The organism is Psychrobacillus insolitus (assembly GCF_003254155.1).
GTDB classification, from domain to species: domain Bacteria; phylum Bacillota; class Bacilli; order Bacillales_A; family Planococcaceae; genus Psychrobacillus; species Psychrobacillus insolitus.
The window spans coordinates 1211098-1268768 of record NZ_QKZI01000001.1 but is presented as its reverse complement, the minus strand read 5'-3'; the positions used below and the strand labels follow the sequence as shown (position 1 = coordinate 1268768).

At 34.7% G+C, this 57671-nt stretch carries 59 protein-coding genes (2 of these 59 only partly in view); 44 read left to right on the top strand and 15 right to left on the bottom strand.

The window, feature by feature from the left end; genetic code table 11:
- Positions 1-375, top strand: the 3' portion of a protein-coding gene (gene pepF, locus C7437_RS06340) for an oligoendopeptidase F (RefSeq protein WP_111438774.1). The gene continues 1446 nt to the left of window position 1, outside the view; 375 of the gene's 1821 nt are visible here — the last part of the coding sequence; the start codon falls outside the window, past its left edge; its stop codon occupies positions 373-375.
- Between the two features lie 658 nt (positions 376-1033).
- On the opposite strand, the gene C7437_RS06335 is transcribed toward pepF, so the two are convergent.
- The 4 genes from C7437_RS06335 to C7437_RS06320 all read right to left on the bottom strand — a co-directional run bounded on the left by C7437_RS06335 (position 1034) and on the right by C7437_RS06320 (position 3593).
- Positions 1034-1855: a ClpXP adapter SpxH family protein gene (locus C7437_RS06335; RefSeq protein WP_245909216.1), complete on the bottom strand. Its 822-nt coding sequence runs from the start codon at positions 1853-1855 to the stop codon at positions 1034-1036.
- Complete coding sequence (locus tag C7437_RS06330; RefSeq protein WP_111438773.1) at positions 1852-2250, bottom strand: globin domain-containing protein; 399 nt, start codon at positions 2248-2250, stop codon at positions 1852-1854. Before C7437_RS06330 ends, C7437_RS06335 begins: the two co-directional genes overlap by 4 nt.
- Before the next feature lie 125 nt (positions 2251-2375).
- Positions 2376-3011, bottom strand: a complete 636-nt coding sequence (locus C7437_RS06325) for a lytic transglycosylase domain-containing protein (RefSeq protein ID WP_111438772.1) — start codon at positions 3009-3011, stop codon at positions 2376-2378.
- 6 nt (positions 3012-3017) lie between these two features.
- Complete coding sequence (locus C7437_RS06320) at positions 3018-3593, bottom strand: CYTH domain-containing protein (RefSeq protein WP_170122328.1); 576 nt, start codon at positions 3591-3593, stop codon at positions 3018-3020.
- 84 nt (positions 3594-3677) lie between these two features.
- Between C7437_RS06320 and C7437_RS06315 the strand changes: the two genes are divergently transcribed.
- The 6 genes from C7437_RS06315 to C7437_RS06290 all read left to right on the top strand — a co-directional run bounded on the left by C7437_RS06315 (position 3678) and on the right by C7437_RS06290 (position 8955).
- A complete protein-coding gene (locus C7437_RS06315) occupies positions 3678-4124 on the top strand; it encodes a UPF0738 family protein (protein WP_245909215.1) in 447 nt (148 codons plus the stop codon).
- A gap of 32 nt (positions 4125-4156) precedes the next feature.
- Positions 4157-4837 (top strand): GTP diphosphokinase, encoded by a 681-nt coding sequence (yjbM, locus tag C7437_RS06310; RefSeq protein WP_111438769.1) that lies wholly within the window; start codon positions 4157-4159, stop codon positions 4835-4837.
- Complete coding sequence (locus C7437_RS06305; RefSeq protein ID WP_111438768.1) at positions 4834-5634, top strand: NAD kinase; 801 nt, start codon at positions 4834-4836, stop codon at positions 5632-5634. Before yjbM ends, C7437_RS06305 begins: the two co-directional genes overlap by 4 nt.
- Positions 5635-5636: 2 nt before the next feature.
- Positions 5637-6545, top strand: coding sequence for an RluA family pseudouridine synthase (locus C7437_RS06300; RefSeq protein ID WP_111438767.1), 909 nt, complete (start codon positions 5637-5639; stop codon positions 6543-6545).
- A gap of 636 nt (positions 6546-7181) precedes the next feature.
- Positions 7182-8522 carry a magnesium transporter gene (gene mgtE / locus C7437_RS06295; protein ID WP_245909235.1) on the top strand — a complete coding sequence of 447 codons (1341 nt, stop codon included), beginning with the start codon at positions 7182-7184 and terminating at the stop codon, positions 8520-8522.
- Positions 8523-8571: 49 nt separating this feature from the next.
- Positions 8572-8955 carry a hypothetical protein gene (locus C7437_RS06290; RefSeq protein WP_111438765.1) on the top strand — a complete coding sequence of 128 codons (384 nt, stop codon included), beginning with the start codon at positions 8572-8574 and terminating at the stop codon, positions 8953-8955.
- Positions 8956-9069: 114 nt separating this feature from the next.
- On the opposite strand, the gene C7437_RS06285 is transcribed toward C7437_RS06290, so the two are convergent.
- Positions 9070-9585, bottom strand: a complete 516-nt coding sequence (locus tag C7437_RS06285; RefSeq protein WP_111438764.1) for a CotY/CotZ family spore coat protein — start codon at positions 9583-9585, stop codon at positions 9070-9072.
- 133 nt (positions 9586-9718) lie between these two features.
- Between C7437_RS06285 and C7437_RS06280 the strand changes: the two genes are divergently transcribed.
- The 11 genes from C7437_RS06280 (at position 9719) to C7437_RS06230 (ending at position 17356) form a co-directional block, all read left to right on the top strand.
- Entirely contained in the window at positions 9719-10108 is a 390-nt protein-coding gene (locus C7437_RS06280) for a hypothetical protein (RefSeq protein WP_111438763.1), read from the top strand.
- Positions 10108-10563, top strand: a complete 456-nt coding sequence (gene spoVAC, locus C7437_RS06275) for a stage V sporulation protein AC (protein ID WP_111438762.1) — start codon at positions 10108-10110, stop codon at positions 10561-10563. Before C7437_RS06280 ends, spoVAC begins: the two co-directional genes overlap by 1 nt.
- The gene (locus C7437_RS06270; protein WP_111438761.1) at positions 10557-11564 is read left to right on the top strand and encodes a beta-ketoacyl-[acyl-carrier-protein] synthase family protein; all 1008 of its coding nucleotides are present in this window, start codon (positions 10557-10559) and stop codon (positions 11562-11564) included. Before spoVAC ends, C7437_RS06270 begins: the two co-directional genes overlap by 7 nt.
- A gap of 1 nt (position 11565) precedes the next feature.
- Complete coding sequence (gene spoVAE / locus C7437_RS06265) at positions 11566-11931, top strand: stage V sporulation protein AE (RefSeq protein ID WP_111438760.1); 366 nt, start codon at positions 11566-11568, stop codon at positions 11929-11931.
- A 67-nt stretch (positions 11932-11998) separates the two neighbouring features.
- Entirely contained in the window at positions 11999-12139 is a 141-nt protein-coding gene (locus C7437_RS06260; protein WP_111438759.1) for a YjcZ family sporulation protein, read from the top strand.
- Positions 12140-12172: 33 nt separating this feature from the next.
- A complete protein-coding gene (locus C7437_RS06255; protein WP_111438758.1) occupies positions 12173-12418 on the top strand; it encodes a stage VI sporulation protein F in 246 nt (81 codons plus the stop codon).
- Positions 12419-12515: 97 nt separating this feature from the next.
- Complete coding sequence (locus tag C7437_RS06250) at positions 12516-12821, top strand: hypothetical protein (RefSeq protein WP_111438757.1); 306 nt, start codon at positions 12516-12518, stop codon at positions 12819-12821.
- A 214-nt stretch (positions 12822-13035) separates the two neighbouring features.
- Complete coding sequence (locus C7437_RS06245; RefSeq protein ID WP_211309975.1) at positions 13036-13710, top strand: hypothetical protein; 675 nt, start codon at positions 13036-13038, stop codon at positions 13708-13710.
- 70 nt (positions 13711-13780) lie between these two features.
- Positions 13781-14980 (top strand): hypothetical protein, encoded by a 1200-nt coding sequence (locus tag C7437_RS06240; protein ID WP_111438756.1) that lies wholly within the window; start codon positions 13781-13783, stop codon positions 14978-14980.
- Between the two features lie 25 nt (positions 14981-15005).
- Positions 15006-15683 carry a DUF2642 domain-containing protein gene (locus tag C7437_RS06235; protein WP_111438755.1) on the top strand — a complete coding sequence of 226 codons (678 nt, stop codon included), beginning with the start codon at positions 15006-15008 and terminating at the stop codon, positions 15681-15683.
- A gap of 317 nt (positions 15684-16000) precedes the next feature.
- On the top strand, positions 16001-17356 hold the full coding sequence (locus tag C7437_RS06230; RefSeq protein WP_111438754.1) for an arsenic transporter: 1356 nt from the start codon (positions 16001-16003) through the stop codon (positions 17354-17356).
- Between the two features lie 503 nt (positions 17357-17859).
- On the opposite strand, the gene C7437_RS06225 is transcribed toward C7437_RS06230, so the two are convergent.
- From C7437_RS06225 to C7437_RS06215, 3 genes are read right to left on the bottom strand one after another with little or no spacing between them, the layout of a single operon-like run.
- A complete protein-coding gene (locus C7437_RS06225) occupies positions 17860-18291 on the bottom strand; it encodes a GNAT family N-acetyltransferase (protein WP_111438753.1) in 432 nt (143 codons plus the stop codon).
- A gap of 3 nt (positions 18292-18294) precedes the next feature.
- Entirely contained in the window at positions 18295-18810 is a 516-nt protein-coding gene (locus tag C7437_RS06220; RefSeq protein WP_111438752.1) for a YjcG family protein, read from the bottom strand.
- 57 nt (positions 18811-18867) lie between these two features.
- Positions 18868-19590, bottom strand: a complete 723-nt coding sequence (locus C7437_RS06215; RefSeq protein WP_111438751.1) for an alpha/beta hydrolase — start codon at positions 19588-19590, stop codon at positions 18868-18870.
- Positions 19591-19688: 98 nt separating this feature from the next.
- On the opposite strand from C7437_RS06215, the gene C7437_RS06210 reads away from it, so the two are divergent.
- Positions 19689-20273 carry a phosphatidylglycerophosphatase A family protein gene (locus C7437_RS06210; RefSeq protein ID WP_111438750.1) on the top strand — a complete coding sequence of 195 codons (585 nt, stop codon included), beginning with the start codon at positions 19689-19691 and terminating at the stop codon, positions 20271-20273.
- 64 nt (positions 20274-20337) lie between these two features.
- On the opposite strand, the gene C7437_RS06205 is transcribed toward C7437_RS06210, so the two are convergent.
- Both C7437_RS06205 and C7437_RS16930 read right to left on the bottom strand, forming a co-directional pair.
- Positions 20338-21075, bottom strand: coding sequence for a thermonuclease family protein (locus tag C7437_RS06205; RefSeq protein ID WP_111438749.1), 738 nt, complete (start codon positions 21073-21075; stop codon positions 20338-20340).
- 92 nt (positions 21076-21167) lie between these two features.
- Positions 21168-21311 (bottom strand): hypothetical protein, encoded by a 144-nt coding sequence (locus C7437_RS16930; RefSeq protein WP_170122327.1) that lies wholly within the window; start codon positions 21309-21311, stop codon positions 21168-21170.
- A gap of 320 nt (positions 21312-21631) precedes the next feature.
- Here C7437_RS16930 and C7437_RS06200 point away from each other — a divergent pair, with 320 nt between their 5' ends.
- The 7 genes from C7437_RS06200 (at position 21632) to C7437_RS06170 (ending at position 33456) form a co-directional block, all read left to right on the top strand.
- A complete protein-coding gene (locus tag C7437_RS06200) occupies positions 21632-23020 on the top strand; it encodes an aldehyde dehydrogenase (protein WP_111438748.1) in 1389 nt (462 codons plus the stop codon).
- Between the two features lie 258 nt (positions 23021-23278).
- Positions 23279-24328 (top strand): M42 family metallopeptidase, encoded by a 1050-nt coding sequence (locus C7437_RS06195; RefSeq protein ID WP_111438747.1) that lies wholly within the window; start codon positions 23279-23281, stop codon positions 24326-24328.
- A gap of 120 nt (positions 24329-24448) precedes the next feature.
- Positions 24449-26023, top strand: a complete 1575-nt coding sequence (locus tag C7437_RS06190) for a peptide chain release factor 3 (protein WP_111438746.1) — start codon at positions 24449-24451, stop codon at positions 26021-26023.
- A 717-nt stretch (positions 26024-26740) separates the two neighbouring features.
- A complete protein-coding gene (locus C7437_RS06185) occupies positions 26741-29815 on the top strand; it encodes an efflux RND transporter permease subunit (protein ID WP_111438745.1) in 3075 nt (1024 codons plus the stop codon).
- Positions 29816-29903: 88 nt separating this feature from the next.
- Entirely contained in the window at positions 29904-30992 is a 1089-nt protein-coding gene (locus C7437_RS06180; protein WP_111438744.1) for an SDR family oxidoreductase, read from the top strand.
- 222 nt (positions 30993-31214) lie between these two features.
- Positions 31215-32003 carry a TerC family protein gene (locus tag C7437_RS06175; protein ID WP_111438743.1) on the top strand — a complete coding sequence of 263 codons (789 nt, stop codon included), beginning with the start codon at positions 31215-31217 and terminating at the stop codon, positions 32001-32003.
- Between the two features lie 100 nt (positions 32004-32103).
- Complete coding sequence (locus C7437_RS06170; RefSeq protein WP_111438742.1) at positions 32104-33456, top strand: TrkH family potassium uptake protein; 1353 nt, start codon at positions 32104-32106, stop codon at positions 33454-33456.
- A gap of 133 nt (positions 33457-33589) precedes the next feature.
- Here C7437_RS06170 and C7437_RS06165 read toward each other — a convergent pair whose 3' ends face one another.
- The gene (locus C7437_RS06165) at positions 33590-35398 is read right to left on the bottom strand and encodes a B12-binding domain-containing radical SAM protein (protein ID WP_111438741.1); all 1809 of its coding nucleotides are present in this window, start codon (positions 35396-35398) and stop codon (positions 33590-33592) included.
- A gap of 185 nt (positions 35399-35583) precedes the next feature.
- Between C7437_RS06165 and C7437_RS06160 the strand changes: the two genes are divergently transcribed.
- Together C7437_RS06160 and C7437_RS06155 are read left to right on the top strand one after the other, a co-directional pair.
- Positions 35584-36657, top strand: a complete 1074-nt coding sequence (locus tag C7437_RS06160) for an ATP-binding protein (RefSeq protein WP_111438740.1) — start codon at positions 35584-35586, stop codon at positions 36655-36657.
- A gap of 56 nt (positions 36658-36713) precedes the next feature.
- Positions 36714-37160, top strand: coding sequence for a MarR family winged helix-turn-helix transcriptional regulator (locus C7437_RS06155; RefSeq protein ID WP_111438739.1), 447 nt, complete (start codon positions 36714-36716; stop codon positions 37158-37160).
- A 309-nt stretch (positions 37161-37469) separates the two neighbouring features.
- Here C7437_RS06155 and C7437_RS06150 read toward each other — a convergent pair whose 3' ends face one another.
- The 3 genes from C7437_RS06150 to C7437_RS06140 all read right to left on the bottom strand — a co-directional run bounded on the left by C7437_RS06150 (position 37470) and on the right by C7437_RS06140 (position 39181).
- Positions 37470-38156 carry a hypothetical protein gene (locus tag C7437_RS06150; RefSeq protein WP_111438738.1) on the bottom strand — a complete coding sequence of 229 codons (687 nt, stop codon included), beginning with the start codon at positions 38154-38156 and terminating at the stop codon, positions 37470-37472.
- Positions 38157-38208: 52 nt separating this feature from the next.
- Complete coding sequence (locus tag C7437_RS06145; protein ID WP_111438737.1) at positions 38209-38820, bottom strand: CPBP family intramembrane glutamic endopeptidase; 612 nt, start codon at positions 38818-38820, stop codon at positions 38209-38211.
- Between the two features lie 172 nt (positions 38821-38992).
- The gene (locus C7437_RS06140; protein ID WP_111438736.1) at positions 38993-39181 is read right to left on the bottom strand and encodes a DUF2187 family protein; all 189 of its coding nucleotides are present in this window, start codon (positions 39179-39181) and stop codon (positions 38993-38995) included.
- A gap of 125 nt (positions 39182-39306) precedes the next feature.
- Here C7437_RS06140 and C7437_RS06135 point away from each other — a divergent pair, with 125 nt between their 5' ends.
- From C7437_RS06135 to C7437_RS06120, 4 genes are all read left to right on the top strand, one after another.
- Complete coding sequence (locus C7437_RS06135; RefSeq protein WP_111438735.1) at positions 39307-39495, top strand: hypothetical protein; 189 nt, start codon at positions 39307-39309, stop codon at positions 39493-39495.
- Positions 39496-39585: 90 nt separating this feature from the next.
- Positions 39586-39747, top strand: coding sequence for an aspartyl-phosphate phosphatase Spo0E family protein (locus C7437_RS06130; protein WP_111438734.1), 162 nt, complete (start codon positions 39586-39588; stop codon positions 39745-39747).
- A 170-nt stretch (positions 39748-39917) separates the two neighbouring features.
- Positions 39918-40787 carry an NAD(P)-dependent oxidoreductase gene (locus tag C7437_RS06125; RefSeq protein WP_111438733.1) on the top strand — a complete coding sequence of 290 codons (870 nt, stop codon included), beginning with the start codon at positions 39918-39920 and terminating at the stop codon, positions 40785-40787.
- Between the two features lie 32 nt (positions 40788-40819).
- On the top strand, positions 40820-41725 hold the full coding sequence (locus C7437_RS06120) for a chemotaxis protein (RefSeq protein WP_111438732.1): 906 nt from the start codon (positions 40820-40822) through the stop codon (positions 41723-41725).
- Between the two features lie 351 nt (positions 41726-42076).
- On the opposite strand, the gene C7437_RS06115 is transcribed toward C7437_RS06120, so the two are convergent.
- The gene (locus tag C7437_RS06115) at positions 42077-42544 is read right to left on the bottom strand and encodes a YkyB family protein (protein ID WP_111438731.1); all 468 of its coding nucleotides are present in this window, start codon (positions 42542-42544) and stop codon (positions 42077-42079) included.
- Positions 42545-42746: 202 nt separating this feature from the next.
- Between C7437_RS06115 and fadH the strand changes: the two genes are divergently transcribed.
- The 12 genes from fadH to C7437_RS06055 all read left to right on the top strand — a co-directional run.
- Positions 42747-43514 carry a 2,4-dienoyl-CoA reductase gene (fadH, locus tag C7437_RS06110; protein ID WP_111438730.1) on the top strand — a complete coding sequence of 256 codons (768 nt, stop codon included), beginning with the start codon at positions 42747-42749 and terminating at the stop codon, positions 43512-43514.
- 111 nt (positions 43515-43625) lie between these two features.
- A complete protein-coding gene (gene cbpB / locus C7437_RS06105) occupies positions 43626-44069 on the top strand; it encodes a cyclic-di-AMP-binding protein CbpB (RefSeq protein WP_111438729.1) in 444 nt (147 codons plus the stop codon).
- Positions 44070-44186: 117 nt separating this feature from the next.
- Positions 44187-45650, top strand: coding sequence for an MDR family MFS transporter (locus C7437_RS06100; protein ID WP_111438728.1), 1464 nt, complete (start codon positions 44187-44189; stop codon positions 45648-45650).
- Positions 45651-45652: 2 nt separating this feature from the next.
- Positions 45653-46531, top strand: a complete 879-nt coding sequence (locus tag C7437_RS06095; protein ID WP_111438727.1) for a transcriptional regulator CcpC — start codon at positions 45653-45655, stop codon at positions 46529-46531.
- An 88-nt stretch (positions 46532-46619) separates the two neighbouring features.
- Positions 46620-49031, top strand: coding sequence for a hypothetical protein (locus C7437_RS06090; protein WP_111438726.1), 2412 nt, complete (start codon positions 46620-46622; stop codon positions 49029-49031).
- Positions 49028-49957 carry an ABC transporter ATP-binding protein gene (locus tag C7437_RS06085; protein ID WP_111438725.1) on the top strand — a complete coding sequence of 310 codons (930 nt, stop codon included), beginning with the start codon at positions 49028-49030 and terminating at the stop codon, positions 49955-49957. Before C7437_RS06090 ends, C7437_RS06085 begins: the two co-directional genes overlap by 4 nt.
- A 2-nt stretch (positions 49958-49959) precedes the next feature.
- Positions 49960-50805 carry an ABC transporter permease gene (locus C7437_RS06080; protein ID WP_111438724.1) on the top strand — a complete coding sequence of 282 codons (846 nt, stop codon included), beginning with the start codon at positions 49960-49962 and terminating at the stop codon, positions 50803-50805.
- A gap of 13 nt (positions 50806-50818) precedes the next feature.
- Positions 50819-52195, top strand: coding sequence for a hypothetical protein (locus C7437_RS06075; protein WP_111438723.1), 1377 nt, complete (start codon positions 50819-50821; stop codon positions 52193-52195).
- A gap of 12 nt (positions 52196-52207) precedes the next feature.
- Entirely contained in the window at positions 52208-53200 is a 993-nt protein-coding gene (locus tag C7437_RS06070) for an AAA family ATPase (RefSeq protein WP_111438722.1), read from the top strand.
- Positions 53197-54072 carry a DUF58 domain-containing protein gene (locus C7437_RS06065; RefSeq protein WP_111438721.1) on the top strand — a complete coding sequence of 292 codons (876 nt, stop codon included), beginning with the start codon at positions 53197-53199 and terminating at the stop codon, positions 54070-54072. The genes C7437_RS06070 and C7437_RS06065 overlap by 4 nt, the downstream gene beginning before the upstream one ends.
- A gap of 11 nt (positions 54073-54083) precedes the next feature.
- A complete protein-coding gene (locus C7437_RS06060) occupies positions 54084-55841 on the top strand; it encodes a vWA domain-containing protein (RefSeq protein ID WP_111438720.1) in 1758 nt (585 codons plus the stop codon).
- A protein-coding gene (locus tag C7437_RS06055) for a VWA domain-containing protein (protein WP_111438719.1) crosses the window boundary here: on the top strand, positions 55825-57671 show its 5' portion. 754 nt of this gene lie beyond the right edge of the window; the window shows 1847 of its 2601 coding nt (coding positions 1-1847); the start codon lies at positions 55825-55827; its stop codon lies beyond the right edge, outside the window. Before C7437_RS06060 ends, C7437_RS06055 begins: the two co-directional genes overlap by 17 nt.

The window sequence follows — 57671 nt, the reverse complement described above, 5'->3', positions numbered from 1 at the left end:
GCATTGACAGCAGATAAGCTAACAGAAGTATATTATGAGCTAAACAAAAAATACTTCGGTGATGAAATTGTAATTGATGAACAAATTGGATTAGAATGGGCACGAATTCCTCATTTCTATTACAATTATTACGTGTATCAATATGCAACAGGTTTGAGTGCTGCAACAGCTTTAAGTAATCAAATTTTGACAGAAGGAAAACCTGCTGTAGACCGTTATATAAACGAATTCTTAAAAGCTGGCTGTTCGGATTATCCAATTGAAGTATTGAAAAAAGCGGGTGTCGATATGAATACCGCTGCTCCAATTGAAGAAGCTTGTCGAGTATTTGAAGAGAAATTAAATGAATTAGAGCAATTGTTACTAGCAGAATAAACAGTTGCTTTTCCATACTGCATGAAAAAAATTGTAGAAGAACGAGGTCTTTTCGCTTCTCTCAAAGGGTAGACGTCTAATGTATGACGAATTTGTGAAAGTAGAGTTAATTTATTGCATTTACCTTTTAATCGTGATAAATTAAGAGTGTGAAATAAATCACAATAAAACATACACCCCTTTGTTTGAACGTGAACATTTCTCCCATCCCCTTTGTAAATGAAAAAACCCTTACCTCAATTGGAGGAAAGGGTTTTTTTCTGTTTATCAATATCTTTGAAATTTAAAAAAACCTGATCCACGCTGATTTTCGTTACGAGCGGACGCTTTCCGTGGGGCGTGCGGTGAGCCTCCTCGTCGCGAAAACCGCGCTCCTGTGGGGTCTCACCTGTCACGCTAATCCCACTGGAGTCGCCGCTCGTAACGAAAATCAGCAAAGTGAATATTGGAAACGTAAGTTCAAATAGATATAGTAAACAAGACTTGAAAAGCTAAATAAAAAATGCCAGAAAATCAGTTGTACTGACTTTCTAGACAGTCCCGTGACAAATAAATAAAAAAATCAATTATAGCCGACTAAATTTTTTCACCAACGTCATTTGATAAATAACCAAGAAAAAGCTACCCAGTTTAATAATTGGGTAGCTTATATATTATATTATTGTTTTTTTGAACGCCATATAACAGTATCAGGAAGTATTAATCTTTCAACTTCTTGAAGTAATAAACGCTTTTTCATCTCTCGTTCTGCTTTTTGCACTGGAATATTATAATAGCCAGCAATTTCATCGGTAGTTAATGAATAGAAACGTGCAAAAAGTTTCTCAAGAGTAGGTGGTTCTTTCTTTTCGGGTTCATCATGAAGCATTTCTTGTAAAATCTGTACATAAATTTCATATGGATAAATGCCAGAAATCTTAATTCCTTCATCTTCAATATTTTCATTAAAGAAAACGATACTTGGGAAATCCGTTACTTCCATTTCGCAAGTGATAGATAAATCACTTTGAAAAGATCGTGCACATTCTTTTGATTGAAAGTCTCTATTAAACTCATCCACATCAATATTAATCTCTTTAGCTAAATCTTGAAGTACAGAATAAGATAAAACATTTTTTGTTTTTAAAAAAAGATGTTCTTGTATTTTATTAAAAAAACGATGGGCAGCACGTTTTCCTTGGAACTCTGCAGCTTTTACTGCAATGGAAGGTAGAACAGGGTGCTCCATGTTTTGAAGGTCTATTTCATTGTTATTTATAGAATCTAATGGCTTTTTACAAAAAATATTTAAATTGTTAATCTGTGTACTGAGAACAGTACGAATTGTAAAATACTGATCGTATTCAACTTGCAATTTCCGAATGATTGGTTGCAACTCCCAACAAGTTGAACAAAGTGGATCAAGAAAAACATACATTTCTATTGGCTTATTAATAGTGGGAATAGCAATTGGTTCAGCCGGAATCAGTAATCTTGTCACGTTTTTTCCTCCTCATGACTTTGTTGATTGACCATGTGGTTGGCAGTAAGAACAAGTCTTCTGTATAAATCATGACGAAACTTTCCTTCAAGACCAGTTTTGTCCATTGCATCACTCATGCATGCTAACCATGCATCTTTTCGTTCAGGTGTAATTGGGAAAGCGTTATGACGCATTTTCATCATTGGATGTCCGTGTTCTTCTGTATACAAGTTGGGGCCACCTAAATATTGTGTTAAGAATTGCTTTTGTTTTCTAGCAGTTTCAGTCAAGTCATCTGGAAATATTGGTTTTAGCTTTGGATGTTGTGCGACGTTGCTATAAAATGCATCAACAAGCTCGGATAATTTCTCCGCTCCTATTTCATCGTAAGGAAGTATGGGTGTCTGTGTCATGTTCATTACTCCTTTGCTCTAACTCTATCTTCATTCTACCAATCCAATGCGAATATCTCAAACAATTAGATTATCACAGATTTTGGAAGAAAGAAAAAAACGACTATTGAAATAGTCGTTTTCCCTTAAGATTGGTAGTAATTCATGACTTTTCGAACGTAATTTTGGGTTTCTTTATACGGTGGAATTCCAGCATATCTATTCACTGTACCTGGCCCAGCATTATAAGCGGCAAGAGCTGTTTCAATGTTTCCGTTAAATTGACTAAGCATTTTGCTTAAATACTTTGCCCCACCCATAATATTTTGTTCGGGGTCTAGTGAATTTGTTACGCCTAAATATTTGGCAGTACCGGGCATTAGTTGCATTAAACCCGTTGCTCCAGCAGAACTTATAGCGGCTGCATCAAAATTAGACTCTTGTTTAATAACAGAGGAAATCAGTTTCTCTGGTAAATTATATTTTTCTGCTGCTTTTTTAATGATATCTTCATAATTAGAGGAGATAGGCCCCCTCGATGTAGGGGTTGCTTGTGCTTCGTTTTGTATAGATGGATTAGTAGGCATATATATATCAGAAGTGCCATTGTATAGTAATGGTGAAATAGTATTGCCTGATTTTGTTTTCTCAGTATTTTGAAGCACTTCTCCTAAGAGCTCTGAAAACAGAGAAGAAGTATTAGTATCTTGAGAACTTTGTACGCTACCTAGTGTTTGCATTGCATTTATATCCATCAATATTTTTAAGGATTGAATATCCATGTGTAATCAACCTTTCAATGAATTGAGTACATTCATAAGACGAGCAATTTTTTTATCGGTATTTCTTATTGGAATTTGATAAGTTTCTAATAATTGCAGGAAGATTTTTTCTCCATTTTCGATATCTTTACTTTCATATTCTATCTCAAAATCCTCTACCTGACTATAAATAGAGTGATCGAAAAATAGAATTCCATTTTGATATGAAATTTGAGCGCGATTTGTTTGTATGCTTCCCAAGCAGGCTAATAAATCTTTATCTTTAATTGTTTCTAAAAAAGGAACAATTGGAAAATGATTATGCTGAATTATATTATCTCGCTCTGCATTTGATACAGTGAGGGTTGTTTCTTCCATCACATGTTTTTGAACAGGAGCCTTTAATGTAAGCTCATTATGCGTGTTTAATACACGTAAACGGAAGCCCATTTTGTTGTTTTTGAAATAATTGTCTGGTGTGTCATAATAATAGTTTGTTTGCGAATAAAAATGTGTTTGATCTACATGAAATTGCGCTAATAAATGGTCAAATTCCTCTTTTGTCAGCAAGTTTTTAAACTCGATTTCCTGTTCTTTATGCAAAATTACACGACCTTTCTTATTATTTCTATTATAGACCGTTTGCAATTAGTTTCAATATGATAAAATAGTGGAAGAATGGAAAGAATGGAAAGAATGGAAAGAATGGAAAGAATGGAAAGAAAGAAAGAAAGAAAGGATAGATTTATTATGCCTACTACATATACAGTAAAAAGTGGAGTTCAATTAGAAAATGATATTCGTTTCACGTTAGAAGAGAATCCAATGAATAATCAAATAAAAGCAGGAGGACAAATGATTACGGATTCCGATTCATTTGCGTTTGTTTATCTCCTAGAAGATCAAATCGGCTTCCATTATGTGAAGTTTGGACGAGATGTTTGGCCTTTATTGGTAAATACTTTAAAAGCTGAGGGAAATCCTAAATTACAATTTGGTGATGATGTGTTAACTTTACACAAATTTAAAGATGAACTAGAAATGCTCATATTTAATATTGAGGGAAATCATAACTACGGGGAAGAATTTTCGGCTGCAGTAGAAAATGCATTTAGTGATATTCTAAACGCATAAGATAAGCTCTATGTGAAGTGGAGGTTAAACACATGGGTCAATGGGAACAATTTTTAGAGCCTTATAAACAAGCTGTATCTGAGCTGAAAGTAAAGCTAAAAGGAATGCGCACGCAATTTGAAATAGAAAATACGAATTCACCGATTGAATTTGTTACAGGTCGAGTTAAGCCCTTAGCTAGTATATATGACAAGTCGTTAGAAAAAGGGATCGTATTTGAACCTTCTGAAACACTCGCAAAAGAAATTCCTGATATAGCAGGTTTACGGATGATGTGTCAGTTTGTGGATGACATAGAAACCGTTGTAATAATCTTACGAGCTAGGAAGGATTTAAAGATAATAGAAGAAAGAGACTATATTTCGAACAAAAAACAAAGTGGGTACAGGTCCTACCATATAATTATTGAATATCCAGTTCAAACGATTCACGGGGAAATTTCATTGCTCGCAGAAATACAAATACGGACCCTCGCAATGAATTTTTGGGCATCAATTGAGCATTCCCTTAATTATAAATATAAAGGGGTTTTCCCCGAAGAAATAAGGAAAAGATTGCAATATGCAGCAGAAGCAGCTTTTCGTTTAGATGAAGAGATGTCCTTAATTCGAGGTGAAATACAGGAAGCGCAAAAATACTTTAGTGAAAACAAAGAATTATCTACGCCAATAATCCATGAAAACCACAAAGAAGAGAGGGATCGTAGCCGATGAAATTTTCCATACAGTCTCGAAATGACGATCTATCCAATGAATTAATGGAAAAAGCTAAAACATATTTAATTGATTTTGGACTTGTTTATGACGAAGAGAACCCGGAGATTGTCTTATCCATTGGTGGAGATGGAACGATGTTACATGCATTTCATAAGTATAAGCACCTTTCATCTACAGTTGCATTTGTAGGTATTCATACAGGACACTTAGGTTTTTATGCAGATTGGAAACCATCAGAAATTGAGAAGTTAGTTATTGCCATGTCTAAAAAAGAGTTCAATGTAATTGAATATCCTTTACTTGAAGTTACTATTAACTATCAAAATAGTGAAGAAAGCACTTCTTATTTAGCAGTAAATGAATCTACGATTAAATCACCAGATGTTACATTAGTTATGGACGTAGAGCTGAATGGTAAACTCTTTGAACGCTTTAGAGGAGACGGCTTATGCATGTCTACGCCTTCAGGTAGTACTGCATATAACAAAGCACTAGGTGGGGCAATTATTCATCCATCTCTAGAAGTGATGCAACTTGCAGAAATAGCCTCTATTAACAATCGTGTATTCCGTACAGTTGGATCTCCGTTAATATTACCCAATCACCACTCTTGTTTGTTGAGACCGGTAAAAGGTCCGGATTTCATGGTAACAGTAGATCATTTGCAACTATTGCATAAAGATGTTCAGTCCATTATGTATCGTGTGGCAGATGAAAAGATCCGTTTTGCAAGGTTTAAAGCATTTCCATTTTGGCAACGAGTTCATGATTCGTTCATCGATAGTGATTTATAAGTATGACGAACAATCAAATATCCCTTTCTTTTGAAGTGAAAGAGCAGAATATCCTTTTGCGGGATGCGATCAAAGAACATGGTATTTCTAAAAAAGCCTTAACAAGTATTAAGTATGATGGTGGCCAAATTCTCGTGAACGGGGAAGAAAAAACAGTACGCCATTTACTTGAAAAAGGTGATACCATTCAACTTGTTTTTCCGAAAGAAAAAATGAGTGAGGGCTTAATACCTGAAAATAGAGACTTTCCTATCCTCTATGAGGATGAGCATATTCTTATGCTCTCAAAAGATGCAGGGATAAGTACGATTCCATCAAGGGAACATCCAAATGGTACATTAGCTAACTTTGTAGCGGGTTATTTAACTAAAAAAGAATTAACTTCTACTGTGCACATCGTGACTAGGCTCGACAAGGATACATCTGGCTTAATTTGTATTGCGAAGCATAGGCATGCCCACCATCTTCTGAGTGAAATGCAAAAAGCAGGTTCGATTTTTCGAACATATGAAGCCATTGTACATGGATTTGTAAAAGAAGATTCTTTTTCAATTGATGCACCAATAGGTAGAAAAAATGATAGCATCATTGAACGAATTATTTCCGAAGATGGAAAACAAGCTCGGACTTCTGTACAAGTTCTTAAAAGATTCACATTGCAGGGACATAATGTAACTCACGTTAAATTGCGTTTGCACACGGGACGTACTCACCAAATTCGGGTTCATATGATGTCAGTTGGTCATCCGCTGATTGGTGATGATTTATATGGTGGTAGTCTCGAGTTAATAGATAGACAAGCTTTACACGCAAAAGAACTAAGGCTACAACATCCTTTTTTTAATGAAGATATGTATATAATTGCTCCATTTCCGAAAGATATGGAAGAAATAGTAAATTTGATGAGATGAAAGAAAAGTATGGTTGTACACTATATGACGTTGGTGAAATAAAATCCACTTCTCAATCGAACAGGAGAAAGGGATGAGCTTTCACTAATGTCATTTTTTATCAATATTTATGAAATTAAAAAATCCTGATCCGCGCTGATTTTCGTTACGAGCGGACGCTTTCCGTGGGGCGTGCGGTGAGCCTCCTCGTCGCGAAAACCGCGCTCCTGTGGAGTCTCACCTGTCACGCTAATCCCACTGGAGTCGCCGCTCGTAACGAAAATCAGCAAAGTGAATATAGGAAACATAAGTTCAAATAGATATAGAAAAAAAGACTGCCGTAAAAAATCAGTTTTACTGACTTTCTGGACAGTCCCGTGATAAATATAAAAATAAATTATAACCCTAAAATTCTTTACTAATGTCATTTGACAAAGAACCAAAATTATATGTAAATGCCATGAGCCAAGTGTTCATGGCATGTTTTTTGCGTGAATATGTTGCTTTCTTTCGTGTTATTTCCTGGGGAATAACAAGAATGTGACAACCATGTAAAGCTTTTATATAGTCGGTTGCTTAATTAGCATGAACCCAATACAATAATAAAGGTAACCGCAGAGAGGAGGGAATTACGTGAAAGAAGAATTTGACCAAACGTTGTTAGACGATACTAATTTAATAGAGTTTTTGACGAATGATTCAATAGATCAATTCAGAGATGAATTTATGCAACTTCACCCATATGACCAAGCAATGTTTTTTGAAAAGGTGGAGCCAGATATAAGGAGAAAAATCTTTCACTATCTCTCTCCTAAGGAAATGGCGGGAATATTTGAAGCGACAAAGTTTGATGACGAAACGTATGAATTTTACTTAAAGGAAATGGAAATATCTTATGCTGCTGACATGCTATCCTGTATGTATGCCGACAATGCAGTGGACGTTTTAAACGAACTAGGAAAAGAACAAGTTGCTAGTTATTTAATACTTATGGATAAGGAATCAGCACAGGAAATAAAAGATCTCTTACACTATGATGAATACACTGCTGGATCAATTATGACAACTGAATACGTTTCAATTCCAGAAACAACTTCATGTAGATCGGCAATGAAGATACTCCGGAGGGAAGCACCGAATGCAGAAACAATTTATTACTTATTCGTGGTAAATGAATCGCATGTTCTCACAGGAGTCGTTTCATTACGTGATTTAATCATCGCTGATGAAGAGACAGTGATAAAGGAAATTATGAATGAACGTGTAGTAAGTGTCATTGTAAGTGAAGATCAAGAAGAAGTTGCTCGTAAAATAAAGGATTATAATTTCTTAGCAGTGCCTGTTGTCGACTTTGAATTTCATCTATTAGGTATTATAACAGTGGATGATATTATTGATGTCTTAGATGAAGAAGCTTCCGATGACTATTCTAAACTTGCAGCTGTTTCCCATATGGATACTTTTGATAAAGGGTCATTACAGGCTGCTAAAAAGAGATTACCTTGGTTAGTCATTTTGTTATTTCTAGGAATGTTGACCGCTAATTTAATGAGTATTTTTGAACAAACGTTAGATAAAGTAGCTTTACTAGCTGTATTTATCCCTCTTATAGCTGGAATGGCAGGAAATAGTGGTACACAGGCATTAGCCGTAGCAGTTCGAGGAATTGCAACGGGTGATATTGAAAAGCAAAGTAAAATGAAATTATTGTTTCGTGAGGCTGGTACTGGACTAATAACGGGTCTTATTTGTGGAATAGTAGTGGTTGGCATTATTTTCTTTTGGAAACATGATGTAGTAATAGGCTTATTAGTAGGAGCAGCCATTTTTGGTTCTATTTTTGTTGCTACGCTTGGTGGATCCTTTATCCCTTTACTATTTCATCGAATGAAAATCGATCCTGCAGTTGCATCTGGACCATTCATAACGACTATTAATGACTTAGTTAGTATTTTAATATACTTAGGCCTTGCTACATTCTTTATATCTTCCCTATAATCACAATTAAAAAGGAGTGTGCATAAAATAAAGTAAAAAGGATGTGTTTATGAATTCTTTTAATGATCCTTTACTCTTTATAAATGGACCTCCCGTTTTTCATTTGCCAAAAAAGGAACGAAAGTTTGAGATAGAAGAAATGGTACATGAAGTACTCCAGGATGAAAGTACGTCGATTTATGAAAAGCCGTCTACTAATAGCGGGGAGTATTCACTAGGTCTTTTAGAAAAACTATATTTCCTATCTAAACCCTTTCAACGGAAAGTGTATCGTCCACTTGTATTTCACCTTGAGAATGGTGTGCGCTTACAAGGTGAAATAGAAACAGTTAATAACGACCAAGTTACATTCTTGGTAGCATCAGACGAACATGTAACGTACCCAGTAAACCAAGTGGAAAAAATATTTTGGCGAGGAAATCTTATGAAGTAAAAAAAGAAGGGCATCCTATTTTAATAGGATGCCCTTCTTTCATCTATTTTTTAAAAAAGATAAAAACCGTTCGGGATCATCCCGAACGGAATAGACACTGCAAGGTGGAAACGATCATTCACATACATCTAAAAATACATCAGCTACACATTCAATTGCACAGAAACAGTTTAAGTCAACTGTAATACAGCTACCTGTTGAATCAAAGTTTCGAACTTTGCAAAGTTTACGTAAATTGATTTTTGTTCCATCTTCATTTAATAGGTCAACTTCTTTTCTGTGAGCATCAAGAGGTTCTAATACACGTAATGTTGCACAACATCCGTCAAAAATATCCTCTACTCTGAAAAATACGGAAACACAATCATGATCACATACATCATTATCTCTAAAGAACGCTTTAAACGGTGTTCCATCTTTAGTTAAAAGCATAAATACTCGTGTATCCGCTCTGTTTCGAGAAGGACTTACTAGACCTCCAAGTGGTTCTAAGAAACAGTTAGTTGGACATGCTGGACACTCATCTGACACAGCTTGATCTTGAATATCTTTAATCGCACGGACTACATCACAAATACACTGATCTTCTTTTTTACTATGCGTAATATCTTCAATTCTTCCACACCCCATTATTTTTCACCTCCTTTTCATCTCTTTCTAATTTATGTCACGTATTTATTTTGACTAGGGCAAATATCTCAAATGGTTTTGCATATTTAAAATGCAAAAGTTCATACTAACTCGAAAAGGGGAAAACAAATCGATGAAAAATAAATGGATCGTAATTTTGCTATTTTTAACGTTGGGTGCTTGCTCAGATGCACCGGAACGAGTTGTGTACCCATCGGATGATTTAGAGTTAGAAAAGATTTTAGATAAACAAGATTCTATAATTGGATACAAAAGTTTAATGGACAATAACACCCTACTTGTTTCCATTGAAATACCTACTATGAAACGATTTAGTAAAGTGAAAATTGAAGAAAATATAAAAAAAGAATTAGAAAATGAATATCCAAATAAAAAAGTAATCGTAATAGACGATTTAAAAATTAAATGGGAAATTGAAAAAATAATAGAGAAAGAGCATGAATCTAAAGAACTAACCAAGTCGATTGAAAAAATATTAGCCCTTTCAAAGGAGGAGACATAATGGATCAAAAACAATTTGAAGATATTGTAGAAAAACAAAACCCTAAAACACCTATGTTTACGAATATGTTAAAAGCATTTTTAGTAGGGGGTATTATTTGTACTATTGGACAACTGATTATTTTCTTTTATATTCGTTTTTTCTCTTTTACCGAGAGAACCGCTGCAAACCCGACAGCTGCAACGTTGGTATTCATCGCAATGTTATTAACTGGTTTTGGTTACTATAAAAAGATTTCTCAGTTTGCTGGAGCTGGTTCTGCGGTTCCTATTACTGGTTTTGGTAACTCAGTCGTCTCAGCGGCAATCGAACATAAAACAGAAGGCTATGTGCTAGGAGTAGGAGGGAATATGTTTAAATTAGCAGGCTCTGTCATTGTATTCGGTGTCCTATCTGCTTTTTTTGTAGCACTCATTAAAACAATATTAGTGAAAATAGGTGTAGTTTCATGGTGAAAGCAAATGGAACTATTCAATTTACGGAAAAACCAAGTATTTCCAGTACAGGAGTTACTGTAGGACCTATGGAAAAAGACAGTCCATTTGCTTCGGCATTCGATGAAATTCTCCTAGTAGAAAAAGAAAAAAATGAATCGTATGAAGAAGCGAATACTAGATTTATCGAAAAGGCATGCGCAATAACTGTAAAAAAAGGCCATGAGAAAATGGAAAACATAGATGTATTTATAGGAGGTGACTTAATAAATCAGCTGTCACCAACTAATTTTGCTGCAAGAAAATTAAACATTCCTTACTTAGGTGTATTTTCTGCTTGTGCAAGTTCTGTAGAATCACTAATAATAGGGAGTCTTTTATTAGAGTCTGGTAAGGCAAGTTCAATATTGGCGGGAGCCTCTAGTCATCACCCAGCTGTGGAAAGACAGTTTAGGTATCCATTGGAGTATGGTGCACAAAAACCAAAAACTGCGCAATGGACTGTAACAGCCGCGGGATTTGCTTTATTGCAGAAACAAGTAAAAAATGCACCCATTATAACACATGGAACTATTGGAAGAGTTGTGGATGGCAAACAAACAAACCCTTTTCATATGGGAGCTGCAATGGCACCTGCAGCTAGAGATACTATTGAGCGCCATTTAACCAATACAAATAGTAAGATGTCAGATTTTGATGTTATTATGACTGGTGATTTAGGGAAAATCGGATTAAATATTTTAAAAGACATGTTTACAGATGAGGATTGTCACGTCATTTTACAAGATGCAGGAGCACAATTTTATGGCGAGGATACATTTTTTAACGCTGGTGCTAGTGGAGCTGGTTGTTCGGCCGCGGTATTTTTAAGTCATATTTATAATCAATTACAAAACGGGACGTTCAAAAGAGTGTTACTTGTTGCAACTGGGGCGTTATTATCCCCACTAACATTTCAGCAGGGTGAAACGATTCCTTGTATAGCACATGCCATTGAATGCCGTATGGAAAAGAGGAATTAACATGATATCTTCATTAGTAGTTGCATTTGTAGTAGGTGGTCTAATATGTGTAGTAGGTCAATTCTTAATGGATGGGTTAAAACTAACTCCAGCTCACACAATGAGTACATTAGTTGTCAGTGGATCGATTTTAGATGGATTTGGTTTGTATGAACCATTAATTGCTTTTGCAGGAGCAGGAGCTACAGTTCCAATTACTTCTTTTGGAAATTCATTGACCCATGGTGCGCTTGAAGAAGCTGAAAAACATGGACTTATTGGTGTTTTAACCGGAATGTTTGAAGTAACAAGCTCAGGTATTAGTGCTGCAATTCTTTTTGGTATTATTGCAGCATTTATTTTTCAGAAAAGGAATACGACCTATTAGTTGAATAGCCCTTTTACTTCCTCTCTCGGCGCATAGTATAAGTTGAAGAGGAGAGGAGGGAAAGAGTATGTATGGTTACTGTGGTGGAGGATATCCTGACTATGAAGGCGGATATGAAAAGAACGGCAATCAAAGCTCAACATTTGTTTTAATCGTTGTATTGTTTATATTGTTAATCATCGTTGGTAGAAGCTTTCTCCCTTATTAATAAGTAAAGAATAAAAATGGGGGGAGAGATAAAATGGAAAATTCTTTTTTTAAAGCAATTGAAAACAAAACAGGTGTATCAATGGAAGAACTATTGACACTAGCTAATGCTATTTCATATGCAGACTTTTCTGATGAAAGACAAGTGCGTAAAATAGTTCGTAAAGTTGGTAAAGTGGCAAATAAACCAGTATCAAAAGAGTTAGAAGATGAATTGACAGCTTCTATTTTACAAAAGGGGAGCTCCTTAAATTTATCAGACATTGAAAAAATGTTATAAATAACTAAATAGCCAGATTTTTCTGTCGATATATAAGGTGATAAGTTTATTCAGGGTAGAGATAGGGTAAATATAAATATATTTGGAGGTGGAGAAGATGGGCTATATTATTCCAGTTCAACCATTACAAGCTCAGGTATACGCAAATAGGATGCTAATGGAAGATTATAATTTCGCTTATATTTCAAATGTTCAAGGAATCAAAATGAAATCAATTTTTGAAGAGGAATTGAAAGATCAAGAAGAAGAACTTGAAAAGAATGAAGAAAAGCAATTATCAAAAGGTAATGAGTCGTTGAGTCCACCACCTTATAAAGGTTTTATCCAACCAAATCCAGTCAATTTATCCATAAAAATCGCTGAAATTAATGGCAAAGGAAATAATGTAAACTTGTATATTTAAATTTAAAGTAAAATGCCGAGATTAAATTCTTGGCATTTTTTTATGGAGTTTTTCAAGTCTTGTTTTCTATATTTAGTTGAACTTTTGTTTCCAATATTCTCTTATCTGATTTTTTTTAGTTTAAACAATTCATCCCGTATGGGCGAAGGACCTATACTTAGAAGCCTAAGAAACATATAAATATTAGGATACTACAAAAGGAGGCAAGTGATTAATGAATAAGAAAATGATACTTTCACTCGTGGATAAAGTAATTAAAGTAGATAGAGGTGGTCCTGAATCACGTGTTGGAATGGTTTTAAAAGCGGAAGATGATCACTTTACGTTGCTTACAGAAGAAGATGGAATAATTTATTATAATTCCCAGCATGTGAAGAGTTTAACTTATAATTCGAAGAACAAAGTGGAATTTGATCTTGTAATTCCAAGAGGCTTCGAGTATACACAGGCTGCAGATTTTAAAGGGATTCTAGAGAAATTAACACTTCAATGGGTGAAAATCAACCGTGGTGGACCAGAAACACTAGAAGGTGTTTTAGACGTCGTTACAGATGATTTTGTTACCATTGTTTCGAATGAAGAAATAATTCGTGTTTCCTTGTTCCATATCCGTAACATTAGCTATGGCGTTAAACTTGAAAAAACGAAAAAAGAGGAAAAAGCAGATTCTAATGGTAAGAAAAATAATGGAGAACAAGGAAATAAAGAAAAACAAGGAAATAAAGGAGAACAATCAAAAAAGGGTGAACAAGGAAATAAAGCAGAACAAGGAAATAAAGGGCAACAAGAAAATAGAGTAGAAGCAGCAAATCGGGCAGCTAGAGAAATAAGTAAAGCAGTAGCAGCAACTCAAGAAAAATTAAAAGAAGTAAAAAACGAAGCTGAATAAGTAATGGTTACATTCGTCGCTTCTCTTAATAAAGAAGCGACGAATATTTTATAAAGGAGGGGCTCCCAAATTGCCCGAAAAAAAGTTACTGAATGTATTTAATGTCCCTAAAATTAATAAAATCGGCTTGTTTTTAAATGATAAACAATTTATAGAAGGAACACTAGTAGAAGAAAAAGAAGATCATCTTATTGTTGAAGTAAATCAACAAATTTGCTATATTCCTCTTCAATATATTCATGTTATAACAAAGAACTTAAAAGAGTTTGCACTTCCTACAACTCACAAACCATATATAGACAAAAATAAGTTTGTAGATGTACTAGAGGCCGTGAAGGATCATTGGGTAGTAATTAATGGGTTTAGTACGCAAGTATTTTCTGGAGTATTAAGTCAAATATTAAAAGACCATATCATGCTTATAAATAATCAAGAGTTATTATATATGGAGAAAACGTTTATAACTTATATCTATTCTAATATAACGAAAGAACACATTAATATGGTCAATAGTATTCAAGATGTTGAAATCTTAAATAAGCATCAAGAACAGTTAACGGTAGATAGTTCATCTATAATAGGGTCACATTTTGAACAATATAACTCATTATTTCAACGTTTGTATGATAATAAGTTTAAGAATGACTGGGGTAACTTAGGATTTCCATTCTTCCAATTAGATGAAATCGAGCAGCCTAATAAATATGAAGTATTAGTTCCAATTTCAAACGAATTTATAGAAAAAAATGATACACAATTTGTTGAAGAAAAGAATGATACTAATTTTGAAAATGAGATAGAAAAGCTGGAGCTGCAAGAGAAAAATATACAAAATGTATTGGAAGATCCTACTAGAAAAAAGGAGAAACGAGTTTTACTTACTGCGTGGAGTTCGATCAATCATGATCAATCAACTGTAGCTCGACCAAAAAGTGTAAAAGAGCCCATGGTTGAATTTTCTGCTGTAAATGCTAACAGTTTAGAAACTTCATATGAACCGAATGATCCCGTACACAAAGATGAAAATATAGTACAGGTAGATGAAAAAGCAATCCAAACAATTGTCGAATTAGCCCCGCAACCAAAATATGAAAATCATATAACTTCAAAAGAAGAGCTAGAATTGATAGAAAAGCAATACTATGCATTAATGAACTACGCTGCAAAACATTCCAATAATCCAAAAGTTAATAAAGAGAAGATAGAAAAACAATATTATTCATTAATGAGGCATGCAGCCAAAATGTATCGATTGATGAGGGATGAATAATTTGAAAGGTAGGAGGGGGTGGGACTTGAAAAAAATGAAGCAAGTCCTCATGCAGGAAATAGTTGAAGTGGAAGTGTCTGGGAAAAAAGTAATAAGAGGTACTGTGATTGATTTAGGAACAGATGTAATCGTGCTGTATAATGGAAAAAATTTTGTATACATCCCAATGACACATATTCAATGTTTTAGGAAAGATTATAACAATGAAGAATATATTCATGCTCCAACAGAATTGCCGATGATTTATGTGGATGAAAGTAAAGAGGATATGAATTTAGCAGAAATACTTATTCAAGCAAAAGGAAAAAGTGTGGAAATGCATGTAACAGATCATCATTCTTTGCATGGCTATATTACCGATATTCAGCAAAATTACTTAAGTTTCTATTCTCCTATATATAAAACAATGTATATTTCAACAGATCATGTGAAATGGCTAATTCCTTATGCTCAAAATATAAACCCTTATGGAATAGCAAATACATTGAAGGCAGAGCTTTTAAATGAAAATTTACTGAAAAATACATTTGCCGAACAAATTGGCAATCTAAAAGATACATTAGTCATTTTAAATGCTGGAGGCCAGAGGGAGCACTTGGGGAAGATAATAGATGTGGATGACCAAATCATTGAATTTCAGAATGCTAGAATGAGTACAACTTATTTTAACTTGGATCATATTAAAACAATTCATCAAGTTTAACATTATTCAGTGGTTAGACCAACCACTGAATAATGTTAAAGCTTTCTTGCCACTGAAAAATTTAATTGTTGTCTATTTAGAAAGAGGCATCGAATATACCATGTTTCTATCATTTAATCGATTTTATTATACATATAAAGCAAAAACGTCTATCCATTTGGTAGACGTTTTTTAGTATTAAGAAATAATTCACTTAAAAAATTCTCTGGTATATGGACATACACCATGTTTCATGTGCGTTTTGCTGAATATACATACAAGGAAACGGACAACAATTTATTTTTTTATTCTTAATAAAAGAAGGGAAATGTATATGTATGAGTTTTCAGATTGGAATCACCAGTATGGTGTTCCTAACTACTATGGTAGTCATATTTTGGAGACCTAGAGGCGTGAATGAGGCATGGCCTGCGTCAATAGGTGCAATCATAATTATCGTAACAGGAATTGTTTCAAAATCAGATATTATAGATATAATGAGTAAAATCGGTGGAGCCTCTATAACGATAATAGCGACAATAGTTATGGCAGTAATTTTAGAAAGTTTTGGATTCTTTAACTGGGCTGCTGCTAGACTAGCAAGTTTAGCAAAGGGTTCAGGTCATCGACTATATTGGTATATTCAGCTACTTTGTTTTCTGATGACTCTATTATTTAATAACGATGGTAGTATTCTAATAACAACGCCCATTTTATTGCTACTCCTAAAAAATATGCAGCTAAAACCATATCAGCAAATCCCTTATTTACTAAGCGGAGCACTCATTGCTACAGCATCAAGTGCACCAATAGGGGTTAGTAATATTGTCAATTTAATAGCTTTAGAAATTGTTGGAATGTCACTTTGGATGCATACTGCAATGATGTTTGTTCCAGCATTTCTAGGTTTGGTATTTATGTCTTATCTTATGTATATTGTTTTGAGAAAAAAACTACCAAATACTTTACCAACTTCTATAACGGATATAGAAGAATCATTTTTCACCAAAAATTTTCATCCTTTGAAAACTAAAATATCTGTAGAAACTAAAAATAAACGCTCAAAGTTCATGGTGAAAATATTAGTGTACGTATTTGTGATGAGATGCCTTCTATTTGTAGCGTCTTACGCTAATATCCCTATAGAAATAGTAGCAGTTTTAGGTTCAGTCGTCTTACTTATGTGGAGATGGTATCATTTACGGACAAATCCAACAGACATTATAAAGAAGACTCCTTGGCATATTCTAATTTTTGCTTTCTCCATGTACGTCATAATCTATGGATTGAATAATGTAGGTTTAACAGCATTACTAGTAGAGTTATTTGAACCAATAGTAAATCAGGGGTTATTTCAAGCGAGTTTAATAATGGGAGGATTAGTTTCTGTACTTTCTAACCTATTCAATAATCATCCAGCTTTAATGCTTGGAACAATCACGTTAACAGAGATGGGATTAAATCCAATTACATTAAAGACCATTTATCTAGCGAATATTATTGGGAGTGACATAGGTGCATTATTATTACCAATTGGAACACTTGCAACTCTAATATGGATGCATATTTTAAGGAAAAATAAAATAAAGATTTCGTGGAAGGATTATATAAGTGTAACGATCATTGTTATACCAATAACTACAATTATAACATTGACCTTGTTATACTTTTGGGTGCAATTAATGTTTGGTTAGTAAAATCACTTTTATTAATAGAGGATCAGTTAAAGGTGGAATAACTTTGAGAGGATGCATTAAAAAGGTGAATTCGGCAATTACTAAACATAAGACAAAAAGCAGGAGGTTTTGAATTAAAAAATTTCCTGTTTTTAATCATTTTTAAAAAAAATTCATCCACCAGGAATTGTATCTTCTTCATATAAAGTATATGTAGAAATAAAAAAAGAGTGACGATAAATCGTCATCCTTTTTCTACAAAATAATGTCTAGCGCAAGCAGCCTGTGCTCCTGCGCGAAGCTCGTCGCAGAAGGTCGTTGCACCTCGGGGTCAAATGGGGAATCACGTGCTCCTGCGCAAAGCTCGTCGCAGAAAACCTTGTGCGGTGGCTGAGGAGTTGCCTCGGGCTCGCACGAAGCGGGTCATGTCTGCATTGCCACAGGATGTGGCGACCTTTGCAGACCAGCCTATATTCCCCATTTGCCTGTCGGGCCAGAGATAGGCGCTTTCGCTTTTCTAATTATTCTAATATTTTTTCCATTGCTCGGTGCGGTATGCTTGCTTCTAAAAATTCTGGAGAAGTAATGGTATAATTTCTTTTTTCATAAAAAGGAAGAGAATTGCTTTGCGCATTTAGTTTCAACTTTTTGAAACCATGCTCTTGTGCATAGTCCTCTATGGATTGCATAATTAAATTCCCCATACTCTTACCTCGATAACTCGGAACAATACATACTCTTTCAATCTTTCCGACTTTGCCATCAATCTCACGAATTCTACCAGCACCAAATGGAATATCCGCATCATAAGCAATGAAGTGAATAGAAGTTTCATCAAATTCATCTAATTCTAAATGAATAGGGATATCTTGCTCTTCCACAAATACTTTTCTTCTAATACTTATCGCATTATCAAAATCTTTCTCATTTTCCACTTTTTTGGCATAGATCACGTATTATTCATCCCCTGCTAATCTAAATGTTTCATACACTGTCCAAGATCCATCCTCTAATTGATATAACAAATGAAGGCGATCAATCATCTCTTCAAAATCTACACCAATCATTTTTAACTGTGGATAAATATCATCATGTTCAGTTGCAGAAAGTTTTTGTGCAATTGTAATATGTGGCACAAAAGTATAGCTTTCCACATCATTATATTCAATTGAATTTAAGTCATCATGCAAAGAAACTAACTCTTCAGTTGGGTTTATATTTAAGTAAAGTGCATTCGTAACAGGTGCAAAAGAGCTCACCTTGGATGTGTTAAGTGAAAAGGGTGTATGTTTTTTTAATACGTTCTCCACTTTTTCAGCGATTATTTTAATCTCATTCTCATCCGCTTCAAATACACCTTTTATCGTCATATGTGGAGTAATAAGGGAGTAATGTGGATCATAACGCTTTCTATAAGAGTTTGCGAAATCTTGCACTTTTTTTGAAGGAAAAGCAACAATACCGTATTTCATTTTCATAACCTCCTCAAATTTTCAAACTAATTACATAATTAGTATAACAAAATAAAACTATAAGCTGAAATTTTTTTGTATAGATCGTTTCATGTCTGGTTGCCATAATTTCCAAGTGTGTTCTCCATTTAATTCGTCATAAAATGTAGAATATCCTCTATCTATGAATAATGTATGCAATTTTCTATTTGGTGTGATGAAATCTGTTAGTAATCCATCTCCTGTTTTGACCGCGGTTTCTCCCGTTCCAATTACATGATACACAGAAAAAGCGTCGACTTCTTTATGATTTGCAACTTGTTCTAATACATACTCATTTACAAGTGGGGAGTGTAATATTATTTTACCAAATGTATGCGGGTATTGTATTGCAGTGAGAAGGGAAACGGTAGCTGCAAGTGAATCCCCAATTAACGCCCTTCCCATTCCCATTTGATAAGTCGGGTAATTAGTATCAATAAATGGAACAAGTTCTTGCGCGATAAAACGCGTATAAGCAGTAAACTTAGAACCTTCTGGATGATACTTTTCTCTACGATCTTTTACACTTTTGTAGGGAACGCCGACTATAATGAGATTTTCAATTTCCTTTTGATCATACAGTTCATCCACTACTCTGGAAATGCGTCCTAATTGAAAATAATCTTTTCCATCTGAAGCAATCAGTACCGAATATTTATATAATGGTGAATAATTTGCCGGTAAATAAATGAGTAATTGCATTTCTTCTTGGAGTGCTTCACTATACATTGTTAGATCTTGAACGGTTCCTCTGTTCATAAAATACCTCCTGCGTGTCATGTTGTACTGAAATTGTATCATATACTATCTAAGAGGTATAATAATCAAAATAAGCAACTATAAAGGAGATTAACAAAGTGGATAATAATACATCAAGAATACACTCAAGGGTAATTGAACAAGCAACAAAGGATGCTTTAAAAAGAAGGGGAGTAACGATTGAAGAAATTGCCAAAATAGTGTTTGAAATGCAGCTGCCATATAATGTGGGGTTAACAATCGATCATTGCATCGAGTCGATTAAAAGTGTATTAAAGAAAAGAGAAATGCAGCATGCGATCCTTGTAGGAATCGAGTTAGATGAGTTAGCAGAGAAAAAGATGCTTTCTGAACCCCTGCAACAAATAATAGAATCAGACGAGGGATTATTTGGAGTCGATGAGACAATAGCTCTTGGCGCTGTTTTTACGTATGGTAGTATCGCGGTTACTACGTTTGGTCATCTGGATAAAAATAAAATTGGCTTAATTTCTGAACTTGATACAAAATCAGGTGGTGGAATTCATACATTTTTAGATGATTTAGTCGCGAGTATTGCAGCAAGTGCAGCTTCTCGATTAGCGCATCGAACAAGAGATTTAGAAGAAGCTCACGAAACATTTGCAGATATCACACCAGAAATGACTGCCCCAGAAGCAAAAATAAAAGGAGCAAGAACATAAAAAATCAAAATAAAATCCCAAGCAACTGGTCAAGGTTACTTGGGATCTTAAATGCTTGTCACCTTTATTCTCCAGACTTTTTAAATCCTGCTGTGACTGCTTCTTGCTCTGAACAGAACCATTCTTCGGGATTTGTTTGTTCATAATATTTCCCGCTAGGCACATGGTAAATTTTCTTTCCTTGACGATTAATATTTCCTTTAATCGCACATTTAGCATCAGATTCACTAACCGTATTTAGTTCATTTGTGTAAGACGTTTCCTCGATGACACTTGCATTGAATCCACGATTAGTCACATAGTTATCTGTTTCCCAAACACCAAGCGATTGTGTTTTTGCGATATTTGAGGCATCTTCAAACTCATCTATGTAGCGTGTGTTAGGTGGGAAGACATAGGCTACACGTGCTAAGCCTTCTTCTAGAAGTGTCTCTTGTACACTAACCCCATCTACATAAATATAAGCTAACATACGTCCGTAATCGTCTACTCGTTCACCAACATCGAATTCAATACTTACATCACCACTAGCTAATAATTCTTTGTTTCGAGCTTTTGCATCTTCTCCAAAAGGTTGTTTCCCTAAAGTGTTATGGTTTGTCTCGGGTGTATCAATAAGTAAAAAGCGAACTTTTTCTATATTTCCATCATACTTAACTTTAATCGTATCCCCATCAATCACTTCTACAACTTCAACAGGAATTTGGTCGGTTGTCCCGTTAGTTTGTATAAAGCCACTTGGAGGTATTTCTTCGCAACCAAATAGCAGGAGAGCAAAAAGTATAAAGATCCATTTTTTCATTTTTATCACCAAATTTAGTGTAGCATATCGATTAATAAAAAATCAGCTTTTCCTTCAAAAGTGAATGGAAAGCTGATTTTAAGTAGAAATATTCAATTAGGATTCTCCAATTCATCATATTCTTCTTTGAAGTATAAAAAAGACTCTTCATCAAGTTCCGATATTCTATCTTTGTTTAATCCCATTTCAAACGCTCCTGTAAATATCGTTTCCCACCAAGTTGTTGTTTGTATCATAAAAATTCCTCCTCTAGACTATTTACATTCATTTTACCATCATATACCCTAGAAAGTTTTCAATAAAAGTAATTTTCAGAAAAATGAGTCTATTTCCGCGATGTAGTACTGAGACTTATAGACTACTAGATATAGAGAAAGTTTTTCATTCATTCCTCTATAAAATTAGTATCACCAAGTAACATCTTTTTCATGTATTCAATTTTAAAAGAAATTTTAAAAAGGGAAGATTCTTTCTTATATTGGAAAAAAATAGTATGATTCGTATAAGATGAATGGCTAAAATAAAAGGAAATTTAAATGAAAGAGGAGATGTTTTTATGAATTTTAATGCTGAACAATTGGATGAAATATTAGAGGAACATCAATCATTTTTTTATACTGGAATGACGAGAACTGCAAAATTTCGAATGGATCAGTTAGATATATTAAAAAAAGTAATAAAAAAGTATGAAAAAGAAATTATTCAAGCCTTATATAAAGATCTACGAAAAAGTGAATTCGAGGCATATACAACAGAAATTGGCCTAATATATGATAATATATCTTATTTGAAAAAAAATCTTGAAAAATGGATGGAGCCTAAACAAGTAAAAACGCCGATTGCCCTAATGCCTTCGAAGAGTTTTATTGTTAACGATCCCTACGGTACAGTGCTTATTGTTGCTCCATTTAATTATCCTTTTCAATTGGTGATGGAGCCTCTTTTAGGAGCTATTATAGGAGGAAACTGTGCTGTAATCAAGCCTTCTGAAATTACACCGCACACTACAAGGGTTATAAAAAAAATCGTGGAAGAGGCATTTGAACCAGCATATATCCGCGTATTAGAAGGAGAAAAAGAAGAGACTTCTCTATTAATCCATGCTGCTTTTGATTTTATCTTTTTCACTGGTAGTGTGAAAGTTGGGAAAATTTTGATGAAGGCAGCTGCTGAAAGGCTCACACCAATAGCATTAGAGCTTGGAGGGAAGAGTCCAGTAATTGTCGATCATACTGCGAATTTAGAAGTTGCAGCGAAGCGAATCATTTGGGGAAAACTTGTAAATGCAGGACAAACATGTGTGGCACCAGATTATTTGTTAGTTGAAGAAAGTGTGAAAGAAAAATTTGTGAAAGCATTACAAAAAACGATTAACAATTTTTATGGTAAGACAAGTCAAGAAAGTCCGGATTTCGGAAGAATTGTGAATGAAGGTCAATTTAATCGTTTACAGGAAATACTTGAAAAAGAAAAAAAACAGATTATTTTCGGAGGTAAAACAGATCGCTCAGATTTGTTTATAGAACCGACTTTACTCGATAATATTACTTTTTTGAGTCCTTCAATGGAAGATGAATTATTTGGACCTATTTTACCAATTATTACTTACACTGATCTGCCAACAGTTATTCGTCAAATTAGAAAATTACCGAAGCCACTTTCTGCATATATGTTTAGTGAAAATGAAAATGCGCAAAACTACTTTTTACAAGAACTTTCTTTTGGTGGAGGTTGTATAAATGATACGATTACACATGTAGGTAGTGCTTATTTACCATTTGGAGGGGTAGGGAATTCAGGTGTACAAGCATATCACGGGGAATCAAGTTTTCAGTTATTCACTCACCAAAAATCTATCTTAAAAAAGAATACAAAAATACCGTTAAACATTACATTTCCGCCTTATAAAAATAAAGTAAAGTTAGTAAAAACTCTTTTGAAATAGAAAAAATATGTATATTATAGTAAATTCTACAATTGTGAAGAGTAAAAATATTGAACTATTCATGATAATAACTAAGCTATATATTGAACAGTGCTAATGTGATATATTTAATATAATGAAATTAACTATAAAAAATTTATTTCTTTTTTGAGAATCAAATTTATCTCCATCATGTACTTTGTAAGTAATTAATATGTCCTGTTTTACATTTCTAAGTAGGATATGAAAATAAATTGGTACATTAAGGAGGACTATACTATGAGTTTCACATTCAGAGAACAAGAAACGGTAGAATTAGTAAAACAATTAGTAGAAATTCCAAGTCCATCAGGCTATACAAAAGAAATTACGGACTATATAGAGAACATGGTTGTGAACTTAAACCTATCATATAAAAAAACAAATAAAGGTGCTATAATCGTTACTATTCCAGGAAAAGATGAGTCGAAACATCGCTTATTAACTGCGCATATTGACACTCTAGGGGCAATGGTGAAAGAAGTTAAAGCAAGTGGAAGATTAAAGCTATCAATGGTAGGTGGATTTAACTGGAATGCTGTTGAAGGTGAGTATTGTACGATACATACCGCTAATGGTAAAAAAGTTAGAGGGACTATTTTGATGCATCAAACTACTGTCCACGTGTATAAAAACGCCGGTTCTTTAAGTAGGGATGAACAAAATATAGAAGTGCGTATTGATGAGGTAGTAACAAATGCGGATGACACACGTAAGTTAGGAATTGAAGTAGGAGATTTTATTTCATTCGATCCTCGTTTTGAATTCACGGAATCTGGTTTTGTCAAATCGCGTCACTTAGATGATAAAGCGAGTGCGGCACTACTACTTGAACTGATCAGATCGATTCAAGATCAAAAAATGGAATTGCCAAATACGACTCATTTTTACATTTCTAATAATGAAGAAATTGGCTATGGAGGAAACTCCAACATACCAAAAGAAACAGTGGAGTATATAGCTGTTGATATGGGAGCTATTGGTGATGGGCAAACATCAGATGAATATACGGTTTCTATATGTGCAAAAGATTCATCAGGTCCCTATCATTATGAGCTAACTCGCCAATTAGTGGAGCTAGCAAAAAAACAGGAAATTGGATTTAAATTGGATATTTATCCATATTACGGTTCCGATGCGTCAGCAGCAATACGTGCGGGTTTTGATGTGAAACATGCATTGTTTGGACCAGGAATTGAAGCGTCACATGCATATGAGCGTACACATATAGATTCTTTAAGAAATACAGCACAACTTTTATATACGTATATAAATACAACAATTTCTTAAAAAAATAGCTCGCGCTACTGTAATTTTGAAATACAGAAAAAGCGTGAGCTACTTTTTTACTTGTTTTTTTTTGCTCGAATCCATATGATAAATAAAGAAGTAAGAAGGAGATACAATAAAATGGACTTAAATGTAAAAGAAGAAATATTAAAAAGACGAACGTTTGCAATAATTTCCCACCCGGATGCTGGTAAAACAACTATAACGGAAAAGCTTTTATATTTTGGTGGAGCAATTCGTGATGCAGGAACAGTAAAAGGAAAAAAATCAGGGAAATTTGCAACATCAGACTGGATGGAAATTGAAAAGCAGCGTGGAATTTCGGTTACTTCATCTGTCATGCAATTTGATTTTAATGATTGTCGGATCAACATATTAGATACTCCCGGACATCAAGATTTCAGTGAAGATACTTATCGTACTTTAATGGCAGTTGATAGTGCGGTGATGATTATCGATGTTGCCAAAGGGATTGAAGTTCAGACATTGAAGCTATTCAAAGTTTGTCGGATGAGAGGAATTCCAATTTTCACTTTTATAAACAAACTAGATCGTCAAGGGAAAGAACCGTTAGAGTTGATGGAAGAGTTAGAAGAAGTATTAGGAATTCAATCTTATGCGATGAACTGGCCGATAGGTATGGGGAAAGAATTCTTAGGGATTTACGATCGTTTTAATAATCGTATCGAACAATTCCGTACAGAGGAAAAAGATAGATACCTTCCATTAGATGAAGATGGGGAACTAGCGGTAGATCACTCGATGAAAATAACATCTTATTATAAGGAAGCGATGGAAGATATCAAGCTATTGAATGAAGCTGGTAATGAATTCGACAAAGATAAAATACAAAATGGTGAGTTAACACCAGTATTTTTTGGTAGTGCATTAACTAACTTTGGGGTGCAAACATTTTTAGAAACCTATTTACAATTTGCACCAGCTCCGCAACCTCGTATTACGGAAGATGATCAAGAAGTGAACCCTATAGACAATGATTTTTCTGGCTTTGTATTCAAAATTCAAGCAAATATGAATCCTGCGCATAGAGACCGTATTGCTTTTGTGCGAATTGTTTCAGGTAAATTTGAAAGAGGCATGAACATTACACAAACTAGAACAGGAAAATCTATTAAAGTAACTCAGTCGACACAGTTTTTAGCGGATGATCGAGAAACAGTAGAAACTGCTTTTGCTGGAGATATTATAGGTTTGTATGATACAGGTAACTATCAAATAGGTGATACCGTTGTAGGCGGGAAGAAAAACTTCTTGTTTGAAAAACTACCGCAGTTTACACCGGAACTGTTTATGAAAGTTACTGCTAAAAACGTGATGAAATCGAAACATTTCCATAAGGGAATTTTGCAGTTAGTGCAAGAAGGTGCAATTCAATATTACAAAACGCTTCATACGGAGGAAGTAATACTTGGAGCAGTAGGTCAGCTTCAATTTGAAGTATTTGAGCATCGTATGAAAAATGAATATAATGTGGATGTTCGCATGGATTCGATTGGTTCAAAGGTCGCTCGTTGGATTGAAAATGAAGAAGACGTGAAAGAATCGATGACTGGACCTCGAAGTATGCTCGTAAAAGATCGTTATGATCGATATGTCTTCTTATTCGAAAATGATTTTGCGACACGCTGGTTCCAAGATAAATATGAACATATAAAATTATTTAATCTTCTATAAAGGGAAAATTTGTACAATTTCTTCTAGTCGCTTTGGACAGTTTTATTGCTTACACTTTTACTTAAAAGAAAAACAATGGCTTAAGAAAGCGACTACGTCAATTTCTTAAGCCATTCCTCTTTTATTCCCAAAAGCATTTTCCCTTTTTTCTTAGATGTTTTAGGAAAGCGACGGACAAACAATTGTAATAGGATGACTGAAAAGATCGAGGAGCTATGTGACGCAGTCACGTAGCTCCTCGATCTTTTTCTTGTTTATTCTATTACAATAAGTTTCGTCTAAAGCAAACCGAAAAGTTTACATAGAGAAAAGGCGCTTTAGCGGTTTTCTTAGTATTTGTGTAACGAATGACTGTCCGTCGCTCTTCAAAAATAATTGAAATCATTGTTTGAAAGCTTTGGTGAAGAAGAGAGGAGACGCATGCTTTACAAGGTGAAGACGCCGAAGATGGCATTTAGGCTTCTTTCCCGTTTATTCTAGTTCTTTGTCAAATGTGCGTTGGTGAAGAATTTTAGTCGCCTTTTATTCTAGAGGGAATGTCACTTGTTTCCTATTTCTATTTGAACTTATGTTTCCAATATTCACTTTGCTGATTTTTTTTATTTCACCAACGTCCCTGTAGAAAACGGGCTTTCTGTACTTTTCTTTAAATTCATAATTGAAGTCTTGGGCACTAAAGCATATGATGGTAATAGCATAAAAGAAGGTGGTACGCACATGAAAATAAGTGATTTCTCCATAAAAAGGCCCGTATTTACAATAGTAATTATGATGTTAGTAATCATACTAGGTGGAGTTTCCTTTTTTAAAATCCCGATTACATTAATTCCTGACTTAAATCCACCAATTGCAGTTGTTGTGACGAATTATGCTGGGGCAAGCCCAGTAGAAGTGGATGAAAAAATCACCAAGCCTTTAGAAGCTTCACTTAGTACACTACCGGGTATTAAATCGATTAATAGTACTTCACAAGAAGGTGCTAATTTTATTTTATTGGAATTTGATTGGGCAATGGATATGGATGACGTCCAATTAGACGTCATCCAACGAATAGAAGTTATTCCGATCCCAGACGGCGCAAGTAAACCCCAATATTTAAAATTTGACCCTGCTCAATTCCCAGTTATTCAATTATCCCTTCGTGCTGCAGATGGCGATACCAACATACGGTTAATAGCTGAAGAACTAGAAAAAGAGTTAATAAGTACAGAAGGTGTAGCAAATGTTAATATTTCTGGGTCACTCGTAGAGGAAGTCCAAATTTTACTAGATCAACAAAAACTTGTTGAAAAAGGACTTACACAAAGTGATATTGTCCAGTTGATCCAAGTAAATAATATCTCGTTACCAGGTAATCCAATTGAAACGGATGATAACAAATCATTAACGACAAGAATTATTAGTACTTTGACAAGTGTTAGTGATATTGAAAATTTAGTGTTAACTGTCAATCCATTGACTGGTAAAGCAGTTACAATCGCTGATGTAGGTAAGGTTGAGTTAGTAGAACAAGATCAAAGTTCTGAAACAAGAGCAAATGAAGAACCTGCTGTATTGCTTTCAGTTTTCCAGGAATCTAGTGCAAATACTGCTGATGTATCTACAGCATTTCAAGAATCACTCGATCAAGTGTTAGAAAAAGAAGAATATAAAGGTGTTACAGCAAATATCTTATTTGACCAAGGAGATTATGTAAAACTCGCTATTAGTAATATTGGAACAACACTAATAACTGGTGGGTTATTGGCAATGGTCGTTTTGTTTGTTTTCTTGAAAGGTATTAGAAGCCCCATTATTGTAGGAGTTGCAATACCATATTCAGTTATTGTGACGTTTGTATTAATGTATTTTGCTGGTTTTTCTCTTAACATCATGACACTTGGAGCATTAGCTCTAGGGATTGGAATGCTTGTAGATAACTCTATTGTTGTAATAGAAAATATTGAGAGGCATTTGGGACTAGGAAAAAATCCGAAAGAAGCTACTTACATTGGTACAAAAGAAGTTATTGGAGCAATTACTGCTTCTACTTTAACGACAATAGCTGTATTTGTTCCCGTCATTTTTTTATCTGGGTTAATAGGGCAAATTTTTACTGAATTTGCTTTAACTATATCGTTTAGTTTGTTAGCCTCATTGTTAGTTGCGATCACGGTTATTCCTATGATGGCTAGCAGATTGTTGAAAAAACCAAAAGGAGATATGGAAGCGAAGAGACGTAGATCCAAAGCGTATAATAACTTCGAGAAATCAGTGAAATGGTCGCTTAATCATCGTGCAATTATCCTATCTATTACTGCTTTTTTACTAGTTATTTCTACACTCGGATTATTCCGAGTGGGCACCGAATTTTTACCAGCAACGGATGAAGGATTTGTAACGATTGCGGTGAGACTAGAAAATGGTTCCTCTTTCACCGCTACAGATGAAGTAGTTAAGAGAATTGAAAAGGAATTACAAAAAGAAAAAGATATAGAAGTGTATGTTAGCTTTGTTGGTGGAAACCAAGAAGGTCAATCTAGAGGAACATCCAGGTCTAATATTGCAGAAATTTATGTAAAACTAGTAGAGCTAGAAGATCGTGATCGTTCCATCTTTACATTTGTGGATGAGATTCAGCCAAAAGTAGTGAAAACTGTTGGAGAGAATGTTGAAGTGAATTTTAATATGCAATCAGCATCTGGGTCTACACCAAATACTGTTTCTTTTACAATGTTTTCAACTGATAAAGAAGAGTTAAATAAATCAGTCAGTGAACTTCAGGGTAAATTAGAAAAACTTACTGGTGTAGTAAAAGTTAACACTGATTTGAGTGCAACTGTTGAAGAAATACAAATGTCTGTAAAAAAAGAAGCAGCGATAGACTTTGGTTTAACACCTGCACAAATAGCCCAAACAGTAAATAATGCAACAAGAGGGGTATTTGCAACACAAATTATTTCCGAAGAAGATAATGTGTATGGAGTCAATGTGAAATATGATGAAGTGTCACGTCAAAACATTGAGCAGTTAAAACAATTGAAACTACGTACACCATATGGTCAATACATTGATCTGCAAGATGTGGCGACAATAGAAGTTAAAGAGGGTCCAGTAGCGATAAGAAGCGTAGATCAGGCACATGCAGTCGCTCTCACGGTTAAATATGGAGCAGATTATTCACTTGGAGATATGTCAGACAAAGTGGATGAGATCATCGAACAAGTAAATTTACCTGAGAATGTCTTTGTTACATTTGGAGGAGACACCGAGTTATTGGAAAATGCGAAAAGCGATATGATATTAGCCGTATTATTAGCCGTAGTTTTAGTTTATATCGTAATGGCTGCCCAATTTGAGTCCTTTAAGTTCCCGTTTGTAATAATGTTTACTGTTCCACTTATTGTTATTGGTATCTTCATAGGGCTGTTTACAACGAGCTCACCAATTAGTATTTCCGCCGTTATTGGTATATTGATCTTAGTGGGTATAGTCGTAAATAACGGAATCGTTTTAGTTGATTATATAAATAAACGTAAAACAGATGGTATGAGTTCATACGATGCAATCACTACTTCTGTAAGAGATCGTGTACGACCTATTCTTATGACTGCATTAACAACAATTCTTGGCCTAGTACCACTAGCGTTAGGTATCGGGGAGGGTACAGAGATTAATCAGCCAATGGCAATTACCGTTATTGGTGGATTAATAAGTTCGACATTCTTCACTTTATTTGTGGTACCAGTCATATATAGTTTATTCGATAAGGGAATTAAAGGAAATTTAACTTCTGAAAATTCTGAAAAATAATTAATGGAAGGGTCTTCAATTGAAGGCCCTTTTTCAGTATACTAATATAAAAGGTGTTCGTAGCTAGACAATATAAGGGGGTGGGTAGATGAGTTCTGTATTAATAACTGGTTTTCCCGGGTTTTTAGCCAAGAATATTATCTGTGAATTACGTCAGCAAAAAGTATTTTCGACAATCTATGTTTTAGTCCTACCAGCTCAACTAGTTAAAGCCGATGAAGTAATACAAGAAATTAGCAAAGATAATTTTAATGATCAAAAAGTAGTTATTGTAGAAGGGGATATTACATTACCAAATGCAGGGATGGAAATAGGGATCATAGAACAGCTAAAAGAAGAAGTGAAATATGTGTGGCATTTAGCAGCAGTCTATGATCTTGCAGTTCCTAAAGATATTGCGTGGAAAGTGAATGTACATGGCACAGATACATTTAATCAAGTAGTCGTACAATTTCCTCATTTAAAACGATATATGTATTTTAGTACTGCTTATGTAGCAGGAAAAAGAGAAGGTGTATTGTACGAAACTGAACTGATTCGACCAAGTGGTTTCAAAAATCATTATGAAGAAACAAAGTTTGAAGCTGAACTGCTTGTAGAGCATTTAAAAGAAAAGATTCCTGTTACAATTGTTCGACCTGGAATAGTGAGAGGAAACTCTATAACGGGGGAGACGATTAAATTTGACGGACCATATTTTTTTGTAAATATGATATCTAATTTAAAGAAGTTACCTATTATACCGTACTTAGGTAAGTCAACTTCTTTTATCAATGTCGTGCCAAGTGACTATATAACAAAAGCAGCAATCTATTGTAGTCTTAGTGAAGAAGCAGTGTCGAAAACGGTTCATCTAACTGATCCAAACCCCTATCCAGTAGAAGAAATATATCGTGCATTTGTCAAAGAGCTCACTGGTAAATATCCAAAAGGTAGAATCCCATTGTCTTTAGCAAAAGTATCTGTATCTCTTTCATCTATTCGAAAGTTTTTACAAGTAGAAAAAGAGACATTGGATTATTTAACTTGGCAATCTTCCTTTGATACGACAAATTCCGACAGCATATTAAGTAAAGGGAACATCAATTGTCCAGATTTCATTGAATCTATTCCATCTATGATTCGTTTTTATAATGAACATAAAGCAGATAAAACATTTCATATTCCGATCAAGTAGTTTTACTTGGAATTATATTATTCATATGTTATAGTAATCTACATAAATAAATACACTTTTGACATCGCGTCAAAGGGGAGTAGCTATGGGGAAACCTATTTCATAGTCGTCAATACATGGCTTTTGCCATCGGTTATGATAGTAAATTATTAAATTTGCTTAGCGAGACCTTTGCCTTTTTTAGGCAAGGGTCTTTTTATGTTTAAAAAGGAGGATGCACAGATGGATTTAGCAATATTATTGGAGTACGGATGGGTATTATTAGTTCTAGTTGGATTGGAAGGTTTACTTGCAGCAGATAATGCGGTCGTAATGGCTGTAATGGTAAAACATTTACCAAAAGTGCAACAGAAGAAAGCATTATTTTATGGTTTAATTGGAGCTTTCGTATTTAGATTCGCTGCGTTATTTATGATTACTTTCTTGGTGAAAATTTGGCAAGTGCAAGCAATCGGAGCAGCTTATTTACTATTTATTTCGTTCAAACATATTTATGATCAACGAAAACATAAAGCAGAAGAAGAAAAGCAATTGGAAAATGGAAATACAGAGAAAATAGAAAAAAAGGGATCAAGTTTTTGGGTAACTGTGTTAAAAGTTGAGCTTGCAGATATTGCGTTTGCAATTGACTCGATGCTTGCAGCAGTAGCAATTGCTGTAACATTACCTCATATTGGCGACTTTGCCATTGGTGGGATTAATGCTGGACAGTTCTCTGTTATGTTCTTAGGTGGTGTAATTGGACTTGTAATTATGCGTTTTGCGGCACATAAATTTGTTCAGTTATTAGAAAAAATGCCTTCACTAGAAACTGCAGCTTTTCTAATCGTAGGTTGGGTAGGAGTTAAATTAACTGTCATGGTACTTGCTCATCCTAATGTAGCGATATTAAGCGAAGATTTCCCACACTCTACAGGATGGACTATAGTATTCTGGACTGTATTATTAGGGATTGCAATTGGTGGATATTTAATCGGAGTCAAACAAAACAAAAAAGAACAATCTGCATAATTAAAAAAGTAGAAGAAGATAGTTTAAACTATCTTTTTCTACTTTTTTTTTCTACAATGAGATATAAGTTTAGTTCATTGTCGAAAGGATTATAATACGTATGAAATCATCTAAAATGAATAAAAGAAGAAAGTTTATACCAGCTCAAGTTATCGTTACGTATTATTTCATTGCGATCGCAGTTTCTGTTGTTTTACTTCGTTTACCAGGTGTTCATAAGCCTGGAGTTGAAGTCGACTTTATAGATAGTTTGTTTACTGCAGTAAGTGCAGTGAGTGTAACAGGATTGACATCTTTAAATATATCGGAAACGTACAGTGTTTTTGGTTACGTTATGTTAATTTTAATCCTCCAACTTGGTGGAATCGGAATCATGTCTTTAGGGACGTTTATTTGGCTTATCTCAGGAAAGAAAATTGGACTGCGAGAAAGACAATTGATCATGATAGATCATAACCAATCCAATTTATCAGGTGTAGTTTATCTGATTAAAGAAATCGTCAAGATACTTTTATTAATCCAGATTGTTGGAGCTGTTTTACTAACTCTCTATTTTACGGAGTATTTTGATACATTTAAACAGGCATTTATGCATGGGGTATTTACATCTGTTTCTGCTACGACTAATGCAGGGTTCGACATCACTGGACAGTCATTAATACCTTATCATAACGATTATTTTGTTCAAATTATAACTTCTATTCTTATTGTTTTTGGAGCAATTGGGTTCCCGGTATTAATAGAAGTAAAAGAATTTCTTTCCAATAAAAACAAAAGCTTTCGATTTTCACTTTTTACTAAATTAACAACGATTACATATGGAATACTTTTAGTATTTGGTACAGTTATGATCTATTTACTTGAAATGTTTAATTCGTTTAAAGATATGCCTTGGCACGAAAAGTTTTTCTCTGCTTTTTTCCATTCTGTTTCGACTCGATCAGCAGGATTAACTACAGTTGATGTGACTCTCTTCAATGAAGGAACCACTTTCTTTATGAGTGCGCTTATGTTTATCGGAGCATCACCTAGTTCTGTGGGTGGAGGAATTCGTACTACTACATTTGCTATTGCCGTTTTGTTTTTAATAAACTTTTCAAGAGGCAAGACAAATATTCAAATTTTTAATCGAGAAATCCATCTAATAGATATTTTTCGGTCATATGCTGTTATTATTTTAGCATTAATCATGGTATCTATGGCCACCATATTACTTACAATAACTGAGCCAACTTTAACAATAACTCAAATTATTTTTGAAATAACATCGGCATTCGGAACTTGTGGAATGTCACTTGGTATTACAAATGAATTGTCGAATATAGGTAAAGTGACGATTATGATATTAATGTTCATCGGTCGGGTAGGATTGATTTCGTTCTTGTTTTCATTGGGTGGTAAAAGTAATCAAACAAAGTATCATTATCCAAAAGAGCGTGTCATTATTGGATAAAAAGAAAACCGAGCAACAAGTCCTTAAAGGGCTTGTTTGCTCGGTTCTTTCTCTAGTGTCTAGCGCAAGCAGCCTGTGCTCCTGCGCGAAGCTCGTCGCAGAAGATCGTTGCACCTCGGAGTCAAATGGGTAATCACTGCGGTGGCTGAGGAGCTGCCTCCTCGCGATTCCCCATTTGCTGCCTTACGCAGTGATAGGCGCTTCCGCTTTTCTCGATATATGAAAAATGTGGGGTAGATTGTTTACTGAAAGTTGTTACTAAGTAACCTTCTTTTTCTAAGATGATTCCTTGTTGATACGAGTTAAAGCAAATAGAAATTGGAGTAATGAAGGTTTGCTTATATAATTCTTTTTCATTCAAATTTAACGCTACAAACTCTTGTCCAGCAAGTTCTGGTTCGTTTATAAGCTGTTTGTAAACGCTAGCTTGCTCATCTTTTGTAAGGTCATTTTCCCACCATGGTTTGCGTGGTTGGAATTTAAGTTTCGATAAATAATCAATTTTCATGACACTTTTTATTGTTGGTAAAGAAATATTTTCGCTATTTAATAAGTATGCATATAATCGTGTAAATAAATCTTCTAACTGGTGACCAATTTTAGACCAATTTTTTTCTTCCCAAAATGTGCCGAATTGTTGAAAGAAGTCGAATGGTGTTTCATATGCATTTTCGAATAGGAATTCAAGAGTGCGATCCATTCTATGAGCATTCCAGTATTTTTCTAACACATCTTCCACTTGTTTAATGCGAAGGATGTCATCAAAAGTTAACACATTGTTAGAAAATATTTCATATGGAGCTTGATCGACGTATACATATCCGTATTTCTCCGCTTCTACACGCAACCCAGTCCCACGTAGTAACTTTAAAAAGCCTAACTGTAGTTCTTCTGGACGCATCTCAAATACTTCATTAAACGTATTTCTAAATGAATCGTAATCTTCTTCAGGTAAACCAGCTATTAAGTCTAAATGCTGATCTATTTTCCCACCAGCTTTTACCATAGTAACTGTACGTTTTAACTTGTCAAAATTTTGTCTTCTTTGTACTAGTTCATTCGTTAAATCATTTGTCGATTGAACGCCAATTTCAAAACGGAACAATCCAGCAGGGGCATTTTCATTTAAAAATTGAATCACTTCTGGACGCATGATATCTGCAGTAATTTCGAATTGAAATACTACTCCTGGAACATGTTCATCTATTAAAAATTGAAACATTTCCATTGCATAACTTCTGCTAATATTAAACGTTCGGTCAACAAATTTAATTGTTTTTGCACCATTTGCCATTAAATAACGGATATCTTCTTTTACTTTATCACGATTAAAATATCTAACTCCAACTTCAATCGAAGACAAACAGAATTGACAAGAAAATGGGCAGCCACGGCTTGTTTCAATATATGCAATACGCTTAGACAAATTAGAAACATCTTCTTCAAATCGATAAGGAGAAGGAGATTCTCTTAAGTCTAATTTTTTTGGAATTGGATGTAGAATAAATTTGTTTTCTGTCACATAAGCTAGACCAGGAACATTTTTTAACGATTCTTTCCCGCTTAAATAATTTAATAGATCTTTAAATGATTGTTCCCCTTCACCGACAATTATATAATCGATTTCTTCAACCTGGCGTAACCAAACATTTGTATCATAAGAAACTTCAGGTCCTCCTAAAACAATTTTTATAGAGGGGTCTACCGTTTTAATCATTTTTATTACTTTTATTGTTTCTTCGATATTCCAAATGTAACAACTAAATCCTATGATAGAAGGCTTCTTTTGGTACAAGTCCGCAACTATATTAAAGGTAGGATCTTTTATTGTATATTCGGCAATTATTGGTGAGAATTCTGGTTCTGCGTAAGCCTTAAGACAGCGCAAGGCTAAATTTGTATGGATAAACTTGGCATTTAGTGTAGCTAATATAATATTCATTTTAGTAAACTCCTTTTGTTCGCTAATATATTGTAACAAGTAATATGGTTGTCGACAATATAGGTTGTAGTACCTATTTCAATAATTTGATAGGTATGGAATAATCAGAATTAATAGATATTAGGGTAATTATGGAAAGAGCAGAATCATTTATAAATACTTAATAATAAGGGGTAGGTGATTTCATGCTGGAAGCATTTAATAATAAGCGAAATTTCGAACGAGCTTTTCAATTATTTTCAAGTGGACTTATTTTTGTTAATAATAGCGGTGAAATAGTAGATATTAATTCTCAAATGGAAGTGTTACTGGATACAAAGCGTAACGAACTAATAGGAATGAATGTTATGAGACTCTTTGAATTATTAAACTCGACACATCATGAAAAAAAAGAATTTATGATTAAATTATCAAAAAATGGACAAGCGTATATGCTTACCGAAATTCAAACGTTTAAAGGGGAACTAAAGTATATTAAACTAAAAGTAACTAAAGAAGCATTAACCGATTTAATTTTAGTAGAAGTAATTGATGAATCCGAAAAAATGTATTTAAAAAAATGCTTAGCTCACAATGAATCACTTAGCGCAATCGGTCAATTGGCTGCAAGTATTGCACATGAAATTAGAAATCCCATGACTTCTTTAAAGGGTTTCACTCAATTGTTAGATAAAACTACAAATGATGATGGAAAGCGATATTTAGCCGTTATTAACGATGAAATTAAAAGAATGGAAGAAATACTTACGGAATTTCTTCAAGTATCAAAACCAACTGAGTATAAAAAAAGTATTATTGATATGAAATTATTACTGCAAGAAGTAGTTAATTTTATGGCACCACAAGCATTAATGCAACATATAAATATAAGCACATGTTATGAGGTAAATAGCTATTGTAATATTGATGGAGATCGTAACTTATTAAAGCAAGTGCTAATAAATTCTATTAAAAATGCCATAGAAGTAATGCCTAATGGTGGAGATATTTTCATAAAATTTTCAAATTTTTCAGATAATCAGGTGATTATTACTATACAAGATCAAGGTTATGGAATCGAAAGAGAAAACTTATCAAAAATATTTGATCCATTTTTTACTACGAAAGAAACGGGAACTGGATTAGGGCTAGCTCATGCTTTTCAAGTGGTCGAACAACATGAAGGTAAAATTGAAGTGGAAAGTACGGTTGGAGTTGGAACGACATTTCATTTTATTTTCCCACAATCGCATGAAATTCATTCTGTTTTGACAATTTAATGATTTTTCCTATATAATGAGACTTAATGTATTTTATATAGGTGAGGATGACAAGTATGACAAACGAAGAATCGAACAGTGCACTAAAATTATTTATTGTACTGTCACGTGCCCATAAAGTAATTCACGAATGTTCGAATCAGTTTTTCCAAGAAAATGGTCTAAATCCTACGGAATTTGCTGTACTTGAGCTTTTATATCATAAAGGAAAACAGCCACTTCAAAAAATCGGTAACAAAATTTTATTAGCGAGTGGTTCTATTACGTATGTAGTAGATAAGTTGGAAGGTAGAGGTTATATTACTCGAGTTTCTAGTCCTACAGATCGTCGTGTAACATTTGCCGAAATTACGGATGAAGGAAATTCCTTTATGGATGAACTTTTCCCAAGACATGAAGCTCAATTAGTAGAGTTGATGGGGGCACTATCTGAAGAAGAAAAAGATCAAGTAATCGAACTTCTTAAAAAGTTAGGGTTGTCAATTAAAAATCTATCTTATTAAAATAAGAACTTTGGGCAGGAGTTAAGCTCAAAGCTTTTTTATGGTTCTTTGTCAAATGACGTTAGTGCAAAATTTTAGTAGGCTATAATTGATTTAATTATTTGTCTAGGGACTGTCCAGAAAGTCAGTAAAACTGATTTTCTGGCATTTTTTATTTCACCAAATTCATATATTGTACAACCGAAAAAAATAGAAGAGCTATGTGACCCAGTCACATAGCTCCCCTATTAGTCTTTCTAGTTTATCCTGTACCAAAAAGTTTAGTCCAAAGCGAACTGAAAACGTCCATATAGAAAAAAGGCGCTTTTCTTATTTTGAACTGATTGTTTCTGCCATTTCTACAAATAATTCTAAAGCAGGTGCATCTACTGTATCAAATACCGTAAGTTTTACAACCATTCCATCTTTAATAAATGTATAACCTGAAACTTTTCCATCTGGTGTATCAATTTGGAAACCATTTGCTTCTTCAATAAATTCATTAAAAGGTAATTGATTCTCATCAGTTATTTGTATAACTTCTGCTTGTTCATTAGATGCCTTTAATGTTTCAACTAAATTATTTGTCACATCCGTGATATTTACTCCAGCTTCTTTAAACGTTTCAATTCTCATTGACTGAGCGTCATTCTCTTTGTTAAATAGAAGGTCTTTATTCGGCTCCTCACCAGTTAACTCAAAACCAGCTACTACAGTGATTGCAAAATTTTGGTTATCACTTTGTACGACAGTTCCTTCTAATTCTTCTGGTGAGCTAGAAGTACTTTTGTCGTCTATATTAGTAGATTCTTCCTTACTTTCTGTTTCTTTCGGTACTTCTTCTACAGAAGTATCTGCTTCAGCTGGTAGTAAGTTTTCTTCTACTACTTTTTCTTCAACTGTTGTATCTTCGGTAATATTTTCTTCTTCAATTGCTACATCCTCAGCAGTTGTACCACATGCTGCAAGAATACCTGTTAATAATAAGATGAACAATAATGAAGTTATTTTTTTCAAAGTAAATCAGTTCCTTTTATAGTAGTATAGACGGGTTTGGTTTGTAAAAGTTTCAACCTAAGGGTAATATCAAGAAAAGCAGGATTAACATTGTGATGTGAGCTATAACAATAAGGGGCATACTTTTCTTCCACTCATATATAAAGCCCCAAATGAGTCCGGATAGAAATGCACCTAAAATGCCAATCCAAAAACCACTAAATATTAATGATAATCCAAACAGTGCTGAACTTAAAATCACTGCGTAAAAAGGAGAGAGCCAGCGTTTTAGTTGTTGTTGGATGAATCCTCTCCAAAATAATTCTTCGGCAGGTGCGACTATAAATAGTAGTAGTAAGTAGTGCCATATTGCATTAGGGCCAAATTTACTTATAAAGTGGTCAACACTACTTGTGGAAAATACAGGAATTATTTCGAGCAACTTATAACCACCCGCTATAATTACATAGGTCAATACTCCATAGCCGATACCTAATATCAGATATTCGAGTGTTTTAACTTCATCCTCAATTTTAGCATAGTAAAACGCCATCGACATGAGGAAAAGGGTCGTGAAAGTGTAAAAATACCAAAATACCTTATCATTTGAAAAAGTAATCCAGGTAAAAGCATAAGCAAAAAAGAGACAAAATAAAAGATTCTTTTTTGGTAATTCGTAGTTCATGTAATGCACTTCCTTCTTATAATTTCAAATTGCCTCGACTATTAATCAGATTTTTAAAAAGCATAATATTGTTCGAATAGTTTGGAGTTCCGAAGCATTTGATGTAGATTGTTTGCATATGTTTAAAAAAAGTTAAATGCCGTTCTTCAAGGTAAGAGGAACGGCATGACGTTTATTCATCATTACTATATAATATTGTATAGCGCTTATGATTGATTACCGTTTTTTCTTCAAGTTCTAGTTCATTAAAGTTTTCCATAAAAGTTAAATTTACAATTACAGAGTTTTCATTAACCTTTTCTACAATACCTTGAAGACCGTCTTCAAATTCAATTATATTACCAACTTCAGCAATTCTCATAGATTGTCTCCTCTTTTCTAGAAGTTATTACAATACAGTTTGCCTTAAAAAATGGGATTCGTAAAGTATTTTACTAATAAAAAATGGAGCTATGAATCATTATATATTAGAAAGGAATGTTAGAGATGAATTTATATGAAGAAAAGCTAAATATGTTACGAGTAGGTGACATACAATCATTAGAGATCTCGAAAGAAGAATTTCTAGCTTTTCGTGAAGTACTTATTAAAAGAGAAGATTTTAAGCATTTTTCAGGAAGTGCAAAACAAGGGGCCACGGTAGTATATACATATTTACTAAAAGAGAGAAGCTGATTTGGCGATTTGGGTCACAATTTTGTAAGTTTCATATAACTTTAAAGAAGGTATACTAAAATCTAATTGTTTCAGTGGGGGGATGTTGTATTGCGTGAATCTATATTAAATCAAATAGAACATACGAGGGATGAGATGATTAAATCTGCTTTAGAAAATGGAATAGCAGATGAAAATACAATCCTGTTAAGTAAAAAACTTGATGTATTATTAAATGAAATACAAATCATTAGTAATGAGATCAATAAATAGTTCATTTATTTTTGAAAAAAGGTTTAAAATAAATGAAAATGGCTATATTAATAAAGAACACAGCAACATTCTCATTTCCCCCTTTTAAAAGGTTCATCCAAAAGTATTTGGATGAACCTCTTTTTTTGGTACACTATAGATAGCCTAAATAATTTACTGGGGGAAAAGACATGATAGGGAAACTAAAAACAGGTTTTATTGGCACAGGTGTAATGGGGAAAAGTTTAGTAATGCATTTATTGGATGCTGGACATGAAGTGATAATCTATACCCGAACAAAAGAAAAAGCAGAAGAACTTATTTCTTTAGGGGCTACTTGGGTTAATCATCCAAAAGAATTAGCTGAAAAAGTTCAGATTGTTTTCACAATGGTTGGTTATCCACATGATGTGGAAGAAATTTATTTTGGGAAAAATGGAATTTTTGAAGCAGATAATAAAGGGTTAATTGTAATTGATATGACAACATCTACTCCTACATTAGCTAAAAAAATAGATAGTGCTGCAAAAGAAAAAGAAATGGGATCGCTTGATGCTCCTGTCTCAGGTGGAGATATTGGAGCCAAATCAGGAAAGCTGTCCATCATGTGTGGTGGAGAGAAAGAGATTTTCGATGAAATGTTACCGGTTTTAAGCCTTTTCGGAGAAACTATCTTATATCAAGGTCTTGCAGGATCTGGTCAACATACAAAATTGTGTAATCAAATTACCATTGCAACAGGTATGATTGGAGTATGTGAAGCATTAGCTTACGGTAAAAAAGCAGGATTAGATTTAGAACAAGTATTGCGCTCTATATCATCAGGGGCAGCGGGATCATGGTCTCTAAGCAACTTAGCTCCTCGAATGGTAGCAGAAGATTTCGAACCAGGTTTTTATATTAAACATATCGTAAAAGATATGAAAATTGCTTTAGAAGAGTCAGAAAAGATGAACTTAAACCTTCCAGGATTAACTCTAGCTAAATCGATGTATGATGAACTAGTGTCATTAGGGTACGAAAATAATGGTACACAAGCGTTAATAAAAGCTTATAAATAACTTATAAAATTAGAGATGAAAGGACAGTCAATATGACACAGAATCAAGGAACTCTTCTTGAAAGTGGTACCAATGAATTAGAAATTGTAGAGTTTCAAGTAGGAGTGAATAAATTTGGTATTAATGTCATAAAGGTAAAAGAGATTATCGAACCTTTAATAATTACATTTGTGCCACATGTACATGATCATGTGGAAGGTATCGTACAATTAAGAGGCGAAGTTTTACCGGTTGTTAATTTAGAGAAGGTTTTAGGTATTCCAAAATCAGCTGCAAATCAACAAGATAAATATATAGTTACAGAGTTTAATAACCAAAAAGTGATTTTCCATGTAAGTAACGTCAAGCAAATTCATCGTATTTCTTGGGAGCAAATAGAAAAGCCTTCAAATATCTATCGAAATGGTACGTCACATGTTATTGGGGTTATTAAAAGAGAAGAAGAAATGATTCTTTTGTTAGACTTTGAAAGAATTATTGTAGAGATAAATCCAGAATTAGGTATAAACGTGAACTCTATAAAAAAACTGGGGAAGCGTGAACGTTCTAATAAAAAAATAGTCATTGCTGAAGACTCTCCATTACTTCGAAAGCTATTACATGATACGCTAAACGAAGCGGGGTATGTAAATCTAGAGTTTTTTGAAAATGGAAAAGATGCTATTGCATACTTAGAAGGTTTAGAAAAAGTATCCACAGATATTTCTGAGCATGTACATATAGTTGTTACTGATATTGAAATGCCTCAGTTAGATGGACATACTTTTACTAGAAGAATAAAGGAAAATAGTCATTTAGCTAAACTTCCAGTGCTAATTTTTTCTAGTTTAATAACAGAAGACTTGCGCCACAAAGGTGATAAAGTTGGAGCGGAGGCTCAAATTAGTAAACCAGAAATCGCGGAACTAGTTCTTAAAATTGATCAATATATTTTATAGTTAGAAAAAGAATGGCTTAAGTGAACCGGGAACGTTCAAGTGTAAAAAAGAACAAAATGAACATACGACATATCCGTAAATAAGTGCAAAAAGGGACTTTTGTTCTATATTTACACTTATTTTAAATTATGTCGTATGTCAATTTTGCTCATTTACTGTTTTTATCGTTTTATCTTGTTACCATAAGTTTTTTCCAATGCTAAACCGGAAACGGCCATAGAGAAAAGTGTTAGAATTTCCTCCACTTGGATCGCTCTGGATAGTACGTAAGTCTTATACTTTAACTTAAAAGATCGAGGAGCTTAAGAAAATGACTACGTCACTTTCTTAAGCTCCTCGATCTTGTTCTTATTATCTATCAAAATAAGATTTTCTATTTTGCTCGTACCATTTTTGGGGGCTAGAAAACTGAGAAGTGTATGGCGTTGTTTTCTTTGTAGGTTGCTTAATGATGGGCTGAGGTCCTATATAATCAACTAGCAGTTGTTTTGCTACTTTTAAATTCATTTTACGAATTGGATTTCTATACGTATCATCTAAATGACCAAGATGCGGTAAATTTTTAAAATCCTCTTTCATAGGAATTACATGAAAATAGTAATCAGCACATTCGATTAATACAGAGGATTGCTGTTGGCTATTTTTGGGATTACGAACAAAGTGTAAGCCAACTTTTTTCGCTTTATTTTCAGTTACCATTTTATCAATGGCTTGTTTTTTTAGTGAGTAGAGTGGTTTATTGTCAATTGCAGTTTTTGCGTGACGATTAACAGTGTAAATAGCAGTTGCAATTTGTTCTTCATTTGTTAAAGTTGCCATCGAATCCCCCTGTATAAATATATTATATTTTCTTATCATAGCAATTTAAGGAATAATTGTATACAAAAATCAAAAAAGTAAAGTAATCTATTGATTCAGTTCGATGTAAGGGATAGGAAATATGAACAATTTCATTTGCGGATTTGTTCATCTATGCTAAAATTTGAATGAATGGTCATTCAATTAAAAGGGGTGTTGAGACATGTTACAGGGGAAAACAATTATTATTACTGGTGGATCAAGTGGTATGGGGAAGTATATGGCGATGAAGTTTGTTTCGGAAGGAGCAAACGTGGTCATTACGGGGAGAGATTTAGAGCGATTAGAAACAGCTAAGCATGAAATTATCGAAAATGGTCCTAACGTTGCGATTTTTCAAATGGATGTTCGCAATCCGGAGCATGTGGAAGCCATGGTCGCTTTTACTGTGAAAACTTTTGGTCGAATTGATGGGTTAGTTAATAATGCTGCAGGAAACTTTATTGTTGAAACGGAAAAACTTACTCCAAATGGGTGGAAATCTGTTATCGATATCGTTTTAAATGGATCATTTTATTGTTCAAGCGCAGTTGGAAACTATTGGATTGCAAATGATGGTAAAGGAACCATATTAAATATGCTTGCAACTTATGCGTGGGGAGCAGGAGTTGGCGTTGCTCATTCAGCAGCCGCAAAAGCAGGAGTGATGTCTTTAACGAGAACACTAGCTGTTGAATGGGGTAAAAAATATGGAATACGAGTAAATGGTATTGCTCCGGGACCAATAGAGCGAACTGGAGGTGCAGGAAAGCTTTGGGAATCAGAAGAGGCTGCTAAAAGAACACTTGATGCGGTACCTTTGGGTAGACTAGGTAAACCAGAGGAAGTTGCTGAGCTTGCAACATTCATTCTTTCTGATAAAGCTTCATATATGAACGGGGAAATAGTTACTTTAGACGGCGGACAATGGTTAAATCAATTCCCATTCTAAAGAATTGAATTATTTTGTAAACGTTTTCATGGTATTTTATTCCTTGTTTATGTTATGATAGTTTTATAGGTTGTGTTTTCAATTGGAAAACAGGCAAAGGAGTAGAATGCAATGATATCTGTGAATAATAGAGGTTTTTTAGAAATACCGATTGAAGAATTTGTGATTTCTGCTGAAAAAGTAGCTCATGTTCAATTAGGAAATAATGCAGAACATGCATTGTTAGTATTAACAAAAACAGGATATTCTTCCATTCCAGTGTTGGACATGAGGTACAGACTCAAAGGGTTAATTAGCGCGCAGCAAATTACGGATGAAATTCTTGGATTAGCACATATTGAATATGAACGACTATCTTCTATAAAAGTAGAAGATATTATGAAATCTGATTTAGCAACTATTCACATTAATGATAAATTTCAAAGAGGTTTGGATTTATTAGTGGATAATCCTTATGTATGTGTTGTGGATGACGAACATACTTTTTTGGGTATACTTACAAGAAGAGTAATTTTGAAGCAAATGAAAAAGTACTTATATCAATCGCAAGCATAATATGGGAAAATTGAAGGAGGCCTAATAAAGGGCCTTTTTTTCTTTTTACAGGTATATAATATTGTGCACTTAGCAGTGATAGGAGCTTGCGCTTTTCTAAATGAAATGGGGGGTTATATGAAAGTAACTAAAAAGCCATTGGTACTTATATCCGTGATTCTTGCAATGTTTATGGGGGCGGTTGAAGCTACTATTATTGCTACTGCCATGCCGAGCATTACAGCGGATTTAGGTGGTTTTTCAAGATACAGTTGGGTATTTTCTTCCTATCTTTTAATGAGTACAATAACTGTTTTGATCTATGGAAAACTGGCTGACTTATTTGGCCGGAAAATAATATTTTTTATAGGAGTTTCGTTATTTTTAATAGGTTCTTTTTTATGTGGTATTTCTTCGTCCATGGAACAGCTTATTTTATTTCGTTTTATCCAAGGCTTAGGCGCTGGAGCAGTAATGCCGATAGCAACTACTATTATTGGCGATGTATATCAAGGTGAGGAACGAGCTAAAATTCAAGGTTATTTATCGAGTGTTTGGGGAATATCTGCTATTTCTGGACCTGCTATTGGCGGTATAATCGTTGAGTCTATTGGCTGGCAATATGTATTTTGGATCAATATACCACTAGGGATAATCGCAATGGTAGGAATTGCATTATTTTTGCATGAGACAGAACAAAAGAAACAGGCAAATGTGGATTATAAAGGAGCAATACTAGTAACAGTTATATTGTCTTCTCTATTATTTTGGCTAGTCGAGGGAGGGCAAACATTTCAGTGGCTTTCTATAATGAGTGTTACCATACTTTTGGTAACTATTTTATGTTTTACTTTGTTTGTAAAGGTAGAGAAACAGGCAATAGAACCATTAATGCCCTTTTCTATATGGAGAAATAAAACGATTCTATACGCAAATTTAATATCATTTGTTACAGGGGTTATTTTAATAGGCATGTCTAGTTATATTCCTATGTATGTTACAGGTGTAATGGGACAAAAAGCAATCGTTGCTGGATTTACGTTAACTGCGGTATCTATTGGATGGCCGCTAGCGTCAACTATAGCGGGTCAATTACTATTTAAGCATGGTGCTTTTAAATTGTCTTTAGTAGGTACTATATTTTTAGTAGTAGGGACTTTCTCTTTTGTCTTCATACAATCTACTTTAAATCCATTTTTTATTGCTATTTGTAGTTTTTTAGTCGGAATAGGTATGGGGTTAACCAGTACCTCATTTACGGTAACAATTCAAAATGCAGTTACTTATGAACAAAGAGGAATAGCGACAGCAAGTAATATGTTTATGAGTAATTTTGGAAATACAGTTGGTGCTGCATTACTTGGAATGATTGTGAATGAAACATACAAGAAATATTTAAATGACAATCAGTCAAATTATGACTTGAGCGTTGTTGATCAGTTATTAAATGCAGAGACGAGAAAATCATTTATGCTAGAGGACCTGTCATTTTTACAAACTGGCTTGGATAATTCCTTACATATGATGTTTCTCGTATTATTTTTGTTTGCTGTTATTAGTTTTGTTTTAGTATTTGGTTTACCTAAAAAGAAAGGGGCATAATAATGACTTCTGATTTTCTCATTATTAAAGTATTGGCTGAGGAAAAAAATATGCGCAAAGCTGCGGAAAGACTATTTTTGTCCCAGCCGGCACTTTCTTTGCGTTTACAATCCTTGGAAAAAGAATGGAATACTAAACTTTTTTTACGTTCTCAAAAAGGACTGACTCCAACTCCAGAAGGAGAAATGGTCATTGAATTTGCTATTAGCATGATTGATCAAAAAGAAGAGCTTTATGAAGCCATTCAGTCGTTAACTTCAAAAGTTCATGGAACATTAAAAATTGCTTGTGCATCTATTGTCGGTCAGAATTGGCTGCCAAAAGTATTGAAAGATTTTGTTCAAACATATCCAGAAGCGAAAATCTCCTTATTAACTGGATGGAGCTCTGAAATTGTAAAGTCGATTTATGATGGGGAATCCCACGTCGGTATCGTGCGTGGTCAAACAGATTGGAAAGGTCCAAAAACACATCTTTTTCGCGATACACTTTATTTAGTAGATAAAGAGATGACATCAGTAGACGATGTATTAACTTCAGAAAAGCCTTTTATCCAGTTTAAGAGTGACTCCAATTATTATCAGGAAATTCAACAATGGTGGCAGAAACATTTCTCTAGTAATCCACGTAGACAAATTATTGTAGACCAAATTGAAACATGTAAACAGATGGCGTTAAATGGGATCGGATACGCTATTTTACCTTCGATTACTTTAACTGGTCATGAAGATGTCAATAAAATACCTTTAACTAATCAGGAAGAAGAATTCGAATTAACAAGAGATACTTGGTTGATCGGTTATGATTCTGCATTAGAACTCCCACAAGTAGAAGCATTTGTAAAAATAGTAAAACTACACGGTGAAAAGTTTCACGAATGAGGCTTGAAAAAAATTAACCCTATTTTCTGAAAAAGGAACTTCTTTAAGCGACTAACGTACTAATATAGAAACAAAGGAGGGGAAATTCATGCTAATTCGTAAATGCGCGTTGGTTATTACAGCATTATTTATATACTTTACATTATTACCAACGATTGAAGCTTCAGCTGCTCCGAATTTACAAGTAAAAGTAACGACTGGTTTTAACGGGAAAGCTAAATATGGGGAGGGCCTTCCTATAACGATTTCTGTTGAGAATACGGGGGAGGCTTTTTCAGGAGATATTGTACTTGATATAGCAGAATCGTATAATCTTGGAAATGCACATGCTATCCCTTTTGAGATTGGTTCAGGTGAGACTAAGTCTATACAAGTTGCAGTAGCGGGATTATCAGATGACTATAATTATCAACAGCCCAATGCACAAATGATTCACTTTTTTGAGGGTGGATGGGAAAAAGAAAATTCGATTGGATATAAAGGGACAAAAACGTTAAAAGCGAGCTTCTTAGACCCCACTACTATTTTTTATTTTACGCTAACTAATAGTGCGGATCGACTAAAAATGTTAAATCAAGTGAAGCAACCAAATACATTAAACGATGAAATTATCCATGTTGCTCAATTATCCAATTTTACACTGCCATCGGATGCTGTTGCTTGGCAAATGGCAGATTATATGCTGATCGATGAATTTGTACTTGCAGATTTAGAAACTGCCCAACAACAAGCTCTTATTGACTATGTGCGTGCTGGTGGTGTGATTGTTGTAGGTGCTTCTGATGATACAGAAGCAGAAGTAGGTCAATTAGGGGATTATCTACCTCTATCATTGAAGTCTAGCATGTCATCGATATCACCAGAAAAAATGAAAGCTTTCACAAACAATAATGTACTATCAAATGATTTACCTGTATACGATGCTACTCTAAATGAAGGAGCTACTGAATTATTCAGTTCAGCTGGAGTTATCCTAGCAGCTAAAAAGCAATTAGGTAGCGGAGCAATTATACAAACAACCTTCTCATTAGGAGATGAACCTTTAGCGAAGGATCCTGTATACAGTGATTTAATGACGTCCATTTTACAGTCTGTGAAAGTACAAACCTCAACTAATAGTATGTATGGACCTAATTTCAAGGATCAACTTGTCTATGAACTAGGAAGTACGAACTCTTTGTTTAGTTCATTCAAAGTTTCTACGCCACTTATGATTGGTATTGTAGTAGTTTACATGATTCTAGTAGGACCTTTACTATATCTAATCTTGAAAAGAAAAGACAAACGCGAATTTGCTTGGGGAATTATACCACTAATTGCGATAATTGCTTCAGTTGCTATTTTTGGATATGGTGCGAAGGATCGTATAGCTCGTCCACAAGTTCAGCTTTCTTCGTTTTTGTATGTAAACGACGATAAGAGTCTAAATGGGTATTACGCACAGTCACTATTAAGTAATAAAAGTGGGGACTTTTCGTTTGAAGCTCCAGCATCCACTACGATGGTTGCTGCTAGAAATACAAATTCATTTACGGGGCAATCGGTTAATGTACATGAAGATGCAATTTTTGAAAAACATGCATCCAACAGTGAGTTAACGTTTAGAGATGTTGGCTATTGGTCAGTTTCTTCCATGTATGGGGAAAGTCATTTACAGGATGTTGGGAATTTTGATGTGAATCTAAGAGTAGAAGCAAGTAAACTGATTGGATCTATTCAAAATAATTTCCCATTCTCTTTAAAAGATGTGTCAGTTTGGTCCGGTAGTAAAATAATTAAGCTTGGAGATTTACAATCAGGAGAAAAAATAGAAGTAAATAAGGAATTAGGAACAGTCATGCTATTACCTTCACAAAACCCATACATTAATACGAATTTTGGGATGAATCCGACTGCTCAAATTGATTTAGAAGAGCAACGAAAACAAGCAACTTACATTACTTCTAGTCAAATGATAGGGCAAAAAGATAATGGTCCTGTAATTACGGCTTTTGTAAAAGATAATTTAATTCCAATTGAGTTAAAAGATAAAAAAGTAGAAATGTCCACTTTAAACTTACTCATTCAACCTTTTACAGCAGAAACAATTTTTGACGGTGAGTTTGTATTGCCAGCAAATATGTTTACAGTAAATATTAATACAAATGAAGTAGGTAAGTATATGGAACCAATCTATAATAGCAATTTAGAATGGTATTTAGATGACGGCGAATACAATGTATCTTGGAAAGTTCCAGATTCTATTCCACTAGAAAATGTAACATGGACACAATTACAAATTGCCAATACAGATAAAAATTCTCATACTATACAAATTTGGAATATTAAAACACAAGCCTTCGAAGAAGTTACGGACAGTAGATTTACTGTGACAGCGAATATTAATGATTATATAAATCAAGAAGGAGAAGTCCAGTACCAACTTCAAAAGAAAGCTGTTCAAGGTGATCCATATACAAGACTTCCAGAACTTCGTATGAAAGGAGAGGTGAAGAAATGATCGAGATTAAAGGATTAACAAAAAAATATGGTTCCTTTTATGCGTTAAATGATCTTAACCTCACTTTATCAGAAGGTACAGTATTTGGGTTTGTAGGTGCCAATGGGGCAGGGAAATCTACTACTTTTTCTATTTTAGCAACGTTACTTCAACCTACTTCTGGAGATGCTTTTATCAATGGAAAAAGTGTAAAAACAGATTCCCATGAGGTTCGCAAGCAAATAGGGTATATGCCAGACTTTTTTGGAGTATATGATCAATTAAAAGCGGACGAGTACTTAGATTTTTACGGTGCAAGTTATGGGATACCTGAAGCGGAGAGAGAAATATTAATTCCACAGTTACTGGAACTTGTAAATTTAACACATAAAAGATATGAGTATGTAGACCTTTTATCACGAGGAATGAAGCAACGATTGTGTTTGGCAAGAGCGCTTATTCATGACCCAAATGTATTGATTCTGGATGAACCAGCATCTGGACTTGACCCGCGTGCTCGTGTTGAAATGAGAGATATATTAAAACAATTAAAAGGAATGGGCAAAACTATCCTAATTTCTTCTCATATTTTACCGGAGCTTGCGGAAATGTGTGATGAAATAGGAGTAATTGATGGTGGAAGACTAATCGCACACGGAACTGTCCACGAAATTCAAGCTCAGCTTGCAGGGGAAAGATATATTTCAGTGAAGATCAAAGGGTTACTTGAAAATGCAATCATATTTTTTGAGGAAGATCCATTTGTTTCAAATGTTGAGACGAATACGGAGAAAAATATTCTCACATTCAATTATCGAGGTTCAGAAGATGATCAAATCGATTTATTGAAAAAAGCTTTGGACAATCAATTACGCATCGTCTCCTTCTCTGAAGCAGAAACCGATTTAGAAGATGTCTTTATGGAAATAACGAAGGGGGCGAAATAAAGATGAAACAGTCATTATCTAACCCAGTTTTAGTGAAAGAGATTAAATTACGCTTTCGATCCTTAAAAAGCTTTACAGGTATCCTGTTTTATTTAATTGCAATGGCCATTTTTGTCTTCGGATTTATTATGCTTACAACTTCATTTACAGGTACTGGTTATTTTAGACCGGAAGAAAGTTTTTTTATGTTTGCTATGCTCACTTTTATTCAGTTAGGATTAATTCTCTTTATTACACCGGGGTTAACTGCAGGTGCAATTAGTACAGAGAGAGAAAAACAAACGTTAAATATCTTATTAACAACGTCTCAAACGTCTTTTCAAATAATAATAGGTAAGCTGACTTCATCAATTGCTTTTCTTCTATTGTTATTAGTAGCAGGATTGCCAATCTACAGTATGGTCTTTCTATTTGGTGGAGTTTCACCAGGCCAATTAGGCGTTATTTTTCTGTTTTTCTTTTTAACGATGCTTGCAGTTGGCGGAATTGGCATCATGTATTCAACAATTATTCGAAAAACAATTGTCGCAATGATCGCTACTTATGGAACAATGATTTTCCTAGCCGGAGTTACTGGTTTTATCTATCTGGTTATTACCGGGATAAATACGATGGGTGGAGCAGGAGTTCCAACATCCTCACCCATCGGACACTTTTTTGCTAGTATAAATCCAGTTGTTTTAATACTTACATTGATCACGCCACAATCAGATGAATTTATTACCTCAACAACACTTATAGACTTTCCAATCTGGATTGGGTATACCATTTTTTATGTGTTAATTACCATTTTGACGATTTTCATTGCTGTGAAAAAATTACGTGTCAATATGAAACGGGCAAAATGAGGAGGAACTGATGATGAATAGCCCAAACAAGCTTATTCAATTTGTCCGAAAAGCTAGGAGAAGACTTGCTTTAGAGCATTATATAAGAATGCTTCAATTGGCTTTGTTTTATGGGTTTACAACCGCTTCGGCTATTCTCTTTGTTTCTCGATTATTTGTTTTTCCTTACTATTATAGAACTTCTATTATTGTGGGAAGCACTGTGTTTGTAGCAGTGTTTCTATACGCTTTTTGGAAGCGACCTTCAAAGGAAGTTGCACTGCACAATCTAGATGCATTCTTTCCAGATAATTTATTGATCACCTCGGTTTCGTTCTTGCAAGATCAATCATCCTTAATAAAGGAATTATTAACAAAGGCTGAACAAAGTGCAACTAATGCATTTGAGAAATTTAAGCAACGTGACAAACAGTATTTTCAACCAAAATGGATTATTGGATTTGTAATTGCTCTAACAGCGATGGTTATTTTGACAGCATTTCCTGCAGCTACACAATTAGAAGCATTAGATATAGAAAAAGAGCAAGAAGTTGTGAAAGAAATTAAAAAAGAAGTAAATCAATTAGAGAAAAAAGAACAGCCAGAATCAATCAAAAAAGAATTAGAGGAATTAAAAGAAAAATTGAAAGAAGTGGAAACAGCGGAAGAAGCACTGAGAGAAGTTGTGAAAAAACAAAAAGAGTTGGAATTAAAAGAACAAAAGCTACTGCAAAAGCAAGAGCTTTCCAAGCAGGAGGGTTCTTCGGAGTCATCGCTTTCGGCTGAAGAACAAAAAGAATTAGCTGCCTTAGAGGATATTAGCAATTCTTTAGCAAAAAGTGCATCTTCTTCTCAGACTGCCTTAAGTAAGATGGGCAAATCATTTCCTTTTACGCCAAGTGAAATAGCGCAAGGTGAATCCAAAGAAGGAGAATCTCCCGAAAATAAAGACCAAGAAGAGGGGCAAGAGCAAGGGGAAGGGCAAGGAGAAGGACAAGGGCAAGGCCAAGGACAGGGGCAGGGGCAGGGGCAAGGGCAAGGCCAAGGCCAAGGCCAAGGACAGGGTCAAGGGCAAGGCCAAGGACAGGGACAAGGGCAAGGCCAAGGGCAAGGCCAAGGCCAAGGACAAGGCGCAGGAAAGGGTTCAGGAGGAAGAGATTTGCTTTCTATTCCAACTAGAATTGGTGGTACAGGCGATACATCTACTGACAGTGGAAAACTTAGTGAAGGGGAAGCTGCTGGAGAACAAACTGGAGAAGTACCGGTAACTAGAGGGACTGCTAGACCTTATGAAGAAGTAGTAAATGAGTATTCAGACTCATATATAGAAAGTTCTGACCGCATGCAATTGCCATCGGACTTACAACGTATTGTGCAAGATTATTTTTCATCCGTAGAAAATAGCGAGTAATGGAGGACGCATATGACTTTTACAGCCGAAGATTATACAAGTATGAGTAAACGATTAGAAGAAGTTCGTACCGAAATAGGTCATTTTATTGTGGGACAGAAAGAAGCAGTTGAGTTTTCAATTTATTGTGTGTTAGCTGATGGTCATGCATTATTAGAAGGTTTACCTGGACTTGGAAAAACGATGCTCATACGTACTGTTTCAGAAGTACTAGATTTATCGTTTTCACGTATTCAATTTACGCCGGATTTAATGCCGTCTGATATTACAGGTACGAGTATGATTGAACGATTGGAAAATGGAAAACAACAATTTACTTTTCAGAAAGGACCTATTTTTAGCCAAATGGTATTAGCCGATGAGATAAATCGTGCAACACCTAAAACCCAGAGTGCATTGCTCGAAGCAATGGGTGAAAAAACGGTTACTGTTCTTGGTGAAACAAAGCAAATGGCTAAGCCTTTCTTTGTATTAGCTACTCAAAATCCAATTGAAATGGAAGGAACCTATCCGTTACCAGAAGCTCAGATGGATCGTTTTTTATGCAAAATTTTACTTTCCTACCCGTCAAAATCAGAGTTAATGGAAATATCTAAACGTACAACAGGGGCAGAAATAATTGAACTGAATAAAATAATGAACGCAGCAGAAATTGTACATGCACAACAAATGGTCAAAGAGGTATTAATTGCAGATGATATGCTGGAATATGCAGTAGATATTATTGCAGCAACGCATCCAGATGCAGAAGTCATACCAGAGATTGGACAATATGTGCAATATGGAAGTGGGCCTCGTGGACTTCAAAGTTTGATCAAGCTTGCGAAAGCACGGGCACTTGTATCTGGTCGTTTTCATGTGTCGATTGCGGATATTAAAACAGTCGCTAAACCGGTACTTCGCCATCGATTATTACTCAATTACGAAGGGGAAGCAGAAGGTAAGTCGACCGATGAACTTATCGATATTGTATTGCAAAAGATTAAGCAAGGGCAATCCGTATGACACAAGAACAACTAGTGCCTAAAGATTGGGCAGGAAGGTTAAGCAGACTATCCATTGCTACAAAGTCAAAGCTTCGCGGACAGCATAAAGGATCTCATAGATCACAACGTTTTGGAGCATCACTCGACTTTTCCGATTTTAGAGAATATCATCCTGGAGATGATGTACGACAAATCGATTGGAATGTGTTTGCGCGGACAGATAAGTATTTTATCAAGCGATTTTTGGATGAACAAGAAATGCGTGTGCACATAGTACTCGATTCTTCGAAATCAATGAGTGAAAAAGCGAAATGGACATTTGCCAAACAACTTGCTGTATCACTAGGAATTCTCGTATTGCAGCGAGATGACAGACTATCTTTTTCAGCTGTGACAAATGAATTGAAACCTCCATTTAGGAGGAAAGGCGCTACTTATCGAAAAGCTTATACACAACTTCTTACTGATTTAGACGAACCGATCATAACTGATTCCTTTACCAAACATGCGCTTCCTTTCATACCAAAAGATAGTACGGTCTTATTTGTTATTACCGATTGTTTAGAAAATCTTACTGCTTGGGAAAAATTACTTCAAAAGCTGCCAAAATTTGCTGGCGACGTTCGGATTTTTCAAGTTGTGACGAATGATGAACTGTCTCCTTCTTTTTCTGGCGATGTCCAATTAGAAGATTTGGAAACATTGGAGCAGCTCAATGTTTCGATGTCATCCCGTGTAATGGAGACTTATGAGCACGAAAGAAAGCAACACCAAGAGGGACTCGAGTTATTATGTAGAAAATTTGGTGTAAGTTTATTGCAGGTAAAAGCCGAAGATGGCATTTCACATGTATTATTTCATCAGCTATTACGAGCAAATTGGGTGCAGTGAGGTGAGAATAATTGGGCTTTAATCAACTACCATTTTTGTGGACAGCTATTTTTCCAATAATAGTATTACTCTATTATTTTTTCCGAAAAAAGTATTCAAAACAATCTGTTTCATCTACTCTTTTTTGGAAAGAAGTAATGAAAGAAACAAAAGCTTCTCCTTATTTAAAGCATTTACAACGCAACGCACTTTTTTATTTACAAATATTAGCAATGGTTTTACTCGTTATTGCTTTGCTCCAACCATTTTGGAAAACAAAAGCGCTTGCTGGGGAACAAATTGTATTTATCGTAGATACCTCTGCCACAATGGAAGTTTCACTATCAGATACAACACTTTTTGATCAACATAAGAAAGATATGCTTGTCCTAATCGAACAACTAGCAGGTAAACCATTAACGATTATTACTACAGGAAACCAGCCTACAGTAATTGTAAGGCAAGAAAAAAACTATAACCTCATTAAAAATGAAATTGAGAAACTAGAAGTAGCATATGAGTTCGAGAATATGTCAAAATCATTGGATTTTGCACAATCATTCTTCCAGGATAAAGCCACATCTGTTTATATATTTACAGATCAACTCGACCGACAAACACTGCCTCTTCAATACGAAAATGTAACGTGGAATGTGAATGGATTGAAAACAGATGTTCAAAACATATCCATTAAGCGTTTTGGAGCAAATAAAACAACAAATGGACTATCTGCATTAATTCAACTAGAAAATCAATCAAATGTGGAGCAAACAACGGAATTATTACTGGCTAATGAACAAACAGAAGTGGTGAAAGAGAAGGTAATAATACCTCCGAATGAGATTATTACTTTATCATTTAATGAAATGGAAGAATCGGGACTATTAAAAGCTTCTATTCAAGTAAATGATCAATATAGCTTGGATAATAGTATGACCGTTTTTTTACAAGACCAATTATCTACGGTTTATGTGGATAGCTCCATACATTCCCTTGTTCGCACAGCTTTTCAATCAATGGACATAGAAGTTAGTAGCGTTCCAGCAGAGCAAATCGGTTTGTTAACTGAAGAAGGAATTACAGTTACCAATCAATTTGGTTTAATCGATCGACTGGACCGACCTTCTTTATTTATAGGAAGAAATGATGAAGTAGCAAAAGAAGTAAACGGAGTTGTGGAAACAACAGAGCATGAATTATTTTCATTTGCTAATTTAGAAGATATATATGTTAGTAGTGTATATCCACCAATAGAAGGCTACGAAACGATTGCAACTGTAGGAGAAGAACCGTTTATCCAAGAGTCTCCTCGGGGTGATATTGTCGTTCTATCGGACATCCAAATGACTGATTGGGCACTTCATCCTTCTTTTCCATTGTTCATGTGGAGTGTGAAAGAACAGTTGTCAGCAGGTAATACTTACTTGGGAACTTTTTCACCCAATGAAAGAAAGCCTCTGTCATTAGGAAGTTCTACAAATGAATGGGAAATTTATACGACGGATGATTCATATGAATATTCAATTGAAAATGGTGGAGTATTTATAGCACCGAAAAAACCAGGTTTGTATGTACTTCATTCAAATGCTGTGGAGAAAAACTTTGCAGTAGCCTTATCTCAAAGTGAGAAAGAGATAACAAAAGGAGCGTCCTATAAGATAGCAGGACAGCAAGTGGATGCAAAAGAAAACTATCAGCCATATTCCTTGGTTCCATATTTACTTATCATATTGTTGTTGTTATTTGTAATAGAGTGGGAGGTGCAAAGACGACGTGGATTTACGAATTGACCAACCACTATGGTTATTGTTGCTTGTTCCAATACTTCTCTATTTCGCATGGGCATGGAGAAAAGATAAGAAGTCACTTCGAAAAGAAGCAAAAGTAGTATATGGCATTCGCGTGCTAGCAATTATTTGTTTGGTTTTTGGAATAACGAATCCTTATCTTTTATTGCCAATTAAAGAAGAACAAATCATTTTTTTAGTGGATCGATCTGCTTCTGTGCAGGATACTGACCAGGTTGTAGTAGATTGGATTGAAGAGAGTCTAAATGCACGAAAAGACTCACACTTAGTAGGCGTCTACACATTTGCTGAAGATTTTCAATCGGAAGTCTCGATAACTGATGGAGAAGTGAATTTGCCAGTCTTTACACCTATGAAGTCCCCTGGAAATACAGATATAGCAAGAGCTATTCAGCTGTCCACAGGCATTGTGGAGCCGAATAAAGCTACAAGAATTGTCCTCTTTTCGGATGGTTTAGAGACAACTGGATCAGTTTCAGATGAATTAGTGAAAATTGTAGGTGGCAATGTCACAATAGATGTTGTGGCGCTAGAAAGAGTTGCTTCTGAAGATGTTGCTATTACTTCTTTTGAAACACCAGCTGTGGCTTTTGAAGGTGAGCAACAGCAATTAAATGTTGAAATGGATGCAACTACTAATACTTCTGGAGAGATTCTTCTCTATCAAAATGATCAATTACTAGCGAAAGAAAAAATCAATCTAGAACAAGGAACAAACAATTATACTTTCCGTAATGCTTCTATTGGAGAAGGATTATTAAAATACGAAGTTCAAGTAGTAGTTGCTGGAGATGCATTAATCGAAAATAATAAATTGACGAGTGTAACAAATGTAGAAAGTTCTCCTAAACTACTAGTTGTTACACACGATGGCCATCAATCCAATATTCCAAAGGTAATTGACCAAGCTACCATTCAGACAGATGTAATAGACGCGGCTTCACTGCCATTCGATTTATCCAATTATTTAGCATATGATGCCATTATTTTTGATAATGTTCCTGGTCATGCAGTAGGAGAACAAAAAATGACGGTCATTGAACAGGCTGTCAAAAATTTTGGCGTTGGATTCATGATGGTCGGAGGAAAGAATAGTTTTGGACTAGGTGGATATTTTAAAACGCCAATTGAAAAATTATTACCAGTTGAAATGGAGATTAAAGGAAAGCACCAATTACCTTCTTTAGGATTAGTCATTGTGATGGACCGTTCAGGAAGTATGAGTGGTTCAAAACTTGAGTATGCAAAAGAAGCAGCAGCGCGTTCAGTAGAAATGCTACGAGATGAAGATACGCTTGGTTTTATCGCATTTGATGATACACCATGGGAAATTATTGAAATAGCGCCTCTAAAAAATAGAGAAGAAGCAGTGGATACTATTTTGTCTGTCGGAGCAGGTGGAGGAACAGAAATCTATTCCAGTTTAGCAATGGCTTATGAGAAACTATCTCCACTAAAATTGCAACGTAAGCATGTCATTTTATTAACGGATGGTCAATCTTCTACGAGTAATGATTACCAAACGTTAATCGAAGACGGTGCGAAAAATTCAATAACTGTCTCTACCGTAGCAGTTGGTCAAGATGCGGATAGAGCGTTACTTGAAAGCTTAGCTGAAATGGGCGGAGGTAATTTTTATGATGTAGTGGATGAATCGACAGTCCCTGCGATCATGTCTACAGAAACAGCGATGATTTCTAGGACGTATATCGAGGATAATCCGTTCTATCCGATTATTTACGGGGATGCATCTTGGACTAGTTTGTTCACAGAGGGAGTTCCACAAATGAATGCTTATATCGCAACAACACC

Bases quoted from the DNA above. Each gene is read 5' to 3' on its own strand.
- C7437_RS06270 (WP_111438761.1), top strand. From the start codon at position 10,557: ATGGTGAAAGCAAATGGAACTATTCAATTTACGGAAAAACCAAGTATT.
- yjbM (WP_111438769.1), top strand. From the start codon at position 4,157: ATGGGTCAATGGGAACAATTTTTAGAGCCTTATAAACAAGCTGTATCT.
- C7437_RS06140 (WP_111438736.1), bottom strand. From the start codon at position 39,181: ATGAGAATTGCTGAAGTTGGTAATATAATTGAATTTGAAGACGGTCTT.
- C7437_RS06205 (WP_111438749.1), bottom strand. From the start codon at position 21,075: ATGAAAAAATGGATCTTTATACTTTTTGCTCTCCTGCTATTTGGTTGC.
- C7437_RS06065 (WP_111438721.1), top strand. From the start codon at position 53,197: ATGACACAAGAACAACTAGTGCCTAAAGATTGGGCAGGAAGGTTAAGC.
- C7437_RS06170 (WP_111438742.1), top strand. From the start codon at position 32,104: ATGAAATCATCTAAAATGAATAAAAGAAGAAAGTTTATACCAGCTCAA.
- C7437_RS06135 (WP_111438735.1), top strand. From the start codon at position 39,307: ATGAATTTATATGAAGAAAAGCTAAATATGTTACGAGTAGGTGACATA.
- C7437_RS06155 (WP_111438739.1), top strand. From the start codon at position 36,714: ATGACAAACGAAGAATCGAACAGTGCACTAAAATTATTTATTGTACTG.
- C7437_RS06255 (WP_111438758.1), top strand. From the start codon at position 12,173: ATGGAAAATTCTTTTTTTAAAGCAATTGAAAACAAAACAGGTGTATCA.
- C7437_RS06070 (WP_111438722.1), top strand. From the start codon at position 52,208: ATGACTTTTACAGCCGAAGATTATACAAGTATGAGTAAACGATTAGAA.
- C7437_RS06285 (WP_111438764.1), bottom strand. From the start codon at position 9,585: ATGGGGTGTGGAAGAATTGAAGATATTACGCATAGTAAAAAAGAAGAT.
- C7437_RS06260 (WP_111438759.1), top strand. From the start codon at position 11,999: ATGTATGGTTACTGTGGTGGAGGATATCCTGACTATGAAGGCGGATAT.
- C7437_RS06190 (WP_111438746.1), top strand. From the start codon at position 24,449: ATGGACTTAAATGTAAAAGAAGAAATATTAAAAAGACGAACGTTTGCA.
- C7437_RS06145 (WP_111438737.1), bottom strand. From the start codon at position 38,820: ATGAACTACGAATTACCAAAAAAGAATCTTTTATTTTGTCTCTTTTTT.
- C7437_RS06085 (WP_111438725.1), top strand. From the start codon at position 49,028: ATGATCGAGATTAAAGGATTAACAAAAAAATATGGTTCCTTTTATGCG.
- C7437_RS06185 (WP_111438745.1), top strand. From the start codon at position 26,741: ATGAAAATAAGTGATTTCTCCATAAAAAGGCCCGTATTTACAATAGTA.
- C7437_RS06195 (WP_111438747.1), top strand. From the start codon at position 23,279: ATGAGTTTCACATTCAGAGAACAAGAAACGGTAGAATTAGTAAAACAA.
- C7437_RS06080 (WP_111438724.1), top strand. From the start codon at position 49,960: ATGAAACAGTCATTATCTAACCCAGTTTTAGTGAAAGAGATTAAATTA.
- C7437_RS06100 (WP_111438728.1), top strand. From the start codon at position 44,187: ATGAAAGTAACTAAAAAGCCATTGGTACTTATATCCGTGATTCTTGCA.
- C7437_RS06075 (WP_111438723.1), top strand. From the start codon at position 50,819: ATGAATAGCCCAAACAAGCTTATTCAATTTGTCCGAAAAGCTAGGAGA.
- C7437_RS06125 (WP_111438733.1), top strand. From the start codon at position 39,918: ATGATAGGGAAACTAAAAACAGGTTTTATTGGCACAGGTGTAATGGGG.
- C7437_RS06090 (WP_111438726.1), top strand. From the start codon at position 46,620: ATGCTAATTCGTAAATGCGCGTTGGTTATTACAGCATTATTTATATAC.
- spoVAE (WP_111438760.1), top strand. From the start codon at position 11,566: ATGATATCTTCATTAGTAGTTGCATTTGTAGTAGGTGGTCTAATATGT.
- cbpB (WP_111438729.1), top strand. From the start codon at position 43,626: ATGATATCTGTGAATAATAGAGGTTTTTTAGAAATACCGATTGAAGAA.
- C7437_RS06245 (WP_211309975.1), top strand. From the start codon at position 13,036: ATGAATAAGAAAATGATACTTTCACTCGTGGATAAAGTAATTAAAGTA.
- C7437_RS06175 (WP_111438743.1), top strand. From the start codon at position 31,215: ATGGATTTAGCAATATTATTGGAGTACGGATGGGTATTATTAGTTCTA.
- C7437_RS06200 (WP_111438748.1), top strand. From the start codon at position 21,632: ATGAATTTTAATGCTGAACAATTGGATGAAATATTAGAGGAACATCAA.
- C7437_RS06180 (WP_111438744.1), top strand. From the start codon at position 29,904: ATGAGTTCTGTATTAATAACTGGTTTTCCCGGGTTTTTAGCCAAGAAT.
- C7437_RS06120 (WP_111438732.1), top strand. From the start codon at position 40,820: ATGACACAGAATCAAGGAACTCTTCTTGAAAGTGGTACCAATGAATTA.
- C7437_RS06230 (WP_111438754.1), top strand. From the start codon at position 16,001: ATGAGTTTTCAGATTGGAATCACCAGTATGGTGTTCCTAACTACTATG.
- fadH (WP_111438730.1), top strand. From the start codon at position 42,747: ATGTTACAGGGGAAAACAATTATTATTACTGGTGGATCAAGTGGTATG.
- C7437_RS06280 (WP_111438763.1), top strand. From the start codon at position 9,719: ATGAAAAATAAATGGATCGTAATTTTGCTATTTTTAACGTTGGGTGCT.
- C7437_RS06160 (WP_111438740.1), top strand. From the start codon at position 35,584: ATGCTGGAAGCATTTAATAATAAGCGAAATTTCGAACGAGCTTTTCAA.
- spoVAC (WP_111438762.1), top strand. From the start codon at position 10,108: ATGGATCAAAAACAATTTGAAGATATTGTAGAAAAACAAAACCCTAAA.
- C7437_RS06215 (WP_111438751.1), bottom strand. From the start codon at position 19,590: ATGAACAGAGGAACCGTTCAAGATCTAACAATGTATAGTGAAGCACTC.
- C7437_RS06325 (WP_111438772.1), bottom strand. From the start codon at position 3,011: ATGGATATTCAATCCTTAAAAATATTGATGGATATAAATGCAATGCAA.
- C7437_RS06290 (WP_111438765.1), top strand. From the start codon at position 8,572: ATGAATTCTTTTAATGATCCTTTACTCTTTATAAATGGACCTCCCGTT.
- C7437_RS16930 (WP_170122327.1), bottom strand. From the start codon at position 21,311: ATGATACAAACAACAACTTGGTGGGAAACGATATTTACAGGAGCGTTT.
- C7437_RS06165 (WP_111438741.1), bottom strand. From the start codon at position 35,398: ATGAATATTATATTAGCTACACTAAATGCCAAGTTTATCCATACAAAT.
- C7437_RS06220 (WP_111438752.1), bottom strand. From the start codon at position 18,810: ATGAAATACGGTATTGTTGCTTTTCCTTCAAAAAAAGTGCAAGATTTC.
- C7437_RS06250 (WP_111438757.1), top strand. From the start codon at position 12,516: ATGGGCTATATTATTCCAGTTCAACCATTACAAGCTCAGGTATACGCA.
- C7437_RS06300 (WP_111438767.1), top strand. From the start codon at position 5,637: ATGACGAACAATCAAATATCCCTTTCTTTTGAAGTGAAAGAGCAGAAT.
- C7437_RS06305 (WP_111438768.1), top strand. From the start codon at position 4,834: ATGAAATTTTCCATACAGTCTCGAAATGACGATCTATCCAATGAATTA.
- C7437_RS06115 (WP_111438731.1), bottom strand. From the start codon at position 42,544: ATGGCAACTTTAACAAATGAAGAACAAATTGCAACTGCTATTTACACT.
- C7437_RS06330 (WP_111438773.1), bottom strand. From the start codon at position 2,250: ATGACACAGACACCCATACTTCCTTACGATGAAATAGGAGCGGAGAAA.
- C7437_RS06315 (WP_245909215.1), top strand. From the start codon at position 3,678: ATGGAAAGAATGGAAAGAATGGAAAGAATGGAAAGAAAGAAAGAAAGA.
- C7437_RS06095 (WP_111438727.1), top strand. From the start codon at position 45,653: ATGACTTCTGATTTTCTCATTATTAAAGTATTGGCTGAGGAAAAAAAT.